This window comes from Alicyclobacillus acidocaldarius subsp. acidocaldarius Tc-4-1, assembly GCF_000219875.1.
GTDB classification, from domain to species: domain Bacteria; phylum Bacillota; class Bacilli; order Alicyclobacillales; family Alicyclobacillaceae; genus Alicyclobacillus; species Alicyclobacillus acidocaldarius_A.
Window position 1 is genome coordinate 173015 of sequence record NC_017167.1, and the last position, 57019, is coordinate 230033.

The following is a 57019-nucleotide window of genomic DNA, read 5'->3' on the forward strand; positions in this document are numbered from 1 at the left end:
GTGTTTCCTTTCTACGCGATGCTGACCGGCAGTATCACGGTGGTGCTCGCGCTGGTGTCTCTCGTCGTAGCGTCGTTTGGCGGCCTGTTTGTCGGCATGTTGCTCAGCCTTGTGGGTGGTGCGATGGCGGTGGCGTGGCGCCCAGTGCAGCCGAAGAAGCAGAAAAGCTCCAAACCGAAGGCGCCGAATCTTCCTAACACGCCTTCCGCTTCCGCATAAACCGTCTCTCATGAAGAGGGATGTAAGCGAATTCTGAAGGAGGGGTTCACGATGTATCCAGAAATGGCGATTCCCATGGAAGGGCGCACGAATTGGAAGGTGTTTGCCGGCGTGCTGGCCGGTGGCGTGGCAGGTATCGGCGCGTTGACTGGCATGGTGATGAACGGGGTGGTGTCCGCTGCCGTGAACCTTCCGATTCCGTTTACGGTTCAGGCGTCGAGCATCAACGGCTCAGGGTTCAGCCTGGCGCCGGGGCAGGTGCCGAATCAGCAGCAAGGCGCGGCCCAGATTGTGATGAACGGCACGCTGCAGAACATGACCATTACCAAGCAAATTAACACGCCACTTGGCACGTTCAATATTAACATTAGCGCCGGCACCGGTAGCGCGCCGGTGCAGGCGACGGGCATGACGGTGTACGCGTCGAGCCTCGGCGGCGACACGAGCTTCCCGCAAGGCCTTTCGATGGACGCTTCGACGGGCACGCTGTCCGGCAGCCAGCTCCAGATGAACAACGCGACCCTGCAGGTCCCGTACCTCAGCACCCAGAGCATCACGCTGCCGGGCATGTCGCTCTCGATCACGCCTGCGTCGAGCAGTTCTTCGAGCTCCTCTGGCTCAAGCACTTCAAACGGCACCTGATTCGCATCGCTGGTTCACACGTTCCATGGGGAGCGGGCGCCCGCCGCTCCCCAATCCAATCCAGGGGCAGGGGGGATGAGCATGAGGCTTTCGAGTGTGTGGGAAGCCGGGTCCAGGCGCCGCGCGAAGGCGGCGGGCCTCGCGGCGGCCGCAGCCGCGTGCGCCATGACGCTCATGCCAGCTTCGGTGCCCCGCGCGGGGACGCTTCTTCCCGGAAGGGTTCCCTTCACGCTTCGGGCGTCCGAAATCATCGCGCAGAACGCGGTCATCAGCATTCTGGGTGAGTCGATGTCGTTCTCAAGTGCTTCCATCCAGGGGATGAGCTTGACCTACACGGCGGGCGGGCACACGTATACCATCGCCGTCAACGGAACGGCTTCGGCGGGGCAGACGGTCATCAAGACATCGCTGTTCAGCACGCTCAAAGACGACATTGGATCGCTCTTTCACGTGCAGTCGCCGAGCGTCGCAGTCGTCCTCGCGGACGCGCTGATTCAAAAGCCCATTCCGACGCTTGTGCTCACCAACGTCAACTTGACCATCGATACGTCTATGAACACCCAAAATATTCAAATGCCCGGCATGCAGATGACCGTGAGCTAAGGCAACATGCGCATGACCTGCAAAGAGGGGTGATCCCGTGAGCTCTCCGGCGCCGTTTCTGCTCAAGGCAACGAGAATCCAAGCGAATCAGGCCAGGTTGAATGTGCTCACGAACACCTTGTCGTTCCAATCCGCCACCATCGAGGGCATGCATATTGCGCGGACGGCGGACGGCCACACGATGTCCATCGCGTCGGGGGGCGTGGTCAAAGTCGGCCAGACCAGGATCCAAACCTCCGTTCTCCGCAACCTCGCGAGCATTGGCAGCTTCCGAAATAAGCGGGACGTCCTCCTCCTGCTTGCCGGTAGCACACTGCCTCATCTCGAGTTGTCTCGCGTCGAGTTTACCATCGACGGTTATCTCACCACGTCGCATGCGGATATCCCGGTCATGACGCTCTCCATGACCTGACCGCCTGCGCTCGCCGTTGCCCAGCTTGCGGGGGCATGCGCGCGTCTTCGAGGCGCCACCGGGCAACGGCACCTCCACTCTCCCACGGGGCCGTTGTGCTCAGACAGGCAAGCGATATCCTTTTCTTGTTTCCCCGTGCGAATTCCTCTATAATGTCGCTAATACTCCATAGTGCGTGCGGATGTGAGGAAATTCGAGAGAATGGCTCGGTTCTGAACTTGAGATGGGGCGACGTATCATCAGGATATCACTTGCCAAGGTTGTCGCTCTGGCTGCCCGAAGGGGGATGTACGATGAGTCGTCCGTCGCCGCTTCCGCCGTCAGGAGAATCGCTTCCGAAAAAACACTGCAGTCGGTGTTGCAAACGCTGCAGGCGCAGGAAGCGGAGTGCCGCATGAACTGGAGCCTGCGCATGGCGCGGCTCGAGATTCCGGAAGTCACACAGCCTGTTTTGACGCACCTTTTTCAGTTTCTTCTGAGAAATATTGAAAGCGCTCTCACCGATGAGCAGGCGCTCGTCCGCGCGTTTCAGGCCGAGGTCATGCGCGCCCAGCCGAGCGTCATGGCTTCGGACGTCTTGGTCGTGGTCGGGTTCCTGGAAGAGTTGATGATCTCCATGGCGTGGCGGATGGTCGAGCCGGCTCAGATCGAATCGTTGGTGCGCTTCGCGCATCGGCTCTGCTTCGATCTCGCCCGCGAGGCGCTTTCTGAAGGATACTTCCCGGCGAAGCTTGCGGCCCGCACGCAGTACATGTGTGACGCGCCGCTCGTGAACTGGCTGAACGTGCTGAGCGCCGAGTGCGACTGGAAGTGGTTCGCGCTCGCTCGGACGAGACCTCAGGTGAACGTCGAGGAGTCTGCGCTCTACGTGCCGGAGACTCGCATGTGGACGGCCGAGGCGCCGCATCCCGAGCGGACGGAACAGGTGCGAAAGGCGCTAGCGGACGGATCGCCCTTTGTGGCCGCCGTCGGGGACAACCTGTACGCTGTCGCAGAGGCGCGGCACGATCCGCTCACGATTCGCCGCTTCCGCCAGACCGCACAATGGATCCAGAATGCGCTCCAGCTTTCCATCTACGTCCGCGGCGGGCACGGCAGTGGCCGCGCGGAACTGCTCGAGGTCCTGCTGGAGTTCGACGACGTCCTTGCGTCGGCCGGCGACATGAACGAGCTTCTGACCTGCGTTGTGGAACACGTGTGCCGGCGCGGCGGATTCAAGCGCAGCGCGCTCTTCTTGTACAATCCCATCACTCAGACGGTGGAGGGCGTGCACGGCTACAACGTGAACGTGGAAGAGATCATGCGAATCCGGCAGACGGATCGCGATATTCCCTCGCTCACCCAGTTCGTGCAAATCGCCAAGCCCGTGTTCCTGAAGGACGTAGGCAACATCCTTCCGCAATCCTACGTGAACAAGTTTCACCTCTCGTCGCTCTTGGTGTGTCCGGTGATTGACCATCGGCGCATGCTCGGGATCATGCTGCTCGATCACGGCGGGCGGCCGTTCACGCCGGATAATGCCACGATTCGCATGGTCGAGGCCATGTTGGCGAGGGCCGGGCGGATGATCGTCATGCAGATGTATCGGCAGGCGGGTGCGGCTCCCATCACGCCGCTCACGACCTTGACCAAGCGCGAGCGCGAGATCCTTCAGCTCATCGCGGACGGCGTCGATACGAAGGAAATTGGGCGCGCCCTGCACATCAGCGACTATACGGTGACGGAGCATGTGAGTTCCATTTTGAGGAAACTAGGGGCGAAAAACCGCACAGAAGCAGTTGCCAAGGCGATGCGCGAACGCATCATCCACTGAAGGTCCTCAAGGGGTGCGGCCGCAGCGTGTCCCCTCCGCCGCGGTCGCGTCTCGGAAGAACCCCAAGGCTACCCCATAAGTTCGGGATTGTTGTTCACAATATTGCAACATTTCGGGGAGGTCGGGACCGGCGGTCTGCGCTACAATAGCACCAAGCTGTTATATATCAGATAGGTGCTTCGGCTCTGTGTTTCAAGCCGCCAGGCGGATGCGGGTGGCGGAGCCGCAGCCCAAAACTCAGGGGGAGTGGAACGTGACTCTGACGCGTGCCGGCAATGTTCGAGTTTTGTTTCGCGTTCGCTTGGAAGCGGGCGCGGCGCTCGGGGAGGTGCATGGCGCCATTGTGCGCGCTGGCGGCGAGATCGTCGCCATGGAGACCCGCGCGCTGCATGCGGATTACAGCGTGCGCGACATCACGGTCGCGGTCGACGCCGAGGCCGACGTAAGCGCTGTTGAACAAGCGCTGGACGAGGTCCCGGGTGTGAAACGCCTCGAAACGCTGGATTGGACGTTTTTGGCTCACATGGGGGGCAAAATCGCGACCCACCTGAAGGTGCCCGTGGTCGATCGCGACGACTTGGCCGTTGTGTACACGCCCGGGGTGGCGCGCGTGTGCGAGGCCATTCGCGATTGCCGCGATCGCGCCTTCGAATTCACCATCCGCAAGAATACGGTCGCGGTCGTGAGCGACGGTTCGGCCGTGCTGGGCCTCGGCAACATTGGACCAGAGGCCGCCATGCCGGTCATGGAAGGGAAGGCGATGCTGTTCAAACGGTTCGCCGACGTGGATGCCTTCCCCATCTGCTTGGCCACGCAGGACGTGGACGAGATCGTCGAAACCGTCGAGCGAATGGCGCCGTCGTTCGGCGGCATCAACCTCGAGGACATCTCGTCGCCGCGGTGTTTCGAGATCGAGGAGCGCCTGCGGGAGCGGCTGGACATTCCGGTGTTTCACGACGATCAGCACGGCACAGCGGTCGTCATGCTAGCTGGGCTCATCAATGCCCTGAAGATTGTCAACAAGCGGATGCAGGATGTGTCCGTCGTCGTGGCGGGGGTCGGCGCGGCGGGCGTGGCGTGCACCAAGATCCTGCTTGCGGCCGGCGTGGGGCATATCGTCGGCGTGGATCGCGTAGGCATCATCGAGCGCGGCCGCCACTATGGCAACCCCGTGAAGCAGTGGTACGCGGAGAACACGAACTTCGAGAATCGGCGCGGGACCCTCGAAGAGGCCGTTCGCGGCGCAGACGTGTTCATCGGCGTGTCCGGCCCGGGCATCCTGACCGTCGATCACGTCAAACAAATGGCGCGCGATCCCATTGTGTTTGCCATGGCGAATCCCATCCCGGAAATCCTCCCCGAGGTGGCGGCGGGCCACGTGCGCGTGATGGCGACCGGACGATCCGACTACCCGAATCAGATCAACAACGTGCTCTGTTTTCCCGGTATGTTCCGCGGCGCGCTGGATGTCCGCGCGCGGGATATCACGGAGGAGATGAAACAGGCGGCGGCCCTTGCCATCGCCGAGTGCGTGCCGGAAGAGCAGTTGTCGGAACAGTACATCATCCCGAGCCCGTTCGACCCGAACGTCGTCCCGGCCGTGAGCCGCGCCGTGCAAGCAGCCGCAGTTCGATCCGGCGTGGCGCGGGTGGACGCTCCCCTCGAGCTCGAGGAAGAGCCCCTCTACACCGAGATGTAGCCAAACCGGGTTTCGCGACCCCGAGTTCAGGGGAGGGCATCCCCCAACTCCCCGGATTCCTCGGGATGGGAAAGCGCTTGCCAGGCGATACAATGGCATCAACGACCGGACGGGTTTTTGAAGCGAACTCGCTTCGCACCCGCATCCATCGAAAGATTCAGGAGGCGATGAACATGACCACCACACCGTCGACGAAGGAGATTTTCGATCTCATCAACCAGGCGCTGTCGGCAGATCCTTCGCGCACCGGAGGCTTGGAGGCCGTCTATCAATTCAACATCACCGGTGACGATCCCGGCACCTATCAGCTCATTCTGAAACCCGACAAGGCGTACGCGGTCGAGGGCGAGCAGGAGGTCGCGAACTGCACGCTCGAGATGGACTCGAACGACTTCAAGGACATGCTGCAGGGCAACCTGAACGGCACGGCCGCGTTCATGAGCGGCAAGCTCCGCGTCGAGGGCGATCTCGGCCTCGCGATGCAGCTGGAGACCGTGCTCAGCGCCTACACGGCCGCGAACAACTGACGGACTGGATCAGGCATGCGCGCCGGGCCGCGGATCGGAGGATGCGCGGGCGGCTCGGCGCGTCCGCCGTGAGAAATTTCCGGAAGGGCGAGATGAGAGATGAATCTCGTTCAATTATTAGAGGACAATCAGCGCCGGTTCGGAACGTACGAGTCCCTGGTGTACGAGGGGCGCGTGTACACCAACGCGGAATTGGCGGCCCTGTCCTCGCAGTTGGCTCATCACATGCAGGCGCTCGGCGTTCGGCCCGGAGATGCGGTGATGGTGACGATGCCCAACCGCCCGGAGGTGGTGATTGCGTTTTACGCCATCGCCAAGGCGGGGGCTGTGGCCGTGCCTGTGATGCCGCTCTTGCAGGCGTCCGAGGTGCGGTACATCATTCAGGATTCGAATCCCAAGCTCGTGATCACCTGCGAAGTCCTGAAGCCCAAGATCCAGCAGGCCATTCAGGACCTCGCCGATCCGCCGGTGGTTCGGTCGGTGGACGACGCGGGCGTGGAAGGCTTCGAGACCGTCCTGTCTCACTATCCCGCGGAGCGCCCCAATGTTCAGGTGGAGGACCATCAGCCCGCAGTGATTCTGTACACGAGCGGCACCACCGGCAAGCCGAAAGGCGTCATTCTGACGCATCACAACCTGTGTGCCAATGCGCGCGCCGCCGCCGATCTCGCCGAACAGTACGTGTTGAAGGTCGAGAAGCGGGTTGGGCTCGGCATTCTGCCCCTCTCGCACGCCTTCGGCTTCACGATGATGAACACCGCGCTCTGCCTGGGCGAACTGGACGTCCTGCTGCCCTACTTCGATCCGGTCCTGGTGTTTCAGGCCATTGAGCGTTATCGCGTGACGCACTTCACGGCGGTGCCCGCCATGTTTCACGCGCTCCTCCACCATCCTGACGCGGACAAATACGACCTGTCTTCGCTCTCGGTCTGCATCTCGGGCTCCGCACCGCTGCCCGAATCAGTGCGCAAGGCGTTCGAGGAAAAGTTCCATTGCCTCGTGTTCCAGGGATATGGATTGTCGGAGGCCGCGCCCGTCGTGACGGCGCCCCGTTTCGACAAGCCCGCGAAGCCGGGTTCCGTCGGCCTTCCGCTTCCCGGTGTAGAGGTGGCCGTGCTTGACGACGACGGCAATCCTCTCCCGCCCGGCGAGATCGGCGAGTTGGCGGTACGCGGTCCGAACGTCTCCCCAGGATATCACAATCTGCCAGAGGAGACGGAGAAGGTGTTCCGGAATGGCTGGCTGCTCACGGGGGATATGGCGCGGCTCGACGAAGAGGGGTACGTGTACATCGTGGATCGCAAGAAGGACGTGATCATCCGCGGGGGCTTCAACATCTATCCGAGCGATCTCGAAGAACTTCTCAGTCAGCATCCAGCGGTTGCAGAGGTCGCGGTGGTGGGCGCGCCGTCCGAGCGCATGGGCGAGGAAGTCGTGGCCTACGTCGTGCGCAAGAAGGGCGCCGACGTGACCGAGGAAGAGCTCATCGCGTACTGCCAAGAGCATCTCGCGAAGTACAAGACGCCGAAGGTGGTTCAGTTTGTCCCGTATTTGCCGAAAAACCTCATCGGCAAGGTGGACAAAAAGAAGCTGCGGGAGATGGCCAAGACCATTCAGTTCGCTTGACCTTAGGAGGGAATTCCATGATCTCATTTCTCCCGACAGATGAGGAGCGCGCGTTCGTCGAGGTGGCGGGCGAGTTTGCCCGCAATCGCCTGCGCGAGTCCGCGCGGGACGCGGAAAAGGCTAGGACGCCCTCCGATGACGTGGTGTCCGCGGCGCACGATCTCGGCCTGCTCTCCCTTGAACTTCCGGAGAGCCTCGCGGGCGCAGAACTTCCCCTCGTTTCGCAGGTTCAGGTCCTGGAGGCACTCGCTTTTGGCGATCTCGGCATAGTTCAAGGCATGCCCGGGCTTTGCGACAGCGCTTCCGTGATGCGGCTTCTCCCACACCCGGAGCGGCTCGAACTGGCGGATGGCGCTGCGCAGCGGGTTCCATGGATTCATGTGGAACCCGGTGAGGTCGCCGTGATCGTCGAGCGAAGCGGTTTCCGGCTGGAAGGCGTGGCGTTTCCGCGGCGCTCGGCACTCGGGGCGGATCAGTTGCTCGTGAGCTTCCTGGCGCCGGGGGGCGAGGCGATTGTCGCCTGGCTCGACCGGACGGCGGCCGAGTGGTCGGAGGACGCGGGAGATGTGCGGCTCGGGCTGCTCGCCGCGCACATCGGCAGAATCGGGTTCGAGGGGACCATCGTCCGGCCCGAGGACGTGCTGTTGCGCGGCGACGAGGCCGAGCAAGTGATTGCGGGCGCGAAGGCCCGCGTGGCCGTGCTCGAGGCCGCGAAGTGCGTCGGCGTCATGCGCGCGTCCCTGGAATACACCATCGAGTACACGAGCCAGCGCAAGGCGTTCGGCCAGGAGATTCCGAAATTCCAGGGCGTTTCCTTCACGGTGGCGGATATGGCGATTGAGACCGAGGCTGCCCGCAACCTCGTGTGGCAGGCCGCACACGCCGTGGACAGCCGCGGAGCGGAGGCGATGCAGGACGCGTCGCGGGCCCTGGCCTACGCGCTTCGCAGCGCGCGATTCGTCACGAACCAGGGTGTGCAGATGCTGGGCGGCGCCGGCTACCTGCAGGAGTATCCGGTCGAGAAGTGGATGCGAGACGCCCAGGCCCAGGCCGTGCTGTACGGGAAAGAGATGGAGTGGTTTGAACGGGCGGGAAGCCGCGCGCTGGGCCTCGCAGAGAAGGAAGGTGTCCTGGTGTGATTGACTTCGAGCTCAGTCCCCAGCAAAAGCAGGTCCGCGACATGGTGCACTGGTTCGCGGAGCACGAGATGCGGCCCATTTCGCTTCTCGCGGACAAGGAAGAGCGCGTGCCGGACGAATGGCTGCGCAAGGTGAACCGCATGGGCATTACGCTCAGCATGTCCAACTTTGGCGGGGACGCCGGCAAGAAGGAGGACGACGCGCCTCGCAAGGAGCCGCGCGAGCGACAGGCCAACCGGCTTGGCGTCATCGCGGCGGAAGAGCTTGCCTGGGGCGATCCGGCCATCGCGCTGTCGCTGCCGGGGCCGGGCCTGGGCGGACCGCCGGTCATGTCGACGGGAACGCCCGAGCAGAAGGAGCGGTTTCTCGGCATCTTCACGCGCGAGGAGCCGCGCTGGGGCGCCTACGCGCTGACCGAGCCAGGCGCTGGATCGGACGTGTCGGGCATCCGGACGTCGGCCAAGAAAGTGGACGGAGGATACGTGCTCAACGGCCACAAGGTGTACATCACGAACGGCGGCCGCGCCTCCTGGGTGGTGGCGTTTGCCACGGTCGATCCGTCGCTCGGCAGAGCGGGCCACCGCGCGTTTGTCGTGGAGAAGGGCACGCCTGGATTCACCTGTACCCGCGTCGCGCACAAGATGGGCCTGCGCGCCTCGGAAACGGCAGAGCTCGTGTTCGAGGATTGCTTCGTGCCCATCGACAACCTGCTCGGCGGCGAGGCGCACTACGAGAACCGTGCCGGATCGTCGGGATTCCGCGTCGCCATGTCCACCTTCGACAGCACCCGACCCATCGTGGCCGCGATGGCCGTGGGCATCGCGCGCGCCGCATACGAGTACACGCTCGAATTCGTGAAGCAGGAGTACCCCCGCGGGCAGCGCGTGAGACACGACGTGCTCGCGAAGCTGGGCGAAATGGACGCGAAGATTCACGCCGCGAGGCTTTTGACCTGGGAGGCCGCGTGGAAGGCGGATCTCGGCCAGCCGAACGCCAAGGAAGCAGCGATGTGCAAGGCGCACGCGGGGCGCATCTCGCTGGAAGTGTGCGCGGATTGCCTGGAGATTATGGGGCCCATTGGCCTCGATGGGCACCTGGTGGAGAAGCTGTATCGAGACGTCAAGGTGTTCGACATCTTCGAGGGGACCAACCAGATTCAACACCTCATTGTGGCCCGGCGGCTGTACGAGCCGCACGGCCTGCGGCTGTAAGGAGGTGGATCCGTGTCGTATTCCACGCTGCAACTCGAGCGCCTCGACAAGGGTGTGGTCTGGGCCTCGATTGACAATCCGCCGGCCAACGCCATTTCCGACGCGCTTGTGGACGATCTCGACCAGCTCCTCACGGAGCTCGAGGCGGACCGATCCGCGCGTGTGCTGGTCATCGGCTCGAATCACCCGAAGAACTTCGTAGCAGGCGCGGATCTCAAGATGATGACGCAAAACGCGAGCAAGTACGCCGGACAGGGAGGAGCCATCCGGGACGCCGCGAGCCGGATGCAGCGCGTGTTCGATCGCATCGCGAAGTTTCCCCGCCCGGTGATTGCCGCCATTCACGGGCACGCGCTCGGCGGTGGCTGTGAGCTGGCGCTCGCCTGCGACTTCCGCTTCATGAGCGGCGGGACCATCGGGCTCACCGAGGTGTCGCTCGGGCTCATCCCGGGCGCGGGCGGCACGCAGCGCATGACCCTGCTCCTCGGCCGCGCGAAGGCCACGGAGCTCATCTTCTTCGCCAAGCGACTGTCGAAGGAGGAGGCGGAAGCCGTCGGCCTCATCACGAAGGCCGTCGAGCCGGAGCGGCTGCGCGAGGAGGTCATCGCGTTCGCCGAGAGCCTGAGCGAGCGCGCGGTATTCGCGATGGGCCTCGCCAAGCAGGCGATGGACGCCGCCGTTCCGCTCGATCACGGCCTCGCCGTCGAGGCGGAGAACTTCGAGCGCACCTTCACCACGGGCGAACCGCTCGAAGGCATCGCGGCCTTCTTGCAGAAGCGCCCGGCGAAGTTTCTTAAAGACGCTGCGGCCAAAGCATGAAACACGGGGGGATGGAACATGTCGTCGTGGGATCAGCTCTTAAAGGGCAAGGTCGCTGTTGTAACCGGTGCCTCGCGTGGGCTCGGGCGCGCGGACGCGCTCGCGCTGGCCGAGGCCGGTGCGGACGTGGTCATTACCGATATTCTCCTTGAAAGTGACGAATCGAGCGCGCAGGCGGCCAAGCAGTACGGCCCGTTGGCACAAGTGATGCAGAGCACGAAGGTGGTGTACGCGGAGAAAACCGCCGAGGAGATCCGCCAGATGGGCCGCCGGTCGTTCGCCATTAAGATGGACGTGACGGATCGGGATCAGGTCCGCGAGGTGTTTGCCCGCGTCAAGGAAGAGCTCGGCCGGATCGACATCCTCATCAACAATGCGGGCACGCTGGATCACGTCTCGCAGATTGAGAATCAGCGAGACGACCTTTGGGAGCGCGACCTGCGCGTGAATCTCACGGGCACGTATAACTGCACGAAGGCCGTGTGGCCCTACATGAAGGAGCAGGGCTTTGGCCGGATCATCAACATGGCGTCCATCGTCGGCATCCAGGGCGGCTTCGGGCAGGCGAGCTACGCCACGACCAAGGGCGGCATCCTCAGCTTCACCAAGAGCATGGCGCTCGAGGGGGCGCGGTACGGCATCACGGTGAACGCCATCGTGCCAGGCATCATCAACACCGAGGCGTTCCGCATGGGAAACAAGCAGATGAACGAGCGCATGATTCAGCGAACCGCCTTCCGTCGCCCTGGTGAGCCCGAAGACGTGGCGAACGCCATTGTGTTCCTGTGTTCCGACAAGGCGCGTTACATCACGGGCGTGGGGCTTCCGGTGTGCGGCGGGATCGACCTGTTCACGTTCTGACCAGATGACGAGAGCGGTCAGATGACCAAAACTAAAGGAGGTGTGCTCGTGCAGCGCGAGGTGGTGATGGTCGACGCGATTCGTACGCCGATTGGCCGGAAGAACGGGAGCCTGTCTTCCGTTCATCCGGTGGATCTGTTGGCGCCTTTGCTGAAGGCGTTGGTCGAGCGAAATCAGCTCGATCCGATGGAGATTGAGGACGTGGTGACGGGCTGTGTGACGATGACGGGTGAGCAGGGCGGAAACATCGGCCGGATGGCCGTGCTGGCGGCCGGGCTTCCCGTGGAGGTTCCCTCCTTTTCGCTCAACCGCATGTGCGGTTCGAGTCAGCAGGCCATCCATAACGCGGCGCAGGCCATTTTGGCCGGTGACATGGACGTGGTCATTGCGTGCGGCGTGGAAAGCATGAGCCGGGTGCCGATGGGCACGGATCTCGGCAAGTTCTCGACGGCGCTCACCAAGCGATTTCAGATTGTACCGCAGGGTTTCTCGGCGGAGATGATCGCGGACAAGTGGCAAATCAGCCGCGAAGAGATGGATGCGTTCTCGCTCGAGAGCCATCAGAAGGCGGCGAGGGCGGAGGACGCGGGCCTGTTCGACCGGGAGCGGGTGCCGGTGGAGAACGTCGGCCCCGAGAAGGTGACGGTGACGCACGACGAAGGGATCCGCCGCGATACGTCCATGGAGAAGCTGGCTGGGCTTAAACCGTCGTTTCGCCCGGATGGGCGCGTCACGGCGGGCAACGCGAGCCAAATCTCGGACGGCGCGGCGGCCGTGCTCCTCATGTCCGGAGAAAAAGCGGCCAAGCTCGGCCTGAAGCCTCGAGCGCGCATTGTGTCGCGCGTGGTGGTGGGCGTGGATCCGATCATCATGCTGACAGGTGTCATTCCGGCCACGAGAAAGGCGCTCGATCGCGCTGGGCTCAAGCTGGAGGACATTGACGTGATCGAAATCAACGAGGCGTTTGCGTCGGTGGTGCTCGCTTGGAAGCGGGAGATTGAGCCGGACATGGCGAGGGTGAACCCGCGCGGCGGCGCCATCGCGCTCGGGCATCCGCTGGGGGCGAGCGGCGCGCGCATCATGACGACGCTCCTGCACGAGCTGGAGGACACCGGTGGGCGGTACGGCCTGCAAGTGATGTGCATCGGATTCGGGATGGCGACGGGAACGGTGATTGAGCGGCTGTGACTCCACAGCCGCTTCCTCATTTTCGGGAGGCGCGATGCCGAGGACGAGGGATGTTGGAACCGTCGTGCGCGGCGTACAATGCAGGCTACCTCCACAAATGTGAGAATCGATTCGATTCTCTGAAAAAGAGAAGGGAAGGGTGGACATGAACAAGGCGTGGTCGGTCGTTTTGGGGACCGCGGTGGGCGCAGTGGCGCTTGGAGTGAGTGGGCATTCGGCCTTCGCCGCGACGACATCAGCGGCAGCGGAGTCGCAGGGGGGACTCCTGGGGCTGAATCTGAACCTGGGCGGGTCGCAAGGGCTCGGCGTGCAGGTGAATCTGTTGCCGACGAGCTCGTCGAGTTCAACGCCGGGATCGGGGGGGCTTCTCAACGTCGGGCTCTCCATTGGTTCGTCTCACGAAAATTCTGGTTCCGGAGGGAGTTTAGCAGCGTCTTCGGGTGGGGCAGGCGCGGCCACCGGAAGCAGTCAGGGGGGCGGAAACGCAACCAGCGCATCGTCGGGTGGTTCAAGTTTAGGCGCTTCGACCGGATCGAGCGGCGGTGGGACGTCGGCAACGTCCAAGGGCGTGGTGAGCATCGACCTGAATCTGCTGGCTTCGGGCGGGCAGGCGCAGGCGTCGGGCCCGGTGGGCGTCTCGGTCAACGCACTTGCCACAGGTGGGAGCGCAGCGGCGGATAGTCCGGTCGGGATCGCCGTGAATGCGCTGTCTTCGGGCGGGAGTGCGACGGCGAGTGGGCCGCTTGGCATTGCACTGAATGGCTTGTCGTCAGGAGGGGCGTCTACCGGAAGCGGCAGCGTGGTGGGCGCGGGTGTGAACGTGGGCTCGTCGGGCGGCAGCGCGAGCGGGAGCGGCGCAGTGGGCGTGGGTGCGAACGTGGGCTCGTCAGGCGGTGGTGCTTCTGCCCAAGGCTCGCTCGGCGGAATTGCTGTGAACGTCGGCAGCACGGGCAGCACGGGCAGCACGGGCAGCACGGGCAGCACAGGGAGCACGGGCAGCACAGGCAGCACAGGCAGCACAGGCAGCACGGGCAGCACAGGCAGCACGGGCAGCACAGGCAGCACAGGCAGCACAGGCAGCACAGATAGCACGGGCAGCACGGGCAGCACGGGCAGCACGGGCAGCACGGGCAGCACGGGCAGCACGGGCACCACGGGCACCACGGGCACCACGGGCACCACGGGCACCACGGGCACCACGGGCACCACGGGCACCACGGGCACCACGGGCACCACGGGCACCACGGGCACCACGGGCAGCACGGGCAGCACGGGCAGCACGGGCAGCACGGGCAGCACGGGCAGCACGGGCAGCACGGGCACCACGGGCACCACGGGCAGCACGGGCAGCACGGGCAGCACGGGCACCACGGGCACCACGGGCACCACGGGCACCACGGGCACCACGGGCACCACGGGCACCACGGGCACCACGGGCACCACGGGCACCACGGGCACCACGGGCACCACGGGCACCACGGGCACCACGGGCACCACGGGCACCACGGGCACCACGGGCACCACGGGCACCACGGGCACCACGGGCACCACGGGCACCACGGGCACCACGGGCACCACGGGCACCACGGGCACCACGGGCACCACGGGCACCACGGGCAGCACACCAGGGCACATCATTGTGTCGGCCCAGCTGCCGAAGGTGCCCGGAGGACTGCTGCCTCAGACGTCCACGCGGCTTCCTCTCTGGATTGCGTTGGGCCTCGGCCTGTTGATGGCACCGCACCGGGCCACATCATCGTGTCGGCGCAGCTTCCGAAAGTGCCCGGAGGACTGCTGCCCCAGACGTCCACACGCCTCCCGCTCTGGATTGCGTTGGGCCTCGCCCTGTTGATGCTCGGGGGCGGTTCCGCTGTTCCCGTGTGGCGGTGGACGCGGCGTTGGATGGTGTGAGTGATGAAGGCGAAGCAGATGCGGCGGCTCGCGCTCGGCGCGCGGGCCGTTCCGCTTCTTCTGGCGCTCATCGGGGCCGTGATGGCGGGTGACGCAGGATGGGCCTATTTGTGGGAGACCGCCTGGGTGAACCACCGCCCCCTCCCCGCCTATCAGCCCGGGCCACGCGCTATCGGCCAAGGTGCTAACGATGTCCCGCTTTGGATGCCTCCGCCGCAGCCGGGACGAAAGATTGGTGAACTCGTCTTTCCAGCCGAAGGCGTGCGCGTGCCTGTCGTCCAAGGGGATTCGTGGGCAGATCTGGCGCTTGGCGCTGGGCACGATCCGGCCTCCGCTCTCCCCGGGCAGGGCAACAACGTGTACGTCGCGGGACACCGCGACACGGTGTTTCACGTCCTGAGCCGCCTGCACGTAGGCGATCTCGTCGAATTTGAAACGCCCTACGGGACGTTCACCTATCAGGTGACGGGTGCACAAATCGTCCCGCCGACCGACACCGCCGTGACCGCACCGACGCCACGAGAGACTTTGACACTTCAGACCTGTTGGCCTTTTGACTACATCGGGTTCGCGCCCCTCCGGTACATCGTCCACACCCGCTTTCTTCACGGTCCGCGCACAACGAACGGAGGGTGAAGATCCCCCCTCGTCATGGGGGGGTTCACCCGAATTCCCCCGGTTCTCGGGATATAGGCAGACTATTTCGGATTGTATACTCCAAGAAAGATAAGTGTCGTGGCGCGTGTCCCTAGTGCAGGCCCAAAGGCTTGTACGGGAGGCATGGCGACTCGCGAGGGGGTGCGTGTCCCATGGCGGTTGCGCTGAATACCGAAGAGAGAAACGAGCTGGAGCGAGCGCGGCGGTTCATCGAGCGGGAGCGCCGGAAGATCACGCCGAGCAGGCGCCAGCGCGAGGTGGTGAAAGCGCTTGTAAAGCACGGCGTGCTGCATGCGCTCCGCGATAGGAGCCGAGACGAAGAGGCCCGTCAGCGCCTCTTGGGTCAACGCCTGCGCGCGGCGTTTGAAGAACTCGGCCCCACATTTATCAAGCTCGGGCAGGTCATCATGACGCGGCAGGAGCTGTTACCCGAAGCGGTGACGGCGGAGCTGGCCTACCTCCTCGACAGCGTGCCCCCGCTGCCTTTTCACTACATGATGGCCGTGCTCGAGGACGAGATCCCCAATTGGGCTGACGTGTTTCGCTGGATTGACCCGAATCCGCTTGGTTCGGCTTCGCTGGCGCAAGTGTATCGCGCTCAGCTGGCCGATGGCCGGATGGCCGCGGTCAAGATTGTCCGGCCGCTCGTCGACAGACTGTTCCAAGTGGACATCAACAACGTGCGCAAGCTCGTCGGGCGCTTGCAGAAATTGCTTCCGCCGCAACTCGAGGTTTCCATTGATTTAAACGGCATTATTGAAGACTACTACAGCAGCACCATGAACGAGCTGGACCTGCGCCGCGAGGCGGAAATCATGGAAGAGCAGCGCGGCATGGTCCAGGAGTTTGAAACCTTGTACATCCCTGAGGTGTACCACGTCACGCAGCGCGTGCTGGTGATGGAGTTCATCGATGGGTGGAATCTGAAAGACTTTCCCGTCGACTTCTTCACCTTTGAAGAGCGCTTGGAGCGCATGACGGATCTCGCGCATTACTACGTGAAAGCGTTTGTCGAAGGGAATTACCACGCGGACCCACACGCATCCAACCTGATGGTGGATAAGCGGACCAAGCGCATCGCCATCCTCGACTGGGGCCTGGTGGGGCGGATGGACGCGGCGCACACGGAGGCCATCTTCCGCATGCTCATGCACGTGCGCGTCAACCAGCAGGAGGACGCCATCGAGGCCCTGCTCGACATCTACGAACCGACTCGGTACACCGATCTCGTCCGCCTGCGGGATCAACTGCGCTCCTTGCTCATCCACTACACCAACAGCACGCAGGCCAGCTACTACAACTGGGGCAACCTCCTGCTCAGCACCATCGTGATTGCGGCCAAAAACTACTGCCGAATTCCGAACGGCTTGGCGCTCTGGACCAAGGGTTTTTCCGCGGCGGAAGGCACCGCGCGCTGGCTTTGCCCCGAGATCTCGTATCACCAACTGGTCGAGATTGCGGACGTCCAGATCCTGCGACGCTGGATGATGCGCCGCTTCAACTATCACACCAACGCCAGCTTTGCGGCTGAGTTCGCCAAACTCACTGCGACGCTGCCGCGGCGCCTCAATAAGATCCTCGAGCACTTCGAATGGAACGACTTCCGCGTCAACCTGGATGCCCAGTTGTCTCACCAGGCCGTGCGCACGCTGCACCGCGTAGTCAACAAGTTGCTTCTGGCCACCATGTCGGGGACGTTCTTCCTCGGCGGCGCCATCCTGCTCGCCTTTGCTGACACGCGGCCGGATGCGCATGGCGGGATTGTCGATCTCGGCTGGGGTGGCGTAGCGGCCAGCGTGGCCCTCGGACTCTCAGCGCTGTGGAGCACCATCCGATCCAAGAAGCGAATCTGAACAGCGGCGGAGGGGATGTGTATGGCGGTGCAGTTTCAGTCAAGGGATTCCATGCCAGCCCGCGGCGGCACGCGTGAGACGGGAAACTTATCGCGCGAGGCGCAGGAGCAGTTGACGATTCAAAAGCGCATCGAGGCGTTTTACCGCCAGTCTGGCGGACCCAACAATCCGGATATCCCGAAGATCCTGGAGAAGCACCTCCTGTACGGGCGCGATCACGGCCCAAAGGGCAAGCGCGAGACGTTGGAGGACGCTTTGCGCGACATGATCACCCAGGACTATTCCAATCAGATCCTTTTCAAGTGGTTCATGCAGATGCGCATGGAGCGACAGAAGCGTGCACAGGCGGATGGCGCCGAGTTAGCTCGCATGCGGGGCGAGTTGGAAGCTCTGAAGCAGCAGGTCCAGGCGCTGCGGGCGCTCATTGAGGAGCACGTCGTCCCCCAGCACGCGGTGCCGAGTCGTGCGCAAGGCTGCGGCGAAATGACAAGGGAGGAACAGCCATGGTCATGACGAGTGTGAGGCTCCCCGAGTACGGCATGTTCATCGACGGCGAGTACACGCCTGCGGAAAGCGGCGAGATGTTCGAGGTGGTGAATCCCGCTACGGGTCAGCCTTGCGCGCGCGTGGCCAAGTCGGACGTTCGAGACGTGGACCGCGCGGTGCGAAGCGCTCGGCGGGCTTTTGAATCCGGCGAGTGGTCGCGCGCAAAGCCGCACGAGCGGGCTCAGGTTTTGCTTCGGTTCGCGGACGAGATCGTAGCCCATGCGCAGGAAATAGCGTTTCTCGAGATCCTGACCTCCGGCGCGACGGTCAGGCGCGTTTCGAACGCGGATATGCTGCTCATTGTCGACCTGTTGCAGCAGACGGCCAAGTTCGCGCAGGAGTACGAATACGCGAAGACGCTTCCGCTGCGTCCGTTTCCGGCGCCGAGCCACAACCAGGTGTGGAGAGAACCGGTCGGCGTCTGTGCGGGCATCACGGCGTGGAACTATCCGCTCATCCTCGCGATGTGGAAATTGGCGCCCGCGCTCGCCATGGGCAACTCCATCGTCATCAAGCCGGCGTCCAACACGCCGCTTTCCACGCTCAAGCTGGCCGAGCTCGCCGTGAAGGCCGGGCTGCCGAAGGGCGTGTTCAACGTGGTCACCGGGCCGGGATCGTCCGTGGGCGAAGCGTTGGTCACCCACCCGGAGGTCGACAAAATTGCCTTCACCGGATCCACCGAGGTCGGCAAGCGCATCATGCAACTCGCCGCCCAGGGCGTGAAGCGCGTGACGCTGGAGTTGGGCGGCAAGTCGCCGGCTATTGTACTGCCGGATGCGGATCTGGATCTCGCCATTCCCGGCATCCTGTTTGGCGTCTTCCTGCACAGCGGCCAGGTGTGTGAGTGCGGGACGCGCGTGATTGTCCACGAAGAGATCTACGAAGAAGTCGTGAACCGACTGGCGGAGATGGCTTCGCGGATCAAACTCGGCAACCCGCTTGACGACAAGGTGGGCATGGGGCCCATCATCTCGGAGACACAGCTCAAGTCCATCCTGGGTTATATCGAGTCCGGCAAACAGGAGGGAGCGCGCCTCGTGTGCGGCGGTTCGCGCGCAGAGGTGCCAGGGCTCGAAGACGGGTATTTCGTCCAGCCTACCATCTTCGCGGACGTCGACAACCGCATGAAGATTGCACAGGAGGAGATCTTCGGTCCCGTGCTCGCGGTCATGAAGGCGCGAGACGTGGACGAGGCGGTGCGGCTGGCCAACGACACCGTGTATGGGCTCGCGGGCGGCGTCTGGACGCGCGATCTCAACCAGGCCTATCGCGTCGCGCGCGCAATTCGAGCAGGAACCATTTGGGTGAACGATTGGCACATGTTCCGCAGTGACGCGCCGTTCGGCGGTTACAAGATGAGCGGCTTTGGGCGCGAGATAGGCCGATATGCGCTCGACGAGTACACGCAGCTGAAACACGTGCACGCCTCCCTCGTGCACGAGGTGGAAAACCGCCACTGGTATTCCATCGTCCTGCCCGAGAAGGCCTGACGCCATCGACGACTGCGAGGGGGTTCATCCATGCCATACATCCGATCCGGCTTTCAATTCATGGCGAGAACGACCATCACAAACGGCGTTGGCTCGCGCGTGCTCCTGCCTGAGACCGTGCGCGGGCTCGGCGGCAAGCGCGCGTTTGTCGTCACCGACCCAGGAATTGTGCGGGCCGGCTTGCTCGACAAGATTCTGGAGCTGTTCGATCTCGTCCCGACGCCCGTGACCATTGCCGGCGTGTTCGATCGCGTCGAGCAGGACGCGAAGGCGCATATCATCAACGAGGCCGCGCGCGCGTACCGCGAATGCGCGGCCGACAGCCTCATCGCCCTCGGCGGGGGCAGCGTGCTCGACACGGTGAAGGGCATCAAGTGGATGGTGAGCCGCGGCCTCACTGACATCCGACCGGCGCTCATCGGCAATGTGCTCGAGATGTGGCCCGAAGCGCAGCCTATCTTCATTCCGCACGTGGCGCTGCCCACCACCGCCGGAACCGGTGCAGAGGCTTCGCCCATCGCCGTGGTCTTCCACGACGATCTCGGCGTCAAGGTGAACCTCATCAACCCGTTCATCAATGCGGATATCGCCATTCTCGATCCGGAACTCACCGTCGGCCTGCCACCCACCATCACCGCGTTCACGGGCTTCGACGCGCTGACACACGCCATCGAAGGCTTCTTCTCGCCGCAGGCCAACCCGTTCACCGACGCGTACGCCATCCAATCCGCGCGCATGATCTTCGAAAACCTGCCGAAGACCGTGGCCAATGGGCAGGATCTGACCGCGCGCGCCAACATGCTCATGGCGAGCACGATGGCCATCATCAGCTTCAGCCTCGCCTTGAACGCGATTCCTGTGCACAACATGGCGCACGCCTTCGGCGCGAAGTTCGGCATTCCGCACGGCCTCGCGAACGCGGTACTCCTGCCGAACGTGATGGCCGCGATGCCCGCGTTCTACCGCCCGCGCGTGGTGGAATTCATGCAGGCACTGAATCTCGACGCACCTTCCGATCCCGACGCTGCCCTCGACGCGCTCATCCAGCGCATTCGCGATCTGCGAGAACAAGTCGGCCTGCCCGCGACGTTTGCCGACTACCAACTTGACAAGCGGCAGCTCGGCAAGATGGTGGATCTGGTGCACGCCGATCCGTCCGGCGTCGTCTATCGCCTGCCGGATGCCATCATCCAGCGCGTCACGCGCGAGGTGGCGAGCTGAGACCAGGCACAGGGTTGGAATGGGCTTCACATCTCATATTCCTCGGCGATCTCGTTCGATGAGGGGCGAGATCGCCTTTGTTGTGTGCTCTTTGTCTCAATTCGGACAAAACCGAAGAAACTTGTAATTTGTTCTTCCAAATCACTGGGTCTTCAAGCTAGAATGAGTTGACACGACTTCCAATCGCGATGGGGGTTCTCCAGTGGAAAAGAAGAGACAGGTGGGTTCTGCATTGGCCGTTGCTGTGGCTCTTTCCGCTTGTGTCCCGATGGCAGTGAGCGCGGATGCCGTCGAAACCAAGGGCGCCTTTCTTCAGTCGTTGTTGCAACAAGCGTCGGTGAAGCCGGACGCTTCCGGCCGGTCTCCCTATGTGGATGTGCCGACGCATTCCGCGCTGTGGGGATATGTCCACAAGGCGCTCGAGCTCGGGCTGGTGAAAGCGGACACCTCCAAGCGGTTTGGAGCGGGTGATCCATTGACGGCTTCTCAGGCTGCGGAGATAGCTGCGAAACTGTACCACATGAATCTTGGCGCTGTGTCTCCTGTGGCGTGGGCACGCGCACAAGGGTTGATCACACAGGCGGGCGTCATGACCATATCTCAGGCTGCGGCGTTCGTAAATGGCTTGAGGCAACTGGCGAAGGCGGTGAGCCCCATTCCGGGTTCCTGGGTGCTATCCTCCACAGAGCGACAAGAATTCTTGGAGGCCCTTGTGAATTCGAGCCAAGCCCCGTTCATGCAGTTGACGGAAACGGCAAGTGAGGCATTCAAACTGGAGCTTGTTCCAGCACTTCAGAGCCAACCGGGGATTCAATCGGAACTAGACCAGCTGGATCAAGCGTTGAACAAGAACCGTTTTCAAATGACGTTGTCCGAGCAGCAAATGCGCACGGGTTCGCATGTGTACGCGGTGGCCCAGGCAACAGACCAAATGGGGGCGAAGACAGGCACAGCTCAAGTGGTCAACGACGATGGTGTCTTCTACTTGCAGGAAAACGGCTCGGGTTGGACAAACATCACCCAGGCTGAGGGGGCGCTCGCGCAAACCCTGCCTCAGTGGCAAGGGATGTTTACGAATGTGACGTGGGCGGGCCAGAATGGTGGGCTGGACGTGTTTCATGCGCAGGTAAATCCGGCTGCGATGGCCCACATTGCGAATGCGTTTGGCCAAATGGGGGCGACAGGGACTTCGTCGCAAGGGGTTGCTGGGCTGTTGAGTCACGCGCCAGGACAAGTCGTCATCGAGATCGACCGCTCGTCGGGCGCGCCACGCATTGCCGATATCGCGATCTCCTACGACATTTCGCTGTCCGGACCGGCGCTTATCCCCATGTTCGGCAAGGACGGGGCCAAAATGTTTCGCTCCTTTGACATGTTGTTTTCGGAGAAGGCGGTGTATCAATATCAGCCGATGGTACCGACGCTGCCGCCGGGGCTGAATCTTTCCGACTGGCCGACGTCAATCGGCGTCGGTGGCGGAACCACCGGAAACACAACTGGGAGTACGACCGGAAATGCGACCGGAAATGCGACCGGAAATGCGACCGGAAATGCGACCGGAAATGCGACCGGAAATGCGACCGGAAATGCGACCTGACACCAAGGCGCGGCTCGCGCAGGGCCGCGCTTTTCCTGTCTTCACTGACAACTGACGTCACGCTCCAATTTCCTCCCCATTGCGCCTCCCCGCAGAAACCGCTATCATGATCCGTGTAGTTCTCATTTGAACTCGGATTTCATATTCGTAAACGACGGAGGTGAGTCGCGTGGATTTTACGCTACCATCCGAGCTGGAGGACATGCGGCGGACGATTCGCGACTTTGTGGAACGCGAGGTTGAGCCGCTCGCGATGCAGATCGAGGAAGAGGATCGCGTGCCGGACAGCGTACTGGAAAAATCGAAGGAGCTAGGGCTGTTTGGCCTCAGCATCCCTGAGGAGTACGGCGGTATCGGCCTCAACATGTTGGGCAAGTGCCTCATCTACGAGGAGCTCGGCAAGACCATCAATGGCTACACGACCATCATTGGCGCGCACAACGGCATTGGGTCGGTCGGCATCGTCGAGTTTGGCACCAAGGAGCAGAAGGAGAAATACTTGCCCAAGATGGCGACGGGGGAGTGGATCGGCGCGTTTGCGCTCACCGAGCCTCAGGCCGGATCGAACGCGGCTGCCATCAAGACCACGGCGATGAAAAAGGGAGACCGGTACATCCTCAACGGGCAAAAGATCTACATCACCAACGCGCCGTATGCGCATGTGTTCACGGTGATGGCGGTCACAGATCCATCCAGGGGGCCGAAGGGGATCACGTCGTTCATTGTGGAACGCGACTTTCCGGGTTTTCGCGTGGGACACATTGAAAAGAAGATGGGGCTGCATGGATCGCATACGGCGCAGATCTTCTTCGAGGACATGGAGGTCCCGGAGGAGAACGTCCTCGGCCGAGAGGGCGAGGGATATGTGAACGCGCTTAAGATTCTGGCCAATGGCCGAGCGGGGCTCGCAGCGAGATGCCTGGGCTCCTGCGAATATCTGTTGGACAAATCGCTGGCGTTTGCGCATGAGCGAATCCAGTTCGGCAAGCCCATCTTTGAGCAGCAGATCATCCAGCACTACCTCGCGGAGATGGCGCTCGAAATCGAACTGCTGCGCACGTTTGTCTACCGCGTGGCGTGGATGACGGATCAGAAGATGAACGTCATTAAGGAAGCTGCCATGCTGAAGTTGTATGGATCTGAGGTCTACAACCGCGTGGCGGACAAGGCGGTCCAGATCCATGGCGGGCTTGGGTTCATCGCGGAGTATCCCATCGAGCGCTTCTACCGCGACGCGCGCATTACGAGAATTTACGAGGGCACCTCGGAAATTCAGAAGAATATCATTGCGGCACAGCTGCACAAGGAGTATGAGCGCACCAAGGCGGACGCATGACGGCGGATCGAAACTCTATTTCAACTATGAAAAAATTCTGGCATTCTGTCGATGAGCTGTGATAGGATGAGGTTGTGCCATCATCCTGAACGTTGAATCGATTCTGAAACATCGACGAGCGGGTGGCCCATGCGCGATGTCAGCGCTTACCGACAGAGCCATCCGGCGACGAAGATGAGAGGGGTATGTGGCATGGGGAAGTTGGATGGACAAGTTGCGATTGTGACGGGAGCGGCGCGCGGCATTGGCGCGGCGACGGCAAAGCGGTTGGCGGCGGACGGCGCGAAGGTCGCCGTGTTTGACATCAAGGAGGAGTTGACGAAGGACACCGTCGAGGCCATCCGCCAGGCGGGCGGCGAGGCCATTGGCGTCGGGTGCGACGTGACCAAGGCGGACGACGTGGAGCGGGCTATTGAGTCGGTCGTGCAGAAGTGGGGCCGCCTCGACATCCTGGTGAACAATGCGGGTGTCATCCGCGACAACTTGCTCTTCAAGATGACCGAAGAAGACTGGGACACGGTGATGAACGTGCACTTGAAGGGCGCGTTCCTCTGCAGCCGGGCCGCCCAGAAGTACATGGTGCAGCAGAAGTCCGGCAAAATCATCAACCTCTCGAGCACGTCTGCGCTCGGCAACCGCGGACAAGCGAACTATGCGGCTGCGAAGGCCGGCATTCAGGGGTTCACCCGCACGCTCGCCATCGAGCTCGGACCTTTCGGGATCCGCGTGAACGCAGTGGCGCCGGGCTTCATCGAGACCGACATGACGCGGGCGACGGCTGAGCGCATCGGTGTGGATTACGAGGCGTTCAAGCAGGCTGCGTCGCAGCAGATTGCGCTTCGCCGCACGGGCAAGCCGGAGGACGTGGCGAATGTCATCGCCTTCTTCGCGAGCGACGACTCCGCCTACGTGTCGGGCCAGGTGCTGTACATCGACGGTTGCCGTCACCGCTGACGACTGAGGCCGATCGCGCCGGGATAGGCGTGATCGGCCGAATGAATGGGAGAGGGAGGAGGCTCGCGCATGAGCGTGTTCGATCTGTTCCGCCTCGACGGCAAGGTGGCCATCGTCACAGGCGGAGGCCGCGGGCTGGGTCAGCAGATCGCAGAAGCGTACGCCGAGGCCGGCGCCCGCGTCGTCTTATGTTCGCGGCGCGTCGAAAACTGCGAAGAAGTGGCGCGCGAGATCGCAGAAGCAGGTGGAGAGGCCGTGGCCCTGCCGCTCGATGTGACCGACGAGGCGTCGATTCAGGCGCTCGTCGACGAGGTCATCGCGCGGTACGGCCGGATCGACATCCTGGTGAATAATTCCGGTACGTCCTGGGGGGCGCCCGCGCTCGATATGCCGTACGACGCGTGGATGAAGGTCCTCCAAACCAACCTGACCGGCGCATTCTTCATGTCCCAGCGCGTCGCTCGGCACATGAAGGATCAGGGCGGCGGCAAGATCGTGAACATCGCGTCCGTGGCGGGCATGCGCGGTTCCCCGCCGGAGATGTTGGACGCAGTGGGATACGCGGCTTCCAAAGGCGGCCTCATCGCCATGACGCGCGATCTCGCCGTGAAATGGGCGCGATACCACATCTATGTGAACGCGATTGCGCCCGGCTTTTTCCCGACAAAGATGACGCGCGTGGTGCTTGAGCGCGGCGGTAGTCTCATTCAGCTGCGAACGCCGCTCGGCCGAGTCGGCGGGGAACACGACCTCAAAGGAGCGGCCTTGTTCTTTGCATCCGCTGCGTCGGACTACGTGACCGGCCAGGTGCTAGCCGTGGACGGCGGCACGACGGCGATGTGACGATCGCGACCTCGCGTGAAGGAGCGGTGGGTGTGGATTTCTCGTACTCCGACAAAGTGGTGGCGCTGAAGAAAAAGCTTGAGGAATTCATGGAGGAAGTCGTCTATCCCGGCGAACGCGTCTACTACGAGCAGCTCGCGTCCCAGCCAAGCCGCTGGATGATTCCTCCCATCATGGAGGAGATGAAGGCGAAGGCCAAGGCAGCGGGGCTCTGGAACCTGTTCCTTCCGGACAGCGAGTACGGCGCTGGGCTCACCAACCTCGAGTACGCGCCGCTCGCCGAAGTGATGGGCCGGTCGCCCATCGCGCCGGAGGTCTTCAACTGCAACGCCCCGGACACGGGCAACATGGAGGTCCTTGTCCGCTACGGCACACCCGAGCAGAAGGAGAAGTGGCTGAAGCCGCTCCTCGCCGGCGAAATCCGCTCGTGCTTTTCCATGACGGAACCGGAGGTGGCATCCTCCGACGCCACGAATATCTCGGCGAGCATCGTCCGGGATGGCGATGAATACGTGATCAACGCACACAAGTGGTGGTCGTCCGGTGCGGGCGATCCGCGCTGCAAGTTCGCCATTGTGATGGGCAAGACGAATCCAGACGCGCCGAAGCACGAGCAGCAGTCCATGATCATCGTGCCGCTCGACACGCCTGGCGTCAAAATTGTCCGCACGCTCAACGTGTTCGGCTACGACGACGCGCCACACGGGCATGCCGAAATTGTGTTTGAGAACGTGCGCGTGCCCAAGGAAAACCTCATCTGGGGCGAGGGCAAGGGATTCGCCATCGCACAGGGGCGATTGGGACCCGGGCGGATCCACCACTGCATGCGGCAGATTGGCATGGCGGAGCGGGCGCTCGAGCTCATGGTCCAGCGCGTCAAGGAGCGCGTCGCGTTTGGGCGGCCGCTGGCGGAGCAGGGCGTCATTCGCGAGTGGATTGCGGAATCGCGCATTGAAATTGAACAGGCGCGGCTGCTCGTGCTTAAGGCCGCGTACATGATGGACACCGTCGGCAACAAGGCCGCGCAGAAGGAAATCGCCATGATCAAGGTCGTCGCGCCCAACGTGGCTCAGCGCGTCATCGATCGCGCCATTCAGGCGTTCGGCGCGGCGGGCGTCAGCCAGGACACGCCGCTCGCGTACATGTGGACGCAGGCGCGCGTCATCCGGATTGCGGACGGACCCGACGAGGTGCACAAGCGCCACGTGGCGAGGCTCGAACTGGCCCAGGGGGCGGAGCGGCCCAACTAGTCCATGCCGCCACAAGAGCCGGAAGAGAAGGGACGAAACTCGCGGCGGAAAGAAAAAGAATGAGACTCGCGAAGGGAGTCGATGGCGATGATGAATTACCCGCTTCTGCTGAAATCGCCGCTCTACCGCGCCAAGACCATCTTCCCGGAAAAGGAGATTGTCTCGCGCGGATACAACGGTGTGTTTCGCTACACGTACCGGGATTTGTACGATCGCGTCTGCCGACTCGCGAACGCGCTGGATCGCGTGCTCGGCGTGAAAGCGCTTGAACACGTCGGATCGTTCGCCTGGAATCATCACCGGCACCTGGAGCTCTACTACGCGGTGCCGTGCTCGCAGCGCGTGTTGCACACCGTCAACATCCGGCTGTTTCCCGATCAAATTGCCTATGTCATCAACCACGCCGAGGACAAAGTCTTGTTTGTCGACGAAGATCTTCTCCCGCTGATCGAAGCCGTAGCGCCGAAGCTCACGACTGTGCAGGCGTACGTCGTGATGACGGACAATGACAAGCTGCCCGAGACGAAACTCCCGAATGTGTATCATTATGAAGACCTGATTCGCCAGGGAGATCCTCACTTCGACTTCCCGACGTTCGACGAGAACACACCGGCGCTCATCAGCTACACCTCGGCGACGACGGGCAACCCCAAGGGCGTCGTCTACAGCCATCGCGGCCTCTATCTCCACTGCCTGACGGTGCTCGTCGATGAGCTGGGCACGCGCGAGACCGATGTGACGATGCCGGTGGTGCCCATGTTCCACGTGAACGCATGGGGGCGGCCCTATGCCGACACCTGGATTGGAGCAAAGCAGGTCTATCCGGGCCCGCGGCCCACGGCGAAAGACCTCGCCGATCTCATTCACAACGAGCGCGTCACGTACTCGGCGGGCGTCCCTACCATCTGGATGGGCATCCTGAACCACGTCCGCCAGCACCCGGGCGAATACGACTTCTCCTGCGTGCGCTTCTTCATGTCGGGCGGATCGGCGCTGCCAGCGGCGCTCACCGAAGCGTACGAGAAGGAGCTCGGCGTGAAGCTGTACCAAGGCTACGGCCAGACGGAGACGAGCCCCGTGACGTTCGTTTCGTTCCCCAAGTCGAGCCTGAAAGACCTGCCGGACGAGGAGAAGTACCGGCTGCGCGCGAAGACGGGACTCATTTTGCCCGGGCTCGAGATGAAGATCGTCAACGAAAAGGGCGAGGAGGTCGCCCACGACGGCAAGGAGATGGGCGAACTTCTCCTCAAAGGGCCGTGGATCATCGATTCGTATTACAAAGATCCGGAGAAGACCAAGGAAGCGTTTACGGAGGACGGCTGGTTCCGCACCGGCGACATTGCCACCATCGATGAGAATGGCTATCTGCAGATTGTCGATCGCGTCAAGGACCTCGTGAAGTCGGGCGGCGAATGGATCTCGTCCGTGGACCTCGAGAATGCCCTCATGGCGCACCCGGCGGTGATGGAGGCGGCCGTGATCGCCATCCCCCACGAGAAGTGGCAGGAGCGGCCTCTCGCGTGCGTGGTCATCCGGGAGGAATACCGCGGCAAGGTCACAAAGGAGGACCTGCAGGCGCACTTATCCAAGATGGTGGCGAAGTGGTGGCTTCCAGACGACTACGTGTTCGTCGAGGAAATCCCCAAGACGAGCGTCGGCAAATTCTCGAAGAAGACGTTGCGCGAGCAGTACGACAAAGGCCAGCTCGTATCCATGTACTGAGCTTGAGGGGAGATGAACGATGGAACTCGCGGATTTTGAGCGGTTGCTCGGCGTGTGGTCCAAACCGGTCAAGAACGAGGTGGAGAAAGGGGCCATTCGAAAGTTCGCGGACGCGATTGGCGATCCAAACCCCCTCTACTACGACGAGGAGCGCGCGGCGCAGAGCCGGTTCGGCCGCCTCGTGGCGCCCCCGACGTTCAGCCGCACGTTCGACTACGGCGTGATTCCGGGCCTCGAGATGCCGACGGAGGGCCTGATTCACGGCGAGATGTTCTACACGTATTACAAGCCCATCCTCGCGGGCGATGTGCTATACGCGAGCTTCGCGCTCACGGACGTGAAGGAACGGTCCGGCAAGCTCGGCCGGATGATCCTGCTCGTCTTCACGTACAAAGTGGAGAACGAAGCCGGCGAACTGGTTCAGGAGGCGAAGTCGATCGTGATCTATCGACCGGAAGGGGGCGGGGCGAAATGACGGCGAAGCGATATCAGCCGGGCGATCACCTCACGCCGCTTACCAAGCCGCCCGTGACCAAGATTCAGCTCGTGAAGTACTCGGGCGCGTCGGGCGACTTCAACCCCATTCACACGGTGGAGGAGTTCGCCAAGGAGGCAGGGCTCGGCGGGGTCATTGCGCACGGCATGCTGACGATGGGCTTCGTGGCGCAGATGCTGACGGACGAGATCGGCGAAGAGGGCGATCTGCTGTCGTTCGGCGTCCGGTTCGTTGACATGGTGCGGCCGGGTGATATCATCACCTGTGACGGCGTCGTCCAAGAGGTGAAAGAGGAAGAAGGCTATCAGGTGGTGACGTGTGACGTCTGGGCGCAGAAGTCGCCAGGAGACGTCCGCGTCGTCCAGGGTACGGCGACGTTCCGCAAACCGCTCACCTGAAGGCGGGCCAGACACTTTTTCGCGGAATGAGGGTGTCCGTTGGACTACCAAGTGCCATCTGTCGCGCTCGCGGCGCGCGTTTTAAAGCTGTTGAGCCGTCACAAGTATCGGCAATCCACGTTGACCGAAATTGCCGAGCGGCTCGGCGTGAACAAGACGACTTGCCTGCGCGTGCTGCGGACGTTGGAGCGCGAGGATTTCGTCTCCTACGATCCGCAGTCGCGCCGCTACAGCCTGGGCCCTTATCTTATCCCGCTCGGCGCCCGGGCGGCAGATCTGAATGACGTCTACGCGCACGCGCTTGCTGAACTGCATCAGGTCGCCGCGCACACGGGCATGACGGCCGTCCTCGTCAAGCGGCTGCGAGACGATCGCGTCATTTACATCGGCTCCGCCGAGCCGCCGGGCGACGGGGTGCGCATCGCGGTGTCCGTGGGGCAGCAGTTCCCCGTGTACGGCGCCGCCTTCGGCCGCTGCTTTTTGGCGTATGACGACGAGTCCACGTGGCGTCGAGTGCTGCGAGAGGGGCTCAAAGCCTACACGCCAAATAGCATCACCGATGAAGAGGAGTACGTGCGCCTCCTCCAGGAAGTGCGCGAAAAGGGGTACGCGGTCTCCCATGGCGAGTTGTGGCCTGGTATTTCGGCAGTCGCGGTGCCGGTCTTCAACCAGCAGAACAAGGTCGATCTCGTCCTCTCCTGCCTCACGATGACGTCGGTCATCCAGGACGAGGACGTGGAGCGGGCGGTGAAGGCGCTCAAGGAGAGCGCCACCAAAGTCTCGGCGTGGAGCGGATATCAAGGTCGGTCGTAGGCACCCGTTTTGGCGGGTGCCTTTTCAATTGGGGACGGTTGGAGTACGACGCTCGTCTTGCAAACCGAATGCGCTGTCCCATACGGTCCGTGGTTCTTTATCACGCGAGCATCTCGAGCGCACCAGAGGAACTGAATATTGGCACAGCGCTGTACCGCGTCGAAAACGTGTTTTTGGCTCACGTGAATGGCGATGAGGCACTCGATGAGGTGGAGCACCACCTCCGGGACGGTCGTTGGGAGCCGCGCGACCGCCTGCGACTTGCGTTGGCCATGAACATGCGCCTGAGCGACCCTTCGCGGGCGTTCGACCGAGTCCTGTCCTTGATCCCTCAGGTGCGCAACCCAAGCGAGCGGGAACTCGTCGTCAGCGCGCTCCTGACGCTCGGGGAACAGGCGCTTTCGGAGGAACAGCGGCTACGTTTAAGAAGGGAGTTGAGAAACATGTATCGCCTGATTGATGAGATCTTTGAGGACGGCCGCAGGGAAGGGCACCTTGAGGTTTTCAAGGAAGGACTGCAAGAGGGCATGAACTGAACCGAGAGGCCAGTCGGCCGGGCCGGCTGGCCTCTTGACATGTGGGGCGCTGGGATGGGCCTCAGGGGCGGTCGATCTCGGCCCTGGCATGTTCCACAAGCGCCCGGATGCCGTCGCCGAAGCGGGCGAAACGGGCGTCGGACGTCTTGCCCAGCTTGTATCGCACGTAAATCTGCTGCAAGATCACGGCGAGCTTGAACACGCCGAACACATAGTAAAACTTCATGTCGTGGACCGAACGCCCCGTCTCCTGTGCGTACCGCTCCGCCATCTCGCGGCGCGAGTAAAAACCTTCGAGCGTCGTCACGGACGGGAAGAGCGCCTGGAGCGCCGGCGGATCGGACGGCTCGGTCCAGTAGCTCAGCATGACGCCGAGATCGAAGAGTGGATCTCCAACAGTTGCCATTTCCCAGTCCACGATGCCGACAATGTGTTGATACGCCGGCGGGGCAAACAGCATGTTGTTCAGCTTGAAGTCGTTGTGGATGACGGTGACGTCGCGCGATTCCGGGGCGTGGCCGCTGAGCCACGCCATGACGGCGTCCGCGTGCGGCACGTCCTCATCCGTGCGAGACCGGTGGAATCGCTCGATCCACCCGTCGACCTGGCGGCGCAGAAAGCCCTCGGGCTTGCCAAACTGGATGAGACCGGATGCCACCGGGTCCACGGCGTGCAGCTCCGCGAGCGCCTGAATCGCGCGCTCGGAGATGGCCCGCCCCACCTCGGGCGCATAGGCGAAGTCCTCGGGGAACGCGTCGTCCAGCGGGACGCCCGGGCGGTACTCCATGACGAAAAACGGCACGCCGATGACTCGCGGCTCTTCGCAGTAGGCATACGGTTTCGGCGCTTTCGGGAAGTGCGGATGGAGCTTCGCGAGGATGGACGACTCGCGCCCCATGTCGTGCGCCCGCGGGGGGAGCGGGCCGTGGGGCGGGCGGCGCAGGACGGCCACAAACTCGCCGCTCTGAATCAGGTACGTGAGGTTCGACGCGCCGGTCGGGAACTGAACAGCCATCAGCGGGCCGGAATCCGATGGAAGCACGCCCTCGCGCACGAGGTAAGTCCGGAGTCCTTCCCAATCCAGTTGATCTTCTTCGCGAACCGGCATGACGCCGGGCACGGTGCTGATGTCCATGGGCGAGCCCTCCAAGCCTCGCGTCACAGGCGATCTGTGGAATAGATTTTATAAATGGAGCCTTTTGCAGAATGACTGATTTCATCGCGAGCAAAAACGACGCACTCTTCTCGTGAAAGATAACTTGTTTCATAAAAATCCTTTTTGTTGTGCGGATAGATCACGCCCCTTCGGTGGTGCCCGTTCGAAGCATCAGGTTAAGCTACTTGCTCGATGCGATTCGTCCGGTGCATCGCCAGAGCAGATGCCAGGAGTACAACGGCGTTGATGTACGCATGCGCTGTGACCTTCTCGATACCCCGCACATGCAGGTCGTCAAGCATGAGCCGTTCTTTCAACCGTGAAAAGCAGCGTTCCACTGCGGTCCGTTCATCATAAAGCATCTTCCATGTGCGAGAGTCGCGATGTGGATTCGCGTATCGACGGACGTCCTCATCGATGTGCTTCTTCACAACCATGCCATAGCTCGATGCAGAACATGCAGCCATGCCAAGCGGACAATCGACATGTCCTGTCGCGTGCGGACAGCGAAACTTGAGCCAGTCGCCCTCTGCACCCCAATACGTCATCCGATACCTCATCGTAGACGTTCGCTGGCGTTACCGTGAGCGCCATGAGAAGTTCACTCTTGGCATCGACCGCCAAATGGACCTTGTAGCCAAACCACGCCAGCTTGTTGCCAAAAGCATCGAACTTCGCGCCCCAGTTGGCCCGATGGAGGTCTGGACACCTGAGCGTGGGTGTTTCCGCTCATAAGCATGGATGGCCGTGCTGTCGATGGCGACGTGTTCGCCCTTGATGAGCCCTTCGTCACGGCATTGACGAACCAACTCGGCAAATAGTGTCTCCGCAACCCCTTGGTCGACGATGGCCTGAAAGACGCGACTTAGTGTCGAGACGGATGGAATGGATTCGTGAAGGAAGAAACCGCACTGGTAAGGGAAGCGCAAATCACTCTCCAAACGTTGGTGAAGCTGCGTGAAGGTCGAGATGCCCTCAAGGGGTGCCACGAGAAATGCTCACAAGATGGCTTCGCGAGAGATGGGCTTAGCCCCTTGGGTGTCGAACTTCTCAACTTCGCCGCATACGGCCTCAGATTGAGCGCGGAAAAAAACGTTCACGCCGCTCCGAAGGGTCAATTTCCATCCATTCGTCGAAGGAAAAGAGCCATGTCTGTCGAAGGTACACGTTGGACTTCGACCCCTTGAAATGGTTTGCTGGACACCATTTTCTTTCTCTCAAGTTGGGGTGAAGTCCTTCTTTATGCTCGAAAAACCCTTGCCGCACAAGGGCTCGTGATTCTGCAAAAGGCCCATGTAAGTGTGCTCTTTCAGCAGGGAAGTGTGTTCAGCCAAGATGCGATCCTGGTGGTCCAGGCGCATGTCGATGACGCTCAGGTGTTGATCGACCACGTCCAGGCGGTGCTCGATAGCGTCAAGTCGCTTATCGACGAGGCCCAAGTGGTACTCAACGGCGTCAAGACGCTGGCCCATTGCGTCTAAGCTGTGTTCGACGGCATCAAGACGCTGGTCCACGACGTCTAGGCGATGTTCGACGGCATCGAAGCGTTCGTTGACAGCATTCAACCGGTGCTCAACGCCATTGAGGCGTCCGTCGACGGCGTGCAGCCCTTGGGCCACCATATCCAGTCGATCACCGAGCGCGTGGATCTCACCGTTCATCGCGTCGAGTTTGGACAGGATCAGCTCGGCCTTGTCTTCCATAGGATCCGTTCCTTCGAATCCGTTGCCAGCCGAACGGGACTATCTGAAATCAGCCGCCGCAAGGTCTATCATAGTTTTCTCTATAAAGAGAATCAAGATACATCAACTATTATTTTATAAAATTAAATATACATATGTATATTTTACATTTAAATCTATCTCGTTGATTCATCCTACGGGCGGAGGACTTCCATGATCGAGCCCTTGCGCGATCTCGCCCGACGTGACGATGCCCTGTTGCGTAAGGCGTATGACGAATGCCCCATCGAATTGCTCAATCGCCTGCTCGCCGGACTGCACGCGCCGGACGGCGAAGTCTGCGACGAGATCGCCTATTCGCTGTTCTGCCGTTTGCTCGAGATGGGGGCGATCCCGCCTGAGCAGTTGGCGTGGCTCTTTGAACAATTGTTGAGCGACGATCATCTGTTTTATGGCATAGGCAGGGTGGGGGACGACAGCGTCTTCGGGCGCTCCTTCAGCGCGCTCGTCGCCGGGTACATCCTCGACGTCGATGCCAGGCGGCGCGTGCTTGAGCGCGATATCGTCCTTCACGCGATAGCCAGCATTGCGCGGTACGCGTCTTGCGAGCGGGATCGCCGTGGTTACGTGCCGGGCAAGGGCTGGGCGCATAGTGCCGCGCACACCGCAGATGCGCTCGCGGCCTGTGCGCAACATCCCGTCGCGGCCGAAGCGGAATGAGCGTCGATTCTCGCCGCCATCGCGGACGTCGTCGACCATGCAGAGCCGCTCATCTATTTGGAGGACGAGCGACTTGCCATCGCCGTGCGATCCGTCTTCCGGCGGGCCGGTTGGCGCCGTGAGCTTTGGAATCGGTGGCTGGCCCAGTTTCGCCTGCCGAGCGAGTGGACGCCTGAAGCTACCATTCGACACGCGAACCGGGCGCACCTGCTGCATTGGGTGCGGCTCTATCTATTGAGTGAAGATGGGCGGGGGCGCTCATACGCGAGATCGACGAGCTGCTGATGGACCTCAGAATGGACAAGGCAGCCTTGACACGAGCTTGGCGATGCCTTTCGGATTTACGTGCCCTTTCCACAGAGCGTTCGCGATCGCGTCCCGCGTCAAGACTTCTCCCTCGTGGCTGAGAAAGAGTTCCAGAAGTCTTGACTCCATTTGCGAGAGCGGAACACGGCGATGTTCGATCATCAGGTATTGTTCGCCGGATTTATAACGCACTCCGCGACCGACGTTCACAGACACAATGGGCAGAGAGGGAAGTCCTTCAGGAACGGTGAATCGCCTTACAAAGGTCTCTAGATCACCTCCGATGAACGTCTGAAGTGCTGCAAGTGGATCACTTAAAAATCCTGAGAGTCCTAACGAGCGCGCGCGATGCCGTCGATAAAAATATCCTCTGTTGTCGCCATCGAGATTGCAGTCGTGCGCTCGACAGTTCCGCAGATGTGCAAATCGCACGCCTCGAGGATGACCGAGAGCATTCGGATAAGACAGGTGTCGTCTGTACACAAGATCATCCGCATGCGTTCACGCTCCTGAACGCCCAATTGAGTGGGTTCCTCTCAAGTTTACACATTTTTGTTACCTATTCCATGATCGAAGCTCCTATTGCTAGCAAAATGCTAGATATATTCCTCGGATTGTTCTGGTACACTGTTCCTCGAGATTCGGAACTTAAAAGTGGAGGTCATGGCTAGTCATGAGGCGCACTATGCTGAACGCCATTTCTGCGGCAGTGGTTAGCTTGGCGTTCGTATCCCCTACCGTGGCCGCAGATGAAAGCAATTCAATCGTCACAACGCAAGATTATCTTCCGCATACAAACACATCTCAAACCTTAACTTTGCCGTCGGGTGAAGGATCGCTTATAGCTAACGTTTGGAGATCGACATTTGCTTCTCAAACGGGAAATGCGTTGACATGGAACTGGCAAGTTTCTGCAGTCTACAGCGGGTCCCGGACCGTCGAGTGGATTCGCACGCAGTGGTACAGCCAGGCGGATTTGAGGAACGGGGCTTCAATTACGATGGGCATATCCGGCGATTCAGCAACAGCTTCCTATTCTTCTTCATGGCAGACTGTTCGGACACAAGTGAAATACTGGACCAACGACAATGGAGCAAAGGAATCGGACTATCGCGGGAACGTCGTCATCGGACCACAATCGGACTACAAACAGGGCTCAATTGTCACGGTCAATACTGCTACCGTTAAACTTGCTGGAGATCCGAAGACGTACGCGATTAGTGCAGGAGTGTGAATCATGCTGTGCTCAAGCGCACGTAAGCCACGTTGGCCCATGGCATTCACCGCCTGCGCCGCCTTGTGCGCGGTGACGGCTTGTAGCACGCCGCCAAGGCCAGCGAACGCCGTCATCATCCCTGGACCTGCGAGCGCCGACGAGCGCGTGATCGAAGATCCTGTGGATCAGCGCTTCGTGCTCTATGACACGGTAAAGAAGGTTGCGGTCAGTTGGACCAACGTATCCAACGAATTTGTGTACAACTTCACCACGCCTTCTGATCTGTACACCATGGGCAACAGCCTCACGAATCACTTTTCCATCGTGCAGCTTCAGAATGGCAGGGCGGTCACCGTCTACACGCTTCCTGATGCGGCACACGATGCCATTTTTCCGCTTGCAGCGGACGGGCAAAACGCGTTCTTCCTCTTGGTCCATTACCGCGATGACGGCGGTGAGGAGTGGCGGCACATCGTGAGATGGGATCCGACCACGAGAACGCTGCATCCTTTTGTACATGTGGAAGGTGCCATCGAACAAGGTGCACTTGCGGGGCCGACGTTGTACTTTACGGTGCTCCGGCCGGATCGCGCAGTTTGGCTGTACCGACTGCCTGCAGCCAATTTGAATGCAGAGCCTCAACTCGTATCGACCCATTGGACAGACGATCCCCTGCTCGCGTATGAAGGACGGCTTGTGAAGGTCGCCGATCATCAGTTTGTGTTCGATTCGATCCATCTTCCGGTGCGAGCGGTGAACGTCCTTACGCCGCAGGGTGTCCTTGTGCAGTTCGACGACGATCCGAAGTCGCTTACCACACGCGCGGACGTGTTTCAACTTTCAGACGGTAGGCACCTCGGCAGCGCCACTTCGGTTGAAGGAGTGGAGTGGATGCCAAACGGCGTTCAGTTGGACTGCGATGGGCGCGTCGAGATTGTCAGCTGGAGCTATGCCGGCGGAGAAGAGGAGAACCCATCGTGATTGCTATGCAAAACGTGGCGAAGCGCTACGGTGGACGCGACATTCTAAAAGCGATCAATGTAACGTTCGAAGCTGGAAAGGTGTACGCCATCTCCGGGCCCAGTGGAGCGGGCAAGACGACGCTTCTGCAGGTTTTGGCACGCTATGAGCGGCCATCCGCCGGGATTGTGCAAGTGGCGAGCGGATCGCGAATCGAATACGCGCCGCAGGACTTCCTCCTTTTCTCAAATCTCACGGTCTGGGATCATCTTCGGCTCAAGGCGATGGCAAGGCGACTGGAAGAAGGCTGGGCAGCACGTGCTCACCAACTTCTGCAGGCCTGTCGCCTCGAAGGCATGGAACGGACCCAGGTCCGAGCGCTGTCGGGCGGGGAACGCAGGCGCTTGCAACTTGTCCTCGCTCTCCTGCCACCTGCCGACGTCCTACTCTTTGACGAGCCGACGTCCAACTTAGACGATGTGACGTCTGATCGCATCTGGGGACTGTTGGCAGACGAATTGGCAAACAAGACGTCCATCATCTGCAGTCATGCCCCGGTGCCTGACATGCTTCACCCCGAACGGCTTCGTCTACAGGGAGGTGTCCTGCATGCGGAATGATGCAACGCCTCTTCGTGATGTCGCCCGCATGATGAGAAACAAGACGCCAATTCAGTTCCGCATTGCGGCTGCGACGCTCTTCGTCGCTTTGCTCGTGCTCTCGACCTTGGGCCTCTACACACTGCGCATGGCGCTCGATGTGAAGCGACAGTTTTTCTCCAATGACGCTGTTCACGTCATCTTGGTCGACGCCCAATCGTCAGAACATCAAACTCTTCCGAGGCACGTTCAATTTCGTGATCGAGAACAAATCGAACGGATCCTTGCGAGCTCTATGCCCGGTGCCAAAGCAAGGGTGTGGAATGTATACCCCTGAATCCGTGACAGGGCCGATGGAAAGAGGCTGATGTGTGTTCTCGCAAGCCCCTTCACTGCGATTTCACGGATGTACATTCAATTTTCTTAGGGATTGTGAATATCGGTTGGAGCCAGTGCGGCGAAAAGGCAGATGTCCCCCCTGGACTCGTGAATGGTTGGGTTCGGTTTCCATGTCAGGTCATATGCAGTGTCTTTGCTCGACACAGTTCACGTTACGCAAAGGCCAAGTACAATCGCCGAAATGCCGGGAGCCATCGATTCCCGTACCCCAATTTCAGCTTGGTCTGTCTGGCGTGTCGCACCATCTTCGCAGCCAGTGTCATCAGGTTCTGAATCACAGTCCGGATCCGGCGACGTTCTGCCTTTTTTCGTAGCGGCGCATCATTTCGCTTCAGACTCTCCTGGCCGATCACTCGCAGCAGATTGTACGCCACGCATACAAAGTGCAATACCAAGTTGTTCGTGGCGAATTTACCCGAGGGCAGCCGCTCGGCGTCCAGATCCGTCTTGATTTCGCTGTGGAACTGTTCCATCACGGCGTGGTCGTGATACAGGCGAATGATCACAGCCGGGTCATCCGGCAGTGAGGTCCAGTAGGCGCTGACCTCAATGTCCGGTACCAATAAGATTTGGCCGTCGGCCGTCATGGTCCGTTCGATAACTTCGAACACCATGCGAACTGGTTCGGATACACCCTTGACGGGACACATCAGCGAACCATGATATACCTTCTTGCCGGGACGAGGTTCATGACATGTCCCGTGTCGCTGGGCAATCACAAGCCAGGCCTCGGGGCTCTCCTTTCGCAAGTTGCGCTTGATGATGAACTCGGCCCTGCTGTCCTGGGAGCGACACACGGCGATGTTTTCTGCACTGTCATTGCCGGCATCCAGACGAACCAGAAGCGGGAGGTCCGTCACCTGCCTTGCATACTGAATACTCTCCCGCAGGAAAGTCGACGTGCCCTTTTGTACGTGGGTACTGCCTTCACGCAACTGGACATTGACCACGTAGCCCTCTTGGCCAAGGTAAGCAAAGATGGGAGCATATCCGTCGTGCCCCTTGTATGTACGGGACACGCCTTCCTTCTTCGTGCCGGAATTATCAAAGGGACTGACGTCGATATCCAGCGGGATGTAAGTTCGACGCTCTGCAGGCACGCCCAGTTCAATCGGATGCAGAGTTACATCGAGGGCTCTCAGGAGCCTTGCGGACTCTTCCCGGAGAATGGACTCCCAGCCGGATTTTCCGGCAACCATGTCCAAACGCTGGCGCAGCGTCGGGCTCGAAGGCACGTTGTCTACTTGCAGTGCGATCATGAAAAACTCGTCATCTCGAAACGCTTCGATGTGGTCGAAGTCGGTCTTGCCTTGGCAAAGCAGCCCGATGTATGAGTATGCCACGTCCCGGTTTGAAATATCCGGTTTGCCCATACCAGGCAGGCGGGTCTGATTCAACCGCTCGCCGATTCTGGTTTTATCAAGCAACACGCCGACAAGGGTCATTCCCGAATGCGTGACGATGACTTCATCGGATTCTTCAATGATGAAACGCAAGTGGTTCACCCCGATGGTGAAGAGGGATTGAATACAGCCGATATCCGAACTATCTCAATTCTACAGGACCAACCACGAGCGCTTCAGCAATTTTCGCACCTACTCGTCACGGATTCAGGGTATACCAAATTAACTTTGGCATTCTGGATTCGACAGGCCGCACGAACTGGGTGGAGTCGGTCGATCCCGGTGGCGCGCTGCTGCTGGGGCTTCTGACCATGAGAGATGACACGGGTTACTCCGTTCCGCCTACGCCAAGTCCGCTGATTCTGCAAGTTCCAGTGGTTCGCGTGACCCAAGGTGGCTACGAGAGCGATCGGCGTGTGTCCATGACGCTATCGCATACCGCCCCGATCACTCGACAAGCACCGCTCTTCTCATTGCAATCGGAGGCCACGGGGGAGAACGCACTCGGTCGTCCGCTTTTTGTCTCCTACGACACGTACCGGCGCATCCTGGAGACAGCGTATCAACGGCCGTACGCTGCTTTGGTTCGCGCGTTTACGCAAGGACAGGATTTGGGCATTCAACCGGTGGAGAACGTAGCGGTTTATGTACCTCATGTAGCGGACGTGGACCGGGTTGCGCGGGCGCTGGCCGGCCGCGGCTATGGAGAGTGTAAAATGAACTGTGTAAACTCCCCAAGCCCAAACGCGGGAGTCTACATGGGGAGTGAAAGAGCATGGATGTTCTATCCAAGGAGCAAATCCGTCAACTCATTCGAGACGGCAAGCTGAAGGATCTTCACGACGTCCAAAGCATGCTCAGGGAGCTTTTTCGCGAGCACCGTCCAAGAGATGCTCGAGGCTGAAATGGACACGCATCTCGGATATGCCAAATACGACGCGAAGCACAAAGATACGGATAACGCCCGAAATGGCCACGGCGCCAAGCGGACGGTGCAGTCCGAACTCGGTGAGATCGAGATCGCGCTTCCTCGAGACCGAAAAGGCGAGTTTGAGCCTGCGATTGTGCAAAAACGCCAGAAGCGCATGCCAAGTATCGAGGAACAGGTCATTGCCCTTTATGCTCGTGGCTTCAGCACGAGGGATATCCAGGACCACCTCCTGCAGATCTACGGCGTAGAGATATCTCCCACGCTGGTGTCGAACCTCACCGATCGCCTCTTGCCGCGGATTCAGGAGTGGCAGAATCGTCCATTGCACCCCCTCTATACCGTCGTCTTCCTCGACGCCATTCACTACAAGGTGCGCGAAGAAGGCCGCTTGGTAAGCAAGGCGGCGTACATGGTCATTGGCATCGACATCGAGGGTCAGAAAGATGTGCTGGGCATCTGGATTGGGCAGAGTGAGTCCTCGAAGTTCTGGCTAGGCGTGTTGAATGACCTGAAGGCGCGTGGCGTGCAGGATGTGCTCGTCTTTTCGACGGACAACCTGAAGGGATTCAGCGAAGCCATCGCCGCCTGTTTCCCGCAATCCGATGTCCAAAAATGCATCGTCCACCAAATTCGCAATTCGCTGCGGTATGTGTCCTACAAGGATTTAAAGGCGGTCGCGGCAGCACTCAAGCCCATCTATCAGGCACCCACGGAAGAGGCGGCCTTGATGGAGCTTGACCAGTTTGAACGGGTATGGGGAGCGCGCTATCCCCTGTGTGTGAAGTCGTGGCGAGACAACTGGACGGAGCTCGCGACGTTCTATCGGTACCCCGTGGAAATGCGGCGAATCATGTATACGACGAACATCATCGAGGGCTACCACAGGCAGTTACGAAAAGCGACGAAGGGCAAGAGCATGTTCCCAAACGACGAGTCGTTGTTGAAGATGCTGTATCTGGCGACGATGGAGGTGACGAGAAAATGGACGATGCGGGTGGCCAACTGGGGCACCATTCTAGGGCAACTAGCCATCTACTTCGGGGACCGAGTGACGCCATACCTGCCATGACGACGTTAGGTGGCATGCCCACGGTGTGTGGCATGCCACGTCGGACCAGGATGGCAGCCCGGAATCGGCTGTCAAGGCTGGAAAGCGCACCTTGACAGCCTCACATGGGTACGACATCTGGGTGTTCGCTACAGGGCCGAAGGTAATCTCTTCAAAAATGGAGTTTACACAGATCACTTGACACACCCCGGCTATGACACGGTGTACACCTTTCGCGCGTTCCAACAACTCTCGTCGACGCTCCAAACGTCCAGTTGGATGGCCCTGGTGTTCACCATGCTCGTGGCGGCGGGCACGTACGCTGGCATCTGGCTTTTCTTTCGGAATGACCTTCGCCGTGGTCGAAAAGACATGGGAATTCTTCGCCACTTGGGATATTCGCCGTCGGAGGTTGTTTCGGTCTACCGCCGCAAACTTCGCGCACTCTTTCTAACCTGCATGGCTTCGGCATGCCTGTACACCCTTGTCGGAGGTATCGTGCTGTTCCGGCTTTCTTGGACGGCTTGTGCGTTGCTTGCATGCGTGATCGCGGCGTTTGTCGGGCTGATGGAAGTGGGGAATACACGCGCTGTTCGGAAGACGGCCATGCTTGATATCGCGGATCTCGTGCGGTTTTCGAAAGAGGAAGAGTGAGGCTCGCGCGGTCGTGATGAGCATCACCGAGGCTTATCGCGTCCTCCAACTGCTCGTTTGGAGCCTATCCGCTGCCCATTCAGATTCTACGGGGATAGTGACCTCCCGCCTTGCGAATTCGCTCCGATCCTGTCACTCTCTGAGTCAAAACGTTTGTCGGTTCCGCGGAGGCGGAGGTGTCCTATGCTCCGAGCGAAGAATACGGCGAATCTGCTTGGCATCGAAGTGAGTGGAGACTACGACGATTTGCAAGCTCTTTATCATGCTTTGCACGAGGTGGTCGGCGAGGAGGGAGAATACCCAGCTTCGAGGAAGCTCGTTTGCGCGTGCTGGGCGTGTGTTACGATGTGCGGCATGCACTTCAAGGGCACCGTCGGGTGGAGCTCTATCCGAATGGGCTAACTGAAGACATGATGCGCTTTCATGGGCTTATCGCCCCTCAGGAAAATGTGCGCTGCTTGAAACGCTGTACCCAGAAGCGTTGTTTGTGGCTGCCGCATTGAACGACTTTCTCATCCTCTATACGGACAAGCGAGGAGAAACTCCATATGGGCTCTACATGAATCCCAACCAGGATCTTCACGTTGTCCATGTGCACCACTTTCAAGCCCTCATCATCCAGTGTGTCCGCGAGGCCGTGAGCCCTACCGCGTTCAAACGCTTTTTGAAGGCGACGGATACGAGATTTCCGTGGTCTCAGAACTATACTACGCAATATCTGGACTACCTCAATTTTGAGTACGCCAAGAAGTCTCCTTCTCGCCGCGCATTCTCGATCGCGACGATGATGGAGAAGATGATTGCTCGTGGCCCAGAGTACCATTCGATCGAGCAGGATGTCATACGCTTCGCTCAGGAACGTGGGTGTCCCCTCGAGGATGTAACGCTTCAGGCTGACATCGACTGGGATGCCGTGGAGTGGTAGGCTGCTCGCTCACGCACTGATGGCGATGACGAGCGGTAAATACACAAAGCTCAACGCGGTCGTGATGGCCACCACCATGGACGTCCATTCCTCGGCCACGTCGTAACGGCTGGCCAGCGCCACCGTGTTGACGGCAGCTGGCATGCTTGCTTCCACGAACAGCACGGATGCGAGCAGGCCATGGATGCCAAGCGCAAGCAGCAGGAGCCTCGCCGCGACAGGCACCATCACCACCCTCAGCGCCACGCCCCAGCCATACGTCTTTCCGCCATGCGCCCAACCAGCGCGTGTGGCCAAGCTGCATCCCCAGAATGAGCAGCACCACGGCTGCATACGCGTTTCCGAGCAGTTTGGCAGCCGTGCTTATCCCTCCTGGAAGCGGTTGATGCAAGATGGCCAGCACAAGGCCGAGGGCGCTCGCGTACAGGAGCGGGGCGCGCAGCAGGGCGCGCCAGCCGCTCTCGCCCGAGCGTCCGCTCGCCGCGATGGACACGCCGAGTGTGTTGACCAAAAGAATCTGCAGGATCACGTACAGGGTTCCCAGCGCGAATCCCTGGGTGCCGAACGCGAGCAGCAGCACAGGCAGGCCATAGTTATTGGAATTGCTGAAGATGGTGGTCAGCATGAGCGCCCGCGAGGTCGCCCGGTCGAGTCGGAACAGCCGACCCGCCGCGATGGCCGCCACCCAACAGAATGCGGTCATGACCGCAGTGAACAATGCGATTTGGACGACGTGATTGCCGCGCAGATTGGCTGACGGCAGGGCCGAGAGAATGAGCGCCGGCGCCAGCAGGTACAGCGCCACGGTCGACAGCGATTTCGTCTCGACAGGCTGATACCGCGCCACGAGCGCACCTGCGACGCAGACGATCAAAATGGGCACGGTGATGGTCCAGAGCAAATGCAGAAAGCCCATTGCAACAACCCCATATCTCGGCGATCTCGTCCATGGAACTGCGGATACGTCATCATTTCTCGCCGGCACCGAAAAAATCCTGTCCGTGCGTTGACGATGCGGCTTCATTTCGGCATAAAGGGAAGCAGGGGGCCTTCCGCAAGAAGGCCGTAGCCAAATTGCATCGCGCGCGAAATTCAGGTGGAGTCTGTCAAATGGCAGACTCCTTTTATGTGAGCCTTTTGCAGAATGACTGATTCCGTCGCGAGCAAAAACGACGCACTCTTCTCGTGAAAGATAACTTGTTCCATAAAAATCCTTTTCCGTTGTGTGGATAAATCACGTCCCTTCGGTGGTGTTCATTCGAAGCATCAGGTTAAGCTACTTGCTCGATGCGATTCGTCCGGTGCATCGCCAGAGCAGATGCCAAGAGCACAATCGCGTGGATGTACGCATGTACGGTGACTTTCTTGATGCCACGTACATGCAGGTCGTCAAGCATGAGCCGTTCTTTCAACCGTGAAAAGCAGCGTTCCACTGCGGTCCGTTCATCATAAAGCATCTTCCATGTGCGAGAGTTGCGATGTGGATTCGCGTATCGACGGACGTCCTCATCGATGTGCTTCTTCACAACCATGCCATAGCTCGATGCAGAACATGCAGCCATGCCAAGCGGACAATCGACATGTCCTGTCGCGTGCGGACAGCGAAACTTGAGCCAGTCGCCCTCTGCACCCCAATACGTCATCCGATACCCCCCATCGTAGACGTTCGCTGGCGTTACCGTGAGCGCCATGAGAAGTTCACTCTTGGCATCGACCGCCAAATGGACCTTGTAGCCAAACCACGCCAGCTTGTTGCCAAAAGCATCGAACTTCGCGCCCCAGTTGGCCCGATGGGAGGTCTGGACACCTGAGCGTGGGTGTTTCCGCTCATAAGCATGGATGGCCGTGCTGTCGATGGCGACGTGTTCGCTCTTGATGAGCCCTTCGTCACGGCATTGACGAACCAACTCGGCAAATAGTGTCTCCGCAACCCCTTGGTCGACGATGGCCTGAAAGACGCGACTTAGTGTCGAGACGGATGGAATGGATTCGTGAAGGAAGAAACCGCACTGGTAAGGGAAGCGCAAATCACTCTCCAAACGTTGGTGAAGCTGCGTGAAGGTCGAGATGCCCTCAAGGGGTGCCACGAGAAATGCTCACAAGATGGCTTCGCGAGAGATGGGCTTAGCCCCTTGGGTGTCGAACTTCTCAACTTCGCGGCATACGGCCTCAGATCGAGCGCGGAAAAAAACGTTCACGCCGCTCCGAAGGGTCAATTTCCATCCATTCGTCGAAGGAAAAGAGCCATGTCTGTCGAAGGTACACGTTGGACTTCGACCCCTTGAAATGGTTTGCTGGACACCATTTTCTTTCTCTCAAGTTGGGGTGAAGTCCTTCTTTATGCTCGAAAAACCCTTGCCGCACAAGGGCTCTTGATTCTGCAAAAGGCTCAATTTCCATTATGTGAAACGCGAGGTTTGGATGCAAGCGTTTTTGAGGAGGGGCGCACCATGCAATCGGCGTCACCGGAACGCACCATCTTCATCAGTGACATTCATGGGCATCTGCGTCCGTTTCGTCGCCTGTTGGACAAGCTTGAATACCGGCCGGGCCGCGATCAGTTGGTTCTCGTCGGCGACTACATCTCCGGCGGGCCGGATAGCCTTGGCGTTCTCCACTTGGTGCATCAGCTGTGCAGCCAGGGGGCGGTCGCGCTTCGCGGCAATCACGAGGAGGCTCTCGTGCGCTGGATGCGCGGCGGGATGAAGCCGCTCGGTCCCGTGCGCGACTCGCTGTATCGAGCCATTGCGTCAGACTCGTCGCTCGCCGCCTTTCTCCCCACCCTACCGTACTCCTGGGAAGGGGAGCGGTGGATCGCCGTTCACGCCGGGATCCATCCCGACAAGCCCGATTGGCGGCAAACCGCGAAGCGGGACCTGTTGACCATCCGCGAGCGGTTTTATGCGCGCCCGCATCGGGTGGGTAAGCTGGTGGTATTCGGGCACACGCCGTGCATGGTGCTGCATGGGACGCATGACGTGTGGTATGGTTCGGATAAAGTCGGAATTGACGGAGGTGCGCGTCACGGCGGACAGGTAAACGCGCTCGTCGACGCGGGCGGCGCGTTGACCAGCACAGCTGAGCCCGTGTGACATCCTGCGGCAGATGACCGCGGCGCAGGCGTGGATGCCGCGTAGCCAACGAGAGGGGGGCGGTGCGCGTGCTGTTTCGCAGCCCGACGCTCGGCGTGGTGACGTTGGAGCAGGTGGCAGAGGACGCCATCCAGGAGCGAAGAGAACATCCCCAGGATCGCTTTCGGTTGATCATTGGCACCGATTCGCAGCCACACGAGCACACGGCGTCTGCGACCTTCGTGACCGCGGTCATCCTGCACCGCGTGGGGCGGGGCGCCCGCTACTATGTGCACAAGGAGCATCACGAGCACATCCACTCGCTGCGCCAGCGCATGTTTACCGAGGCCTCGCTGTCCCTGCAGGTGGGCGGTCTCCTGAGCGAATTGCTCCAAAAGGCCGGACAGGATTGGCAGATCGAGGTGCACCTCGATATCGGCGAAGGGGGCGAGACCAAGCAGTGGATTCGCGAGATTGTCGCATGGATTGAGTCGAACGGCTACGAGGCGCGCATCAAGCCCGAGTCGTTTGGCGCGAGCAAGGTGGCGGATCGCTACACCAAGTCGTGATGTCTCCTGCGAAGGTTCGGCCCGCGGATGCAGCTCATCCACGCCTCGACGGCCCGCCAGTCACGCCGTCCCGGCCAAAGCGGTGGCGGATGGCTCGAACCGCTGAAGAGGGCGATCTCGGCCGCCCGCGCGTCCTCGCGCAGGAGATCGAGCACGGTCGCCTGCGCGCCCGCCTCCCGCGAAGGGTTGCCCATCAACCTACCGTCCCACGCTTCATAGACCCGCCACGGAATCCCTTCACGGCGCGTGAGGGCGAAGAAGAGCCCCGGAGAAGCCACGAAACGCGGCGAGACGCGCAGGAAGACAGAAAGGGGGATGAAGTGCGGCAGGAGAAACGGCCGCAGCAATGGCGGGGCGCCCGCGCGGCACACGAGGCGATGCCAGTGCCGGTCGATCTCGGCCGCCCGCACGCGTCCCCAGACGCCCGTGATGGCTCCCGGGTGCCGGAGGGCGTCCTCGAGAAAGTCTGCGAGCATGGGGCCGAATCCTCCCTGCCAATCCGCATCCATCATGAATACGGCCGTCGAATCAGGCCAGCGCCGCCAGGCCTCCATGGCTGCGATGGCCCTCGGGGCGTCGTGTCCCAGCGCCTGGGCAAACTCCACCACGGTGAGTTCCAGTCCCAACGTGTCCGACACCCGCCGCGCCTCCGCCACGGTGCCATCCGTGCAGCCGTTGGCACAGATGGCCACCCGCCTGACGCCCGCCCGGGCCACTTGCCGCAGGACGTTGCCAATCCGCCTCGCTTCGTCGCGCGCACCGAGCGCGCACGCGATGTCCCGCGCATCCGCCATGTTTCCATCCTCCGGGATCACGAAGCCGTCGAGCCGCATACCGTAGTCTAGAGCCCGCCATGGGAGGCGATGACGGTGTGGCACATTGGCGATCGCGTCACGCGCCGTTCGTACGGCCACGACATCTGCTTCGTGATCGTTGAATTGGACGAAAGCTCGGAGACCGCCATCCTCAAGGGACTGGACGTGCGCCTGATGGCCGACGCGCCCTTTGACGATCTCGCCCCTGTCACCGAGGAGGATATGCGCGCGTTCGAGGCGATGCGCACGCAGGTCGTCGGCGAATGCCTCCGCATCATTCGATCCCGCCGCGCCCACGACTCGGAGAAGCGATCGCTCCGCAAAGAGGCGCGGTACCGGGCGAATCCCGACTTCTTCGAGCGCCCGGGGACCGTGCTTCACTTGGACGGCGACGGCAGCTATCTGCAGAAGTGCCTCGCCATGTACGAGGAGCTCGGCATTCGCGCCGTCGGGCAGCACGTGGCGGAATCGGAGATGCCGCGAAAGGTCGTGCATCTGCTCGAGACGTATGCGCCGGACATCCTCATTATCACCGGCCACGACGGCGTCATCCGCAAGGGCAAGGACTGGTCCGACATCAAGAACTACCGAAACTCGCAAAACTTCGTGAAGACCGTGGCCAATGCCCGAAAATACGTGCGGAACATGGACGATCTCGTCATCATCGCCGGCGCGTGCCAGTCTCACTTTGAGGCGCTCATCGAGGCGGGCGCGAATTTCGCCTCTTCGCCGCAGCGCATCATGATTCACGCGCTCGATCCCGTCTTCATCGCGGAAAAGGTGGCGTTCACGCCCATTCACGAGACGGTGAATCTGTACGACGCGGTGAAGTCCACCTACACAGGCACGGACGGGATCGGCGGACTGGAGTCGCGCGGCAAGTACCGGCTCGGACTGCCGAAGTCCATGTACTGAGGTCATGTGAGGCATCCGGTGTGTCCAGGCCGCGGGCGACGTCCCGACGAAGGCCCGCGGCGGTCCCTCATCGGCGCCGAATTCCATGCGACTCGCCGTGGATCCCCGTAAAATACCCATTGACACCGAAAAACATGCGCTGATATAATCATCTAATTTCCTTGACACCCCGTTCCGTGCGATGGTATAATGAAGCGCGGAAAGAGGTGGTGTGTGTTGGCCAGGAATGCGCTCCACGAAATTAAGAAGAGTCTGGATGGACTCGTGGGTGAACGCGTGTTGCTCCGCGCAAACGGAGGCAGGCGCAAAACCATTGAGCGCTTCGGGGTTCTCGAAGAGACGTATCCGTCGGTGTTCGTCGTCAAGCTGGACCCGCCGGACGGATCGTTTGAGCGCGTCTCGTACAGCTACGCGGACGTGCTGACCGAGACCGTCGAGCTGATGCTGTGCAAGGAGGACGGGAACACCACCAAGTTCGTGGTTGAACACTGAACCTCGAAGATGGACCGGGGGCTCTGTGAGGACAGGCCTCGTCACATAGATGGAACAGGATGAAGATGACCAGGGTGAGGCGGATGGCCTTGCCCTTTTTGTTGTCCGTAAGCCCTGCACCCGCGGAGTGAAAGCCGCATAGAACACGCCTCTCCAGCGCATTGTAAAGGTGTCGCCTCTGACCCAGGGAGGGATTTGGCATGGCACGGCGGAGAAGCACCATGTCAGATGCGTTCAAGGTGGAACTGGCCAAGGAGCTCGGGTTCTACGACACGGTCCAGCGCGAAGGCTGGGGCGGGATCAAGGCGCGCGACGCCGGGAACATGGTGAAACGCGCCATCGAGATCGCAGAGCAAGCGTTGGCTGAGAAGTCCGGGCAGAGGTGACCGAGGGCGGCTGGGATCATCCCGGCCGCCCTTTGTTGGCGTTCGCATGCTGGCCACGCGTTTCGGGAAGAGTAACTGGATGATCTGACCAATCTCTGGGAGGGCGTGCGGTTGGGGCAGAAAGGACCTCTCGTCATCATCGGCGGCGCGGAGGACAAGGCGGGCGAGTGCCGCATTTTGCGCCGATTTCTCGATCTCGGCGGCGGAAAGCGTGCCCGGGTGCTCGTCATCACCGTGGCGACGAAAACCCCGGTCGAGGTGGGCGCGGAGTACGTGGACGTGTTTCACCGCCTCGGGGTGGACGACGTGCGTACATTCGACGTGTCCACCCGCGAGGCCGCGAACCGCGACAGCGCAGTCCAGATGATCGCGCAGGCGACGTGCATCTTCTTCACTGGGGGAGATCAGGAGCGCATCACGAAGCTCCTCGGCGGAACGAAGGTGGATTCGGCGCTGCACGAGGCGCACCGCAACGGCGTCGTGCTCGGCGGGACGAGCGCGGGCGCCTCCATGATGTCGAGCACCATGATTGTCGAGGGCGAGGGAGAGACCAATCCCCGCCTCTCCATCGTGCGCATGGCGCCCGGCATGGAGTTTCTGGATGGCTGCGTGATTGACCAGCATTTCGCGCAACGAGGCCGGCTCGGAAGGCTGTTGTCTGCGGTCGCGCAGTATCCGCATCATCTGGGGCTTGGCATCGACGAAGACACGGCCGTCGTGGTGCACGACGGGCAGGTGCTCGAGGTCATCGGCCGCGGGGCGGTGAGTGTCGTAGATGCAGGAAGCGCCACCTATTCCAACCTCGACCGCATTCGCCGGGACGAATCGCTCGCGCTGTGCGACGTGAGACTGCACACGCTGCCGGAGGGCTGCGGGTTTTTGCTCCACGAGCGCAGGCCCATTCCCGACTTTCCACACTGGCTTCGCCAGAAGGAGCTATCCTCATGAACATCGTACGCATTCGCTTCATCGAGGGGCCCAACATCTTCACGTACCGCCCCATTCTCCTGGCCCGGTTGGACCTCGGGGCGTATACGGGCAAAGAGAGCATCGACATCCCCGGATTCGGAGAGCGCCTCTTGCGCCATTTCCCTGGTCTGCGTCAACACCACTGCGCCAAGGGACGGCCGGGCGGCTTCATCGAGCGCCTGGAGGACGGCACCTATTTCGGCCACATCTGCGAACACGTGGCCATCGAAATGGGCCATCTCGCCGGCATTCCGGCCAACTACGGCAAGACCGTGTACGCGGGGCGGCCGGGGCTGTACGACGTGGCCATCGAGTGCGCGTCCTACCCCGCGCAGCGGCGCGCACTCGAGGCCGCCCTCGACGTGGTGACCTCGCTCGCCGAAGGTCGCCACCCGGGCGATCTCGACGCCCTGATTCGGGAAATCGCGAGGCTGTACGAGGACGACCGCCTCGGCCCGAGCACGCAGGCCATCGTCGACGCGTGCCGGCGGCGCAACATCCCCGTCCGGCGCCTGCAGGCGAGTTTCCTCGAGCTCGGCTACGGCGTGCACCGGAAGCGAATCGAGGCCACGCTTACCGACCGGACGTCTTGCGTCGCCGCCGACATCGCGAGTGACAAGGCGTTGACCAAGCGTCTGCTCGACGAGGCCGGGCTCGCCGTGCCACCAGGCGGGGTGGCGGCGGACGAGGACGAGGCCGTTTTTCTCTGGCGCCACCTCGGCGGGCCCGCCGTTGCCAAGCCGCTCGACGCGCGCCAGGGCCAGGGCGTATCGCTGCGCCTCGAGTCCGAGGCGGAGGTGCGCGCTGCATTTCGCGAGGCCAGGCGGTACGCGCGGGAGGTCATTGTCGAAGCGTATGTGCCAGGCGAGAACGTGCGCGTGCTGGTGGTCGACGGCCGCGCAGTCGCCGCGTCCGTGCGCGAGCCCGCCTTCGTGGAGGGAGACGGCGTGCACACGGTCCGTGAGCTGGTCGATCTCGTCAACCGCGATCCGCGCCGCGGCGAGGGCCACGAGAAGCCGCTGACGAAGATTGCTATTGACGAGATCGCGCGCCAGGTGCTTCTGCGCCAGGGCATGTCGCCAGAGTCCGTGCCGCAGGTCGGCGAGCGGGTGGCGCTGCGCGAGAGCGCCAACCTCTCGACGGGCGGCGAGGCGCGCGACGTGACGGACGTGTTGCACGCATCCTATTTGCGCATCGCCGAGCGGGCCGCCGAGGCCGTGGGCCTCGACGTTTGCGGCGTCGATCTCGTCGTCCCCTCGCTCACGGCTCCCGCGGACGCTGGGGGATGGGCGGTGATTGAGGTGAACGCCTGCCCGGGCATCCGCATGCACGAGCACCCGTCGATCGGATCGCCGCGCCGGGCTGCGGAAGCCATTGTGGAGTCCTTGTTTCCGGCCGGATCGGACGGCCGAATTCCCATCGTGTCCATCACAGGCACAAACGGCAAGACGACCACCGCGCGGCTCGTCGCGCACGGGTTCGCGCTCGCCGGCAAGACCGTGGGGCTCACGACAACCGGGGGCGTGTACATCGGGGGCGAGTGCGTGTTAAAGGGCGATACCACGGGGCCTATGAGTGCGCGGCTTGTGCTGTCGAATCCGCGCGTCGAAGTCGCCGTGCTCGAGACGGCGCGCGGCGGGATTGTGCGCGGCGGGCTCGCCTACGATGTCGCGGACGTCGGGGTCATCACCAACCTGTCGCTCGATCACGTGGGCCAGGACGGGCTCGAGTCCATCGACGACATCGCCTTTGTCAAAGCGCTCGTCGGAGAGTGCGTCCGCGACGATGGCGCGGTGGTCCTGAACGCGGACGACCCGCGCGTGCTCGCCCTGGCGCCGCGCTTTCGCGCGCCGCTCGTGCTCGTGTCGCAGGTTCCGGAAAATCCGCACGTCGCGCGGCACGTGCAGGCAGGCGGCATGGCGCTGGTCATCTCGGACGGCGTCCTCTACGAATGGCAGGACGGCGCCCAGCGGCCCATCCTCGCCGTCGAACAAATTCTCATCTGCCTGGGCGGCCTTGCGCGCTTTCACGTCGAAAACGCGGCGTTGGCGGCGGCCGCCATGCGCGCGGCGGGGCTACCCGCATCCACCGTTGCCCAGGCGCTCGCGACGTTCTCGCCCGAGCAGAACGCCGGCAGGCTCGAGATGTACGTGCTCCCGAACGGGGCGCGCGTCGTGCTGGACTACGGCCATAACCCGGCCGGCTTCCGGGAGGTTGGGCGATGGCTTCAGGCGCTCGCCTGCAGGCGACGCGTCGGCGTGGTGGGCGTTCCGGGGGACCGGGCCAATCACGTCGTGGAGGAGGCGGGGCGCGCGCTCGCACCGTGGTTCGACGAGGTCATCGTGAAGGAGGACGCTGATTTGCGCGGGCGGGAACCCGGCGAGATCGCGCGTCTCTTGTCTTCTTCTATCTTGCGGGCGTGTCCGGACAAAAAGGTGGCGGTGATCCTGGACGAGCGAGAGGCCACACGCATCGCCGCGCGGGGGGCTCGGGCCGGAGGACGTCGCCTGCGTGTTTTACGAGCGGCTCGCGCCGCTCAAGGAGGCGCTTGAGGAGCTCGGCGCGCGGCCGTGGCACAAGGTTGTGGCGGAGGGCGCGGGCGAGCGGCTCGTCATGCTGTGATTCTTGACATTGTCTTGCCGCCTCGGCATGCTAATCCTAGTCGAGGTGGGGCGCTTTGTTGTTGCAACGCGCGTACGCGAAGATCAACCTGACCCTGGATGTCCTTGGGCGCCGCGACGACGGCTATCACGAGGTCGACATGGTCATGCAGACGGTGGACCTGTCGGATGTCGTCTGGCTTGAGGCTCGAGCCGACGGCGACATCACCATGGAGAGCACATCGTCCTCGGTGCCTATGGACGAGCGGAACCTGTGCGTGCAGGCAGCGCGGGCATTCAAGCGCCGCACGGGCTTTCCGGGCGGCGTGCACATTCAGCTCGAAAAACACATTCCTGTCGCCGCGGGGCTCGCCGGCGGGTCGAGCGACGCCGCGGCTGTTTTGCGCGGGCTGAATCAGTTATCAGGCGCGGGGCTCACCCTGGACGAACTCGCGGACATCGGCGCGGAAGTGGGATCCGACGTCCCCTACTGCGTCTATGGCGGGCTCGCCATCGCGCGCGGGCGGGGCGAACGCGTGACGCGCTATCCGCACGTCCCGGCCATGTATGCGGTGCTGTTGCACCCGCGCCTCTTCGTCTCAACTGCGGACGTCTACCGCGGCCTTGAGCCTTCCGATTTCACCTCCTCCCCGCGCAGCGAGGAGATGGTGCGCTGCCTCGCGGAAGGGGACCACGAGCGGGTGGTTGCGCTCGTCCACAACGCCCTGGAGCGCGTCACCCTGAGCCTTTATCCGGAGCTACGGGCGCTCAAGGAGCGGGTGACCTCCATCGCGCAGCGGCCTGTGCACATGTCAGGGTCGGGGCCCACGATGTTCATGCTGACCCCCGTGCATACGCACGCGCAGCGGCTGTACAACGCGCTCCGCGGCATCATGAAAGACGTGTACGTGTGCCGGTTTGTGGGCGGCTACGCCCAAGCACACGCGCGCAGCTGAGGAGGCGGGCCATGCAGCGGCATGAACGGCTCATCCGGCTGACCCGCCGGCTCGTCGAGCGCCCCCATGGCGCCCATCGGCATCTCGGCGCTGGCCGAGGCGTGGGGCGTGGCCAAGTCCACGCTGAGCGAGGACGTGCAGCTCGTCCGCGAAGTGCTCGCCGATGACGGCGCCGGCCGGGTGGAGACGCTCGTCGGGGCCCAAGGCGGCGTGCGCTTTGTGCCCCAGGTGGATCGGGAGCGCGCCGAAGCCTTTCTGTGGGATGTCGCGCGCCGGCTCGCCTCGCCGGATCGCGTCATCGCCGGCGAGTTCTTGTACGCGTCGGATGTGTTGGGCGATCCGGACGTGATCGACACGGCGGGCGCCATGGTGGCGAGCCGATTCGCCCACGCGGGCGTCGAGGTGGTGGTGACCGTCGAGACGAAGGGCATCCCGCTCGCCGCGAGCGCCGCGAGGTACTTGCACGCGTCGCTCGCCATCGTCCGGCGCGAGCAGCGCGTGACGGAGGGCGCCTCGCTCACGACGCACTATGTGTCCGGTTCGGCGAAGCGCATTCAGACCATGTCCTTGAGCACCCGGCTGGTCCCGCGGGGTGCGCGGGCGCTCATTGTGGACGACTTCATGCGCGCGGGCGCCACGGCCCGGGCGGTGGCCGAGCTCATCGGCGAGTTTGGCGGTGAGGTCTGCGGCACGGCGGTCTTTATGGCCACGTCGCAGCCCGCGCAGAAGATGGTCGCGGATTACGTGGCGCTCATCGAGGTAGGCCCTGTGCGCGAGAGCGGTTTTGAGGTTCGCCCCAATCTCGGCGCGCTGGCTTGGCGCGCTACCCATGTCGATTGAGGAGGTCTTGTCCATGCAGATCATTCACACGGATCAGGCGCCGAAGGCCATCGGCCCGTATTCTCAAGCGGTCCAGGTGGACCGATTCGTCTACACCTCCGGCCAAATTCCGCTCACGCCTGACGGCGAGATGGTTCAGGGCGGCGTGAAGGAGCAGGTGGAGCAGGTGTTCCGCAACCTCGACGCGGTGCTCACGGCGGCGGGCGCGCGGCGCGATCAGGTCGTAAAGGCCACCATCTTCATGACGGATCTCGCCGAATTCCAGGTGGTCAACGAGGCGTGCGAGGCGTTTTTCGGCAGCCATAAACCCGCTCGCTCGACGGTGCAGGTGGCGGCGCTTCCGCGCGGCGCAAAGGTCGAGATCGAGCTCGTCGCCTATCTGGGTAAATGAGCACCAAGCGGAAAACAGAGAACGAGGTCGAATTTTTGAAAAATGATGACGATCTGTGCAGGAGTTTGCCGCCCGGATGTTGAATTGGTCGTGCAAGACAGATGTGACCAATTCGCGACATCAGGGTGGTGAAGAGGGTGCAGATCACCGATGTAAGGCTTCGCCGAGTGGCGAGTGAAGGCCGCATGAAGGCGATCGCGTCCATTACCATCGACAGCGAGTTCGTCGTCCACGACATCCGCGTGATCGATGGCAACAACGGCATGTTTGTCGCGATGCCGAGCAAGAAGACGCCGGACGGCGAGTTTCGGGACATCGCGCATCCCATTTCGTCGTCCACGCGCCAGAAGATCCAGGAGGCCGTCCTCGCCGCGTACTACCGCGCGCAGGAGGCGGACGCCGAGAACTCGCAGCCGCTTCGTGACTCGGCCATGTGAAGCTTGTGTGAAAAGTCCCTGGCGAAAGTCAGGGCTTTTTTGTGATCGCGGGCCTGCCAAATTGAAATGCACCCCCCCATCGGGTACACTTTGTGGCGACAAGATTTGTGGGAGCGCACACATGGCGCGCTCGGAGGAGATATTGCATGGCGCAAACCGCTGTCGTGCTGGCCGCGGGGCACGGCACACGCATGAAGTCACAGACACACAAGGTGTTGCACCCGGTATGCGGGAAGCCGATGATTCACCACCTTTTGGACAGCCTTCGTGAGGCGCGGATGGACCAGGTCGTGGTGGTGGTGGGACAGCATCGGGAACAGGTGGAGGCGGCCATTCGCGGCCGCGCCGAAATCGCGGTCCAGGAGAAGCAGCTCGGTACCGCAGACGCCGTGCGAGCGGCGCTGCCGCTCGTGCCTTCCGATACAGAGACGGTCGTTGTGCTCTACGGCGACGCACCGCTCATTCGGCCGGAGACCATCTTGCACTTGATGCGGCTGCGCGAGGAGACCCGCGCAGCCTGCGTCGTGCTTGCGGCGGAAGTGACGAATCCGAAGGGGCTGGGCCGCGTCTTTTTGAATGATCGCGGCGAAGTGGAGCGCATCGTCGAGGAGAAAGACGCGACGCCGGAAGAGCGCGCGCACCGGCTCATTAACACGGGCATCTACGCGTTTCGCCGGGATGCCCTGGAAGAGGCCCTTCGCGAGGTCAAGAATGACAACGCGCAGGGGGAATATTACCTGACGGACACGGCGCTCATCCTGTCCCGCCGCGGCGAGCGCGTCATCGCGCACATCGCGGAGGACGAGGACGAAATTGCGAGCGTGAACAACCGCGCCGAGCTGGCGCGCGTGGAGGCCATCTGCAGGCAGCGCATTCTCGCGCGCTGGATGATGGAGGGGGTCACGGTGGTGGACCCCAACGCGACGTACATCGAGGCGGATGTGGAGCTCGCGCCGGACGTGACTCTGCTCCCCGGCACCATGCTCGCAGGCCGCACGCGGATATCGACGGGGGCGGTCATCGGGCCGCACACGCGGCTGGTGAACACGGTCGTGCGGGAAGGCGCGCGCGTGCAGTTTACGGTGGCGGTCGAGGCCGTCATCGGCGAAGAGGCCGAGGTGGGGCCGTTCGCCTACCTGCGGCCGGGGGCGGAGATTGGGCGGCGCGTGAAGATTGGCGATTTCGTCGAGGTGAAAAACAGCCGCATCGGCGATGACACCAAGGTGAGTCACCTGGCGTACGTGGGAGACGCGGAGATTGGCCGCAACGTCAACATCGGGTGCGGGGCCATCACGGTGAACTACGATGGCGAGCGGAAACATCGAACGGTCATCGGCGACGACAGCTTCGTTGGTTCAAATGTGAACCTCATCGCGCCCGTGACCATCGGCAAGGGCGCGTACGTCGTCGCGGGCACGACGGTGACGGACGACGTCGGCGACGACGGCTTCGCCATTGGCCGTGTGCCCCAGACCACCAAGCCGAACTACGTCCGGGCGTGGAAGGCGCGCAGGCAGAATCGGAATCCGGAGAAGGGCGGGAACCATTGTGGCCATTGACGCCGACTTGAAGCTCGTCACGGGAAATGCCAATCCGGCATTGGCGCAGGAAATTGCCGACTACATCGGAGTCCCGCTGGCGGACTGCCAAGTCGGGCGGTTTTCGGACGGCGAGGTCCGCATCCGCCTGGGCGAGAGCGTGCGAGGCGCAAACGTCTTCATCATTCAACCCACGAGCCAGCCGGTCAACGAGCATCTCATGGAGCTCCTCATCCTGATGGATGCGGTGAAGCGCGCCTCGGCGCGCACCATCAACGTCGTGATCCCGTACTATGGATATGCGCGTCAGGATCGCAAAGCCCGCGCGCGCGATCCCATCACGGCGAAGCTCGTCGCCAATTTGCTGCAGACGGCGGGCGCGAGCCGCGTCATTTCGATGGATCTGCACGCCGGCCAGATCCAGGGCTTCTTCGACATCCCGGTGGATCACCTCATCGGGATGCCCATCCTGGCGGATTACTTTCTGGACAAGCAAATTGAAAACCCCGTGGTGGTGTCGCCCGACATGGGCGGTGTCACCAGGGCGCGCGCGTTTGCGGAGCGCCTGGGCGCCCCGCTCGCCATCATCGACAAGCGGCGGCCGGACGCGAACGTGGCGCAGGTGATGAACATCATCGGTGACATCGAGGGCAAGACGG

Annotated in this window: 60 protein-coding genes and 5 pseudogenes (2 of these 65 cut by a window edge); 54 read left to right on the plus strand and 11 right to left on the minus strand. The window is 61.7% G+C overall.

Annotated features, from left to right (window positions below; translation table 11 throughout):
* The 13 genes from TC41_RS00785 to TC41_RS00845 form a co-directional block, all read left to right on the plus strand.
* Window positions 1-219, plus strand: the final stretch of a protein-coding gene (locus TC41_RS00785; protein ID WP_014463067.1) for a DUF6114 domain-containing protein. It extends 999 nt beyond the left edge of the window; only the last 219 of its 1218 coding nucleotides appear in the window; its start codon lies beyond the left edge, outside the window; the stop codon is at window positions 217-219.
* 51 nt (window positions 220-270) lie between these two features.
* The gene (locus TC41_RS00790) at window positions 271-861 is read left to right on the plus strand and encodes a DUF6230 family protein (RefSeq protein WP_014463068.1); all 591 of its coding nucleotides are present in this window, start codon (window positions 271-273) and stop codon (window positions 859-861) included.
* A gap of 81 nt (window positions 862-942) precedes the next feature.
* Window positions 943-1464 (plus strand): hypothetical protein, encoded by a 522-nt coding sequence (locus tag TC41_RS00795; RefSeq protein WP_041694839.1) that lies wholly within the window; start codon window positions 943-945, stop codon window positions 1462-1464.
* Between the two features lie 37 nt (window positions 1465-1501).
* Complete coding sequence (locus TC41_RS00800; protein WP_041694840.1) at window positions 1502-1876, plus strand: hypothetical protein; 375 nt, start codon at window positions 1502-1504, stop codon at window positions 1874-1876.
* A 286-nt stretch (window positions 1877-2162) separates the two neighbouring features.
* Complete coding sequence (locus TC41_RS00805) at window positions 2163-3689, plus strand: LuxR C-terminal-related transcriptional regulator (protein ID WP_014463071.1); 1527 nt, start codon at window positions 2163-2165, stop codon at window positions 3687-3689.
* A 253-nt stretch (window positions 3690-3942) separates the two neighbouring features.
* Entirely contained in the window at window positions 3943-5388 is a 1446-nt protein-coding gene (locus TC41_RS00810) for an NAD-dependent malic enzyme (RefSeq protein ID WP_374952858.1), read from the plus strand.
* Window positions 5389-5561: 173 nt separating this feature from the next.
* Entirely contained in the window at window positions 5562-5915 is a 354-nt protein-coding gene (locus TC41_RS00815) for an SCP2 sterol-binding domain-containing protein (protein ID WP_008341152.1), read from the plus strand.
* 99 nt (window positions 5916-6014) lie between these two features.
* Window positions 6015-7541, plus strand: coding sequence for a long-chain-fatty-acid--CoA ligase (locus TC41_RS00820; protein ID WP_014463074.1), 1527 nt, complete (start codon window positions 6015-6017; stop codon window positions 7539-7541).
* Window positions 7542-7558: 17 nt separating this feature from the next.
* Window positions 7559-8680 carry an acyl-CoA dehydrogenase family protein gene (locus TC41_RS00825; RefSeq protein ID WP_014463075.1) on the plus strand — a complete coding sequence of 374 codons (1122 nt, stop codon included), beginning with the start codon at window positions 7559-7561 and terminating at the stop codon, window positions 8678-8680.
* Window positions 8677-9891 (plus strand): acyl-CoA dehydrogenase family protein, encoded by a 1215-nt coding sequence (locus tag TC41_RS00830; RefSeq protein WP_014463076.1) that lies wholly within the window; start codon window positions 8677-8679, stop codon window positions 9889-9891. The genes TC41_RS00825 and TC41_RS00830 overlap by 4 nt, the downstream gene beginning before the upstream one ends.
* A gap of 12 nt (window positions 9892-9903) precedes the next feature.
* Window positions 9904-10710 (plus strand): enoyl-CoA hydratase/isomerase family protein, encoded by an 807-nt coding sequence (locus tag TC41_RS00835; protein ID WP_014463077.1) that lies wholly within the window; start codon window positions 9904-9906, stop codon window positions 10708-10710.
* Between the two features lie 18 nt (window positions 10711-10728).
* Window positions 10729-11571: an SDR family NAD(P)-dependent oxidoreductase gene (locus tag TC41_RS00840; protein ID WP_014463078.1), complete on the plus strand. Its 843-nt coding sequence runs from the start codon at window positions 10729-10731 to the stop codon at window positions 11569-11571.
* A gap of 21 nt (window positions 11572-11592) precedes the next feature.
* Window positions 11593-12759, plus strand: coding sequence for a thiolase family protein (locus tag TC41_RS00845; RefSeq protein WP_193352810.1), 1167 nt, complete (start codon window positions 11593-11595; stop codon window positions 12757-12759).
* Between the two features lie 468 nt (window positions 12760-13227).
* Here the strand turns inward: TC41_RS00845 and TC41_RS16620 are convergent, their stop codons facing one another.
* A complete protein-coding gene (locus TC41_RS16620) occupies window positions 13228-14382 on the minus strand; it encodes a hypothetical protein (RefSeq protein ID WP_014463080.1) in 1155 nt (384 codons plus the stop codon).
* A gap of 135 nt (window positions 14383-14517) precedes the next feature.
* Here TC41_RS16620 and TC41_RS16625 point away from each other — a divergent pair, with 135 nt between their 5' ends.
* From TC41_RS16625 to TC41_RS00925, 17 genes and pseudogenes are all read left to right on the plus strand, one after another.
* Window positions 14518-14670 (plus strand): hypothetical protein, encoded by a 153-nt coding sequence (locus TC41_RS16625; protein ID WP_193352811.1) that lies wholly within the window; start codon window positions 14518-14520, stop codon window positions 14668-14670.
* Between the two features lie 3 nt (window positions 14671-14673).
* Window positions 14674-15306 carry a class D sortase gene (locus TC41_RS00855; RefSeq protein WP_014463082.1) on the plus strand — a complete coding sequence of 211 codons (633 nt, stop codon included), beginning with the start codon at window positions 14674-14676 and terminating at the stop codon, window positions 15304-15306.
* 173 nt (window positions 15307-15479) lie between these two features.
* Window positions 15480-17180, plus strand: a complete 1701-nt coding sequence (locus TC41_RS00860) for an ABC1 kinase family protein (protein ID WP_014463083.1) — start codon at window positions 15480-15482, stop codon at window positions 17178-17180.
* Window positions 17181-17201: 21 nt separating this feature from the next.
* Window positions 17202-17693 carry a hypothetical protein gene (locus tag TC41_RS00865; RefSeq protein ID WP_014463084.1) on the plus strand — a complete coding sequence of 164 codons (492 nt, stop codon included), beginning with the start codon at window positions 17202-17204 and terminating at the stop codon, window positions 17691-17693.
* The gene (locus TC41_RS00870) at window positions 17684-19216 is read left to right on the plus strand and encodes an aldehyde dehydrogenase family protein (RefSeq protein ID WP_014463085.1); all 1533 of its coding nucleotides are present in this window, start codon (window positions 17684-17686) and stop codon (window positions 19214-19216) included. Before TC41_RS00865 ends, TC41_RS00870 begins: the two co-directional genes overlap by 10 nt.
* 30 nt (window positions 19217-19246) lie before the next feature.
* Entirely contained in the window at window positions 19247-20437 is a 1191-nt protein-coding gene (locus TC41_RS00875) for an iron-containing alcohol dehydrogenase (RefSeq protein WP_014463086.1), read from the plus strand.
* Between the two features lie 268 nt (window positions 20438-20705).
* Window positions 20706-20918: pseudogene (locus tag TC41_RS17155) on the plus strand (S-layer homology domain-containing protein); the annotation flags it as partial.
* 255 nt (window positions 20919-21173) lie between these two features.
* The gene (locus TC41_RS16630) at window positions 21174-22034 is read left to right on the plus strand and encodes a hypothetical protein (RefSeq protein WP_237699989.1); all 861 of its coding nucleotides are present in this window, start codon (window positions 21174-21176) and stop codon (window positions 22032-22034) included.
* A 169-nt stretch (window positions 22035-22203) separates the two neighbouring features.
* Window positions 22204-23370: an acyl-CoA dehydrogenase family protein gene (locus TC41_RS00885; protein WP_041694844.1), complete on the plus strand. Its 1167-nt coding sequence runs from the start codon at window positions 22204-22206 to the stop codon at window positions 23368-23370.
* Window positions 23371-23562: 192 nt separating this feature from the next.
* Window positions 23563-24324, plus strand: coding sequence for a beta-ketoacyl-ACP reductase (locus TC41_RS00890; protein ID WP_014463091.1), 762 nt, complete (start codon window positions 23563-23565; stop codon window positions 24322-24324).
* Between the two features lie 69 nt (window positions 24325-24393).
* Window positions 24394-25167 (plus strand): SDR family oxidoreductase, encoded by a 774-nt coding sequence (locus TC41_RS00895; protein WP_041694845.1) that lies wholly within the window; start codon window positions 24394-24396, stop codon window positions 25165-25167.
* 32 nt (window positions 25168-25199) lie between these two features.
* Window positions 25200-26417, plus strand: coding sequence for an acyl-CoA dehydrogenase family protein (locus TC41_RS00900; RefSeq protein WP_041694846.1), 1218 nt, complete (start codon window positions 25200-25202; stop codon window positions 26415-26417).
* 87 nt (window positions 26418-26504) lie between these two features.
* Window positions 26505-28139, plus strand: a complete 1635-nt coding sequence (locus tag TC41_RS00905) for a long-chain fatty acid--CoA ligase (RefSeq protein ID WP_041695595.1) — start codon at window positions 26505-26507, stop codon at window positions 28137-28139.
* Window positions 28140-28158: 19 nt separating this feature from the next.
* The gene (locus TC41_RS00910; RefSeq protein ID WP_014463095.1) at window positions 28159-28614 is read left to right on the plus strand and encodes a MaoC family dehydratase N-terminal domain-containing protein; all 456 of its coding nucleotides are present in this window, start codon (window positions 28159-28161) and stop codon (window positions 28612-28614) included.
* Complete coding sequence (locus tag TC41_RS00915; protein ID WP_014463096.1) at window positions 28611-29033, plus strand: MaoC/PaaZ C-terminal domain-containing protein; 423 nt, start codon at window positions 28611-28613, stop codon at window positions 29031-29033. Before TC41_RS00910 ends, TC41_RS00915 begins: the two co-directional genes overlap by 4 nt.
* Before the next feature lie 39 nt (window positions 29034-29072).
* A complete protein-coding gene (locus TC41_RS00920; protein ID WP_014463097.1) occupies window positions 29073-29846 on the plus strand; it encodes an IclR family transcriptional regulator in 774 nt (257 codons plus the stop codon).
* A gap of 89 nt (window positions 29847-29935) precedes the next feature.
* Window positions 29936-30382 carry a hypothetical protein gene (locus TC41_RS00925; RefSeq protein WP_014463098.1) on the plus strand — a complete coding sequence of 149 codons (447 nt, stop codon included), beginning with the start codon at window positions 29936-29938 and terminating at the stop codon, window positions 30380-30382.
* A 61-nt stretch (window positions 30383-30443) separates the two neighbouring features.
* Here TC41_RS00925 and TC41_RS00930 read toward each other — a convergent pair whose 3' ends face one another.
* The 3 genes and pseudogenes from TC41_RS00930 to TC41_RS00940 all read right to left on the minus strand — a co-directional run bounded on the left by TC41_RS00930 (window position 30444) and on the right by TC41_RS00940 (window position 33241).
* Complete coding sequence (locus tag TC41_RS00930; RefSeq protein WP_014463099.1) at window positions 30444-31517, minus strand: phosphotransferase family protein; 1074 nt, start codon at window positions 31515-31517, stop codon at window positions 30444-30446.
* 197 nt (window positions 31518-31714) lie between these two features.
* Window positions 31715-32705: pseudogene (locus TC41_RS17350) on the minus strand (transposase).
* Window positions 32706-32755: 50 nt separating this feature from the next.
* Window positions 32756-33241, minus strand: a complete 486-nt coding sequence (locus TC41_RS00940) for a hypothetical protein (RefSeq protein WP_049784304.1) — start codon at window positions 33239-33241, stop codon at window positions 32756-32758.
* A 192-nt stretch (window positions 33242-33433) separates the two neighbouring features.
* On the opposite strand from TC41_RS00940, the gene TC41_RS00945 reads away from it, so the two are divergent.
* Complete coding sequence (locus TC41_RS00945; RefSeq protein ID WP_014463105.1) at window positions 33434-33940, plus strand: DUF2785 domain-containing protein; 507 nt, start codon at window positions 33434-33436, stop codon at window positions 33938-33940.
* Between the two features lie 57 nt (window positions 33941-33997).
* The gene (locus tag TC41_RS16085; RefSeq protein WP_014463106.1) at window positions 33998-34225 is read left to right on the plus strand and encodes a hypothetical protein; all 228 of its coding nucleotides are present in this window, start codon (window positions 33998-34000) and stop codon (window positions 34223-34225) included.
* A 6-nt stretch (window positions 34226-34231) separates the two neighbouring features.
* On the opposite strand, the gene TC41_RS16635 is transcribed toward TC41_RS16085, so the two are convergent.
* Together TC41_RS16635 and TC41_RS16640 are read right to left on the minus strand one after the other, a co-directional pair.
* A complete protein-coding gene (locus TC41_RS16635; RefSeq protein ID WP_014463107.1) occupies window positions 34232-34408 on the minus strand; it encodes a helix-turn-helix domain-containing protein in 177 nt (58 codons plus the stop codon).
* Window positions 34409-34578: 170 nt separating this feature from the next.
* Window positions 34579-34743 carry a hypothetical protein gene (locus tag TC41_RS16640; RefSeq protein ID WP_237699990.1) on the minus strand — a complete coding sequence of 55 codons (165 nt, stop codon included), beginning with the start codon at window positions 34741-34743 and terminating at the stop codon, window positions 34579-34581.
* Between the two features lie 188 nt (window positions 34744-34931).
* On the opposite strand from TC41_RS16640, the gene TC41_RS15545 reads away from it, so the two are divergent.
* From TC41_RS15545 to TC41_RS00960, 3 genes are read left to right on the plus strand one after another with little or no spacing between them, the layout of a single operon-like run.
* Window positions 34932-35480 carry a hypothetical protein gene (locus TC41_RS15545; RefSeq protein ID WP_237699991.1) on the plus strand — a complete coding sequence of 183 codons (549 nt, stop codon included), beginning with the start codon at window positions 34932-34934 and terminating at the stop codon, window positions 35478-35480.
* 39 nt (window positions 35481-35519) lie between these two features.
* Window positions 35520-36443, plus strand: coding sequence for a hypothetical protein (locus tag TC41_RS00955; protein ID WP_014463109.1), 924 nt, complete (start codon window positions 35520-35522; stop codon window positions 36441-36443).
* A 5-nt stretch (window positions 36444-36448) separates the two neighbouring features.
* Entirely contained in the window at window positions 36449-37042 is a 594-nt protein-coding gene (locus tag TC41_RS00960) for an ATP-binding cassette domain-containing protein (RefSeq protein WP_014463110.1), read from the plus strand.
* Between the two features lie 530 nt (window positions 37043-37572).
* Here the strand turns inward: TC41_RS00960 and TC41_RS00970 are convergent.
* Window positions 37573-38925: an IS1380 family transposase gene (locus TC41_RS00970; RefSeq protein WP_014463112.1), complete on the minus strand. Its 1353-nt coding sequence runs from the start codon at window positions 38923-38925 to the stop codon at window positions 37573-37575.
* 161 nt (window positions 38926-39086) lie between these two features.
* Between TC41_RS00970 and TC41_RS16375 the strand changes: the two genes are divergently transcribed.
* The 6 genes and pseudogenes from TC41_RS16375 (at window position 39087) to TC41_RS16650 (ending at window position 42381) form a co-directional block, all read left to right on the plus strand.
* Window positions 39087-39653, plus strand: coding sequence for a hypothetical protein (locus TC41_RS16375; RefSeq protein ID WP_158306704.1), 567 nt, complete (start codon window positions 39087-39089; stop codon window positions 39651-39653).
* A pseudogene (locus TC41_RS00975) lies at window positions 39599-40823 on the plus strand (IS256 family transposase). The gene TC41_RS16375 and the pseudogene TC41_RS00975 overlap by 55 nt, the downstream one beginning before the upstream one ends.
* A 177-nt stretch (window positions 40824-41000) precedes the next feature.
* Complete coding sequence (locus tag TC41_RS00980) at window positions 41001-41456, plus strand: hypothetical protein (RefSeq protein WP_014463115.1); 456 nt, start codon at window positions 41001-41003, stop codon at window positions 41454-41456.
* Window positions 41457-41639: 183 nt separating this feature from the next.
* The gene (locus tag TC41_RS16645) at window positions 41640-41858 is read left to right on the plus strand and encodes a DUF6904 family protein (RefSeq protein ID WP_014463116.1); all 219 of its coding nucleotides are present in this window, start codon (window positions 41640-41642) and stop codon (window positions 41856-41858) included.
* A complete protein-coding gene (locus TC41_RS17170; protein WP_374952860.1) occupies window positions 41804-41959 on the plus strand; it encodes a DUF6904 family protein in 156 nt (51 codons plus the stop codon). The genes TC41_RS16645 and TC41_RS17170 overlap by 55 nt, the downstream gene beginning before the upstream one ends.
* Window positions 41944-42381: a DUF6904 family protein gene (locus TC41_RS16650; RefSeq protein ID WP_041694849.1), complete on the plus strand. Its 438-nt coding sequence runs from the start codon at window positions 41944-41946 to the stop codon at window positions 42379-42381. The genes TC41_RS17170 and TC41_RS16650 overlap by 16 nt, the downstream gene beginning before the upstream one ends.
* A 9-nt stretch (window positions 42382-42390) precedes the next feature.
* Here TC41_RS16650 and TC41_RS00995 read toward each other — a convergent pair whose 3' ends face one another.
* The 3 genes and pseudogenes from TC41_RS00995 to TC41_RS01005 all read right to left on the minus strand — a co-directional run bounded on the left by TC41_RS00995 (window position 42391) and on the right by TC41_RS01005 (window position 44646).
* Window positions 42391-42678, minus strand: coding sequence for an AEC family transporter (locus TC41_RS00995; protein ID WP_237699992.1), 288 nt, complete (start codon window positions 42676-42678; stop codon window positions 42391-42393).
* 241 nt (window positions 42679-42919) lie between these two features.
* Window positions 42920-43405: pseudogene (locus TC41_RS15555) on the minus strand (AEC family transporter); the annotation flags it as partial.
* Window positions 43406-43652: 247 nt separating this feature from the next.
* Window positions 43653-44646 (minus strand): annotated as a pseudogene (locus tag TC41_RS01005) (transposase).
* A 185-nt stretch (window positions 44647-44831) separates the two neighbouring features.
* On the opposite strand from TC41_RS01005, the gene TC41_RS01010 reads away from it, so the two are divergent.
* The gene (locus tag TC41_RS01010; RefSeq protein ID WP_014463121.1) at window positions 44832-45473 is read left to right on the plus strand and encodes a metallophosphoesterase family protein; all 642 of its coding nucleotides are present in this window, start codon (window positions 44832-44834) and stop codon (window positions 45471-45473) included.
* 68 nt (window positions 45474-45541) lie between these two features.
* A complete protein-coding gene (locus TC41_RS01015; protein ID WP_041695603.1) occupies window positions 45542-46021 on the plus strand; it encodes a ribonuclease H-like YkuK family protein in 480 nt (159 codons plus the stop codon).
* On the opposite strand, the gene TC41_RS01020 is transcribed toward TC41_RS01015, so the two are convergent.
* On the minus strand, window positions 46006-46815 hold the full coding sequence (locus tag TC41_RS01020; protein ID WP_041694851.1) for a hypothetical protein: 810 nt from the start codon (window positions 46813-46815) through the stop codon (window positions 46006-46008). The genes TC41_RS01015 and TC41_RS01020 overlap by 16 nt on opposite strands.
* A gap of 69 nt (window positions 46816-46884) precedes the next feature.
* Between TC41_RS01020 and yabG the strand changes: the two genes are divergently transcribed.
* The 11 genes from yabG to TC41_RS01075 form a co-directional block, all read left to right on the plus strand.
* On the plus strand, window positions 46885-47751 hold the full coding sequence (gene yabG, locus TC41_RS01025; protein WP_014463124.1) for a sporulation peptidase YabG: 867 nt from the start codon (window positions 46885-46887) through the stop codon (window positions 47749-47751).
* Window positions 47752-47967: 216 nt separating this feature from the next.
* The gene (veg, locus tag TC41_RS01030; protein WP_008340745.1) at window positions 47968-48243 is read left to right on the plus strand and encodes a biofilm formation stimulator Veg; all 276 of its coding nucleotides are present in this window, start codon (window positions 47968-47970) and stop codon (window positions 48241-48243) included.
* 200 nt (window positions 48244-48443) lie between these two features.
* Window positions 48444-48629, plus strand: coding sequence for a small, acid-soluble spore protein, alpha/beta type (locus TC41_RS01035; RefSeq protein ID WP_169304837.1), 186 nt, complete (start codon window positions 48444-48446; stop codon window positions 48627-48629).
* Between the two features lie 111 nt (window positions 48630-48740).
* The gene (locus TC41_RS01040) at window positions 48741-49577 is read left to right on the plus strand and encodes a cyanophycinase (protein WP_041694852.1); all 837 of its coding nucleotides are present in this window, start codon (window positions 48741-48743) and stop codon (window positions 49575-49577) included.
* Window positions 49574-52150, plus strand: a complete 2577-nt coding sequence (gene cphA / locus TC41_RS01045; RefSeq protein ID WP_014463127.1) for a cyanophycin synthetase — start codon at window positions 49574-49576, stop codon at window positions 52148-52150. The genes TC41_RS01040 and cphA overlap by 4 nt, the downstream gene beginning before the upstream one ends.
* 125 nt (window positions 52151-52275) lie before the next feature.
* Window positions 52276-53154: a 4-(cytidine 5'-diphospho)-2-C-methyl-D-erythritol kinase gene (gene ispE / locus TC41_RS01050; RefSeq protein WP_014463128.1), complete on the plus strand. Its 879-nt coding sequence runs from the start codon at window positions 52276-52278 to the stop codon at window positions 53152-53154.
* A gap of 66 nt (window positions 53155-53220) precedes the next feature.
* Entirely contained in the window at window positions 53221-53994 is a 774-nt protein-coding gene (locus TC41_RS01055; RefSeq protein WP_014463129.1) for a phosphoribosyltransferase family protein, read from the plus strand.
* A 13-nt stretch (window positions 53995-54007) separates the two neighbouring features.
* On the plus strand, window positions 54008-54385 hold the full coding sequence (locus TC41_RS01060) for a RidA family protein (RefSeq protein WP_041694853.1): 378 nt from the start codon (window positions 54008-54010) through the stop codon (window positions 54383-54385).
* Between the two features lie 137 nt (window positions 54386-54522).
* Window positions 54523-54822 (plus strand): septation regulator SpoVG, encoded by a 300-nt coding sequence (spoVG, locus tag TC41_RS01065; RefSeq protein WP_012809622.1) that lies wholly within the window; start codon window positions 54523-54525, stop codon window positions 54820-54822.
* Window positions 54823-54968: 146 nt separating this feature from the next.
* Window positions 54969-56381, plus strand: coding sequence for a bifunctional UDP-N-acetylglucosamine diphosphorylase/glucosamine-1-phosphate N-acetyltransferase GlmU (glmU, locus tag TC41_RS01070; protein ID WP_014463132.1), 1413 nt, complete (start codon window positions 54969-54971; stop codon window positions 56379-56381).
* Window positions 56371-57019: the 5' portion of a ribose-phosphate diphosphokinase gene (locus TC41_RS01075; RefSeq protein WP_008340731.1), read on the plus strand. Its footprint extends 296 nt past the window's final position; the window shows 649 of its 945 coding nt (coding positions 1-649); the start codon lies at window positions 56371-56373; its stop codon lies beyond the right edge, outside the window. Before glmU ends, TC41_RS01075 begins: the two co-directional genes overlap by 11 nt.

Coding starts and splice junctions, on each gene's coding strand:
- TC41_RS00790 (WP_014463068.1), top strand. CDS start 271: ATGTATCCAGAAATGGCGATTCCCATGGAAGGGCGCACGAATTGGAAG.
- TC41_RS00795 (WP_041694839.1), top strand. CDS start 943: ATGAGGCTTTCGAGTGTGTGGGAAGCCGGGTCCAGGCGCCGCGCGAAG.
- TC41_RS00805 (WP_014463071.1), top strand. CDS start 2,163: ATGTACGATGAGTCGTCCGTCGCCGCTTCCGCCGTCAGGAGAATCGCT.
- TC41_RS00815 (WP_008341152.1), top strand. CDS start 5,562: ATGACCACCACACCGTCGACGAAGGAGATTTTCGATCTCATCAACCAG.
- TC41_RS00820 (WP_014463074.1), top strand. CDS start 6,015: ATGAATCTCGTTCAATTATTAGAGGACAATCAGCGCCGGTTCGGAACG.
- TC41_RS00825 (WP_014463075.1), top strand. CDS start 7,559: ATGATCTCATTTCTCCCGACAGATGAGGAGCGCGCGTTCGTCGAGGTG.
- TC41_RS00840 (WP_014463078.1), top strand. CDS start 10,729: ATGTCGTCGTGGGATCAGCTCTTAAAGGGCAAGGTCGCTGTTGTAACC.
- TC41_RS00845 (WP_193352810.1), top strand. CDS start 11,593: ATGACCAAAACTAAAGGAGGTGTGCTCGTGCAGCGCGAGGTGGTGATG.
- TC41_RS00855 (WP_014463082.1), top strand. CDS start 14,674: ATGAAGGCGAAGCAGATGCGGCGGCTCGCGCTCGGCGCGCGGGCCGTT.
- TC41_RS00860 (WP_014463083.1), top strand. CDS start 15,480: ATGGCGGTTGCGCTGAATACCGAAGAGAGAAACGAGCTGGAGCGAGCG.
- TC41_RS00865 (WP_014463084.1), top strand. CDS start 17,202: ATGGCGGTGCAGTTTCAGTCAAGGGATTCCATGCCAGCCCGCGGCGGC.
- TC41_RS00870 (WP_014463085.1), top strand. CDS start 17,684: ATGGTCATGACGAGTGTGAGGCTCCCCGAGTACGGCATGTTCATCGAC.
- TC41_RS00875 (WP_014463086.1), top strand. CDS start 19,247: ATGCCATACATCCGATCCGGCTTTCAATTCATGGCGAGAACGACCATC.
- TC41_RS16630 (WP_237699989.1), top strand. CDS start 21,174: ATGCAGTTGACGGAAACGGCAAGTGAGGCATTCAAACTGGAGCTTGTT.
- TC41_RS00890 (WP_014463091.1), top strand. CDS start 23,563: ATGGGGAAGTTGGATGGACAAGTTGCGATTGTGACGGGAGCGGCGCGC.
- TC41_RS00895 (WP_041694845.1), top strand. CDS start 24,394: ATGAGCGTGTTCGATCTGTTCCGCCTCGACGGCAAGGTGGCCATCGTC.
- TC41_RS00905 (WP_041695595.1), top strand. CDS start 26,505: ATGATGAATTACCCGCTTCTGCTGAAATCGCCGCTCTACCGCGCCAAG.
- TC41_RS00910 (WP_014463095.1), top strand. CDS start 28,159: ATGGAACTCGCGGATTTTGAGCGGTTGCTCGGCGTGTGGTCCAAACCG.
- TC41_RS00915 (WP_014463096.1), top strand. CDS start 28,611: ATGACGGCGAAGCGATATCAGCCGGGCGATCACCTCACGCCGCTTACC.
- TC41_RS00930 (WP_014463099.1), bottom strand. CDS start 31,517: ATGGACATCAGCACCGTGCCCGGCGTCATGCCGGTTCGCGAAGAAGAT.
- TC41_RS00940 (WP_049784304.1), bottom strand. CDS start 33,241: ATGGAAGACAAGGCCGAGCTGATCCTGTCCAAACTCGACGCGATGAAC.
- TC41_RS00945 (WP_014463105.1), top strand. CDS start 33,434: ATGATCGAGCCCTTGCGCGATCTCGCCCGACGTGACGATGCCCTGTTG.
- TC41_RS16635 (WP_014463107.1), bottom strand. CDS start 34,408: ATGATCGAACATCGCCGTGTTCCGCTCTCGCAAATGGAGTCAAGACTT.
- TC41_RS16640 (WP_237699990.1), bottom strand. CDS start 34,743: ATGCGGATGATCTTGTGTACAGACGACACCTGTCTTATCCGAATGCTC.
- TC41_RS15545 (WP_237699991.1), top strand. CDS start 34,932: ATGCTGAACGCCATTTCTGCGGCAGTGGTTAGCTTGGCGTTCGTATCC.
- TC41_RS00955 (WP_014463109.1), top strand. CDS start 35,520: ATGGCATTCACCGCCTGCGCCGCCTTGTGCGCGGTGACGGCTTGTAGC.
- TC41_RS00960 (WP_014463110.1), top strand. CDS start 36,449: ATGCAAAACGTGGCGAAGCGCTACGGTGGACGCGACATTCTAAAAGCG.
- TC41_RS16645 (WP_014463116.1), top strand. CDS start 41,640: ATGCTCCGAGCGAAGAATACGGCGAATCTGCTTGGCATCGAAGTGAGT.
- TC41_RS01010 (WP_014463121.1), top strand. CDS start 44,832: ATGCAATCGGCGTCACCGGAACGCACCATCTTCATCAGTGACATTCAT.
- TC41_RS01020 (WP_041694851.1), bottom strand. CDS start 46,815: ATGGCGGATGCGCGGGACATCGCGTGCGCGCTCGGTGCGCGCGACGAA.
- yabG (WP_014463124.1), top strand. CDS start 46,885: ATGACGGTGTGGCACATTGGCGATCGCGTCACGCGCCGTTCGTACGGC.
- TC41_RS01035 (WP_169304837.1), top strand. CDS start 48,444: ATGGCACGGCGGAGAAGCACCATGTCAGATGCGTTCAAGGTGGAACTG.
- cphA (WP_014463127.1), top strand. CDS start 49,574: ATGAACATCGTACGCATTCGCTTCATCGAGGGGCCCAACATCTTCACG.
- TC41_RS01055 (WP_014463129.1), top strand. CDS start 53,221: ATGGCGCCCATCGGCATCTCGGCGCTGGCCGAGGCGTGGGGCGTGGCC.
- TC41_RS01060 (WP_041694853.1), top strand. CDS start 54,008: ATGCAGATCATTCACACGGATCAGGCGCCGAAGGCCATCGGCCCGTAT.
- glmU (WP_014463132.1), top strand. CDS start 54,969: ATGGCGCAAACCGCTGTCGTGCTGGCCGCGGGGCACGGCACACGCATG.